Origin of the sequence: Streptomyces sp. NPDC012474, assembly GCF_042955185.1 — a bacterium.
GTDB classification, from domain to species: Bacteria; Actinomycetota; Actinomycetes; order Streptomycetales; family Streptomycetaceae; genus Streptomyces; species Streptomyces cahuitamycinicus.
In genome coordinates this window covers 341,633-399,303 of sequence record NZ_JBIBEP010000005.1, presented here as the reverse complement: position 1 = coordinate 399,303, position 57,671 = coordinate 341,633, and the positions used below count along the sequence as shown (strand labels likewise).

At 71.3% G+C, this 57,671-nt stretch carries 49 protein-coding genes (2 of these 49 running past the window's edge); 32 read left to right on the top strand and 17 right to left on the bottom strand.

Features of this window, described 5'->3' with window-relative positions; translation table 11 throughout:
• On the bottom strand, positions 1-656 hold the start of the coding sequence (locus ACFY9S_RS14735) for a YhgE/Pip family protein (protein WP_391127523.1). 1,429 nt of this gene lie to the left of the window's left edge; 656 of the gene's 2,085 nt are visible here — the first part of the coding sequence; its start codon is at positions 654-656; the stop codon falls past the left edge of the window.
• Positions 628-1,479 carry an ATP-binding cassette domain-containing protein gene (locus ACFY9S_RS14730; protein ID WP_391127520.1) on the bottom strand — a complete coding sequence of 284 codons (852 nt, stop codon included), beginning with the start codon at positions 1,477-1,479 and terminating at the stop codon, positions 628-630. Before ACFY9S_RS14730 ends, ACFY9S_RS14735 begins: the two co-directional genes overlap by 29 nt.
• Positions 1,480-1,646: 167 nt before the next feature.
• On the opposite strand from ACFY9S_RS14730, the gene ACFY9S_RS14725 reads away from it, so the two are divergent.
• The 3 genes from ACFY9S_RS14725 to ACFY9S_RS14715 all read left to right on the top strand — a co-directional run bounded on the left by ACFY9S_RS14725 (position 1,647) and on the right by ACFY9S_RS14715 (position 4,056).
• Positions 1,647-2,210, top strand: a complete 564-nt coding sequence (locus ACFY9S_RS14725) for an SAV_6107 family HEPN domain-containing protein (protein ID WP_391127517.1) — start codon at positions 1,647-1,649, stop codon at positions 2,208-2,210.
• A 361-nt stretch (positions 2,211-2,571) separates the two neighbouring features.
• A complete protein-coding gene (locus ACFY9S_RS14720) occupies positions 2,572-3,378 on the top strand; it encodes a methyltransferase (protein ID WP_391127515.1) in 807 nt (268 codons plus the stop codon).
• Between the two features lie 279 nt (positions 3,379-3,657).
• Positions 3,658-4,056, top strand: coding sequence for a DUF3040 domain-containing protein (locus ACFY9S_RS14715; protein WP_102912203.1), 399 nt, complete (start codon positions 3,658-3,660; stop codon positions 4,054-4,056).
• Positions 4,057-4,305: 249 nt separating this feature from the next.
• Here the strand turns inward: ACFY9S_RS14715 and ACFY9S_RS14710 are convergent, their stop codons facing one another.
• The 4 genes from ACFY9S_RS14710 to ACFY9S_RS14695 all read right to left on the bottom strand — a co-directional run bounded on the left by ACFY9S_RS14710 (position 4,306) and on the right by ACFY9S_RS14695 (position 9,957).
• Entirely contained in the window at positions 4,306-6,699 is a 2,394-nt protein-coding gene (locus ACFY9S_RS14710; protein ID WP_391127511.1) for a transglutaminaseTgpA domain-containing protein, read from the bottom strand.
• A complete protein-coding gene (locus tag ACFY9S_RS14705; RefSeq protein ID WP_391127508.1) occupies positions 6,696-8,060 on the bottom strand; it encodes a DUF58 domain-containing protein in 1,365 nt (454 codons plus the stop codon). The genes ACFY9S_RS14710 and ACFY9S_RS14705 overlap by 4 nt, the downstream gene beginning before the upstream one ends.
• Complete coding sequence (locus ACFY9S_RS14700) at positions 8,060-9,103, bottom strand: MoxR family ATPase (RefSeq protein ID WP_102912206.1); 1,044 nt, start codon at positions 9,101-9,103, stop codon at positions 8,060-8,062. The genes ACFY9S_RS14705 and ACFY9S_RS14700 overlap by 1 nt, the downstream gene beginning before the upstream one ends.
• A gap of 302 nt (positions 9,104-9,405) precedes the next feature.
• A complete protein-coding gene (locus tag ACFY9S_RS14695; protein WP_391127502.1) occupies positions 9,406-9,957 on the bottom strand; it encodes a carbonic anhydrase in 552 nt (183 codons plus the stop codon).
• 405 nt (positions 9,958-10,362) lie between these two features.
• Here ACFY9S_RS14695 and rsmH point away from each other — a divergent pair, with 405 nt between their 5' ends.
• The 16 genes from rsmH to ACFY9S_RS14615 all read left to right on the top strand — a co-directional run bounded on the left by rsmH (position 10,363) and on the right by ACFY9S_RS14615 (position 28,174).
• Positions 10,363-11,319: a 16S rRNA (cytosine(1402)-N(4))-methyltransferase RsmH gene (gene rsmH / locus ACFY9S_RS14690; RefSeq protein ID WP_391127499.1), complete on the top strand. Its 957-nt coding sequence runs from the start codon at positions 10,363-10,365 to the stop codon at positions 11,317-11,319.
• Positions 11,320-11,350: 31 nt separating this feature from the next.
• The gene (locus ACFY9S_RS14685) at positions 11,351-11,800 is read left to right on the top strand and encodes a hypothetical protein (protein ID WP_391127496.1); all 450 of its coding nucleotides are present in this window, start codon (positions 11,351-11,353) and stop codon (positions 11,798-11,800) included.
• A 5-nt stretch (positions 11,801-11,805) separates the two neighbouring features.
• Entirely contained in the window at positions 11,806-13,764 is a 1,959-nt protein-coding gene (locus ACFY9S_RS14680; RefSeq protein WP_391127493.1) for a penicillin-binding transpeptidase domain-containing protein, read from the top strand.
• 194 nt (positions 13,765-13,958) lie between these two features.
• The gene (locus tag ACFY9S_RS14675; protein ID WP_391127490.1) at positions 13,959-15,479 is read left to right on the top strand and encodes a UDP-N-acetylmuramoyl-L-alanyl-D-glutamate--2,6-diaminopimelate ligase; all 1,521 of its coding nucleotides are present in this window, start codon (positions 13,959-13,961) and stop codon (positions 15,477-15,479) included.
• A gap of 28 nt (positions 15,480-15,507) precedes the next feature.
• Entirely contained in the window at positions 15,508-16,938 is a 1,431-nt protein-coding gene (gene murF, locus ACFY9S_RS14670) for a UDP-N-acetylmuramoyl-tripeptide--D-alanyl-D-alanine ligase (protein WP_102907754.1), read from the top strand.
• Positions 16,938-18,029, top strand: coding sequence for a phospho-N-acetylmuramoyl-pentapeptide-transferase (gene mraY / locus ACFY9S_RS14665; RefSeq protein ID WP_102907753.1), 1,092 nt, complete (start codon positions 16,938-16,940; stop codon positions 18,027-18,029). The genes murF and mraY overlap by 1 nt, the downstream gene beginning before the upstream one ends.
• Positions 18,011-19,462 (top strand): UDP-N-acetylmuramoyl-L-alanine--D-glutamate ligase, encoded by a 1,452-nt coding sequence (gene murD, locus ACFY9S_RS14660; RefSeq protein WP_391127486.1) that lies wholly within the window; start codon positions 18,011-18,013, stop codon positions 19,460-19,462. The genes mraY and murD overlap by 19 nt, the downstream gene beginning before the upstream one ends.
• Before the next feature lie 135 nt (positions 19,463-19,597).
• Positions 19,598-20,974, top strand: coding sequence for a putative lipid II flippase FtsW (ftsW, locus tag ACFY9S_RS14655; protein WP_391127483.1), 1,377 nt, complete (start codon positions 19,598-19,600; stop codon positions 20,972-20,974).
• A gap of 6 nt (positions 20,975-20,980) precedes the next feature.
• Entirely contained in the window at positions 20,981-22,078 is a 1,098-nt protein-coding gene (gene murG, locus ACFY9S_RS14650) for an undecaprenyldiphospho-muramoylpentapeptide beta-N-acetylglucosaminyltransferase (RefSeq protein WP_391127480.1), read from the top strand.
• A gap of 25 nt (positions 22,079-22,103) precedes the next feature.
• Entirely contained in the window at positions 22,104-22,898 is a 795-nt protein-coding gene (locus ACFY9S_RS14645) for an FtsQ-type POTRA domain-containing protein (RefSeq protein ID WP_391127477.1), read from the top strand.
• A 288-nt stretch (positions 22,899-23,186) separates the two neighbouring features.
• A complete protein-coding gene (gene ftsZ, locus ACFY9S_RS14640) occupies positions 23,187-24,380 on the top strand; it encodes a cell division protein FtsZ (RefSeq protein ID WP_102907747.1) in 1,194 nt (397 codons plus the stop codon).
• 10 nt (positions 24,381-24,390) lie between these two features.
• Entirely contained in the window at positions 24,391-25,122 is a 732-nt protein-coding gene (gene pgeF, locus ACFY9S_RS14635) for a peptidoglycan editing factor PgeF (protein WP_391127473.1), read from the top strand.
• Positions 25,123-25,128: 6 nt separating this feature from the next.
• The gene (locus tag ACFY9S_RS14630) at positions 25,129-25,848 is read left to right on the top strand and encodes a YggS family pyridoxal phosphate-dependent enzyme (RefSeq protein ID WP_391127470.1); all 720 of its coding nucleotides are present in this window, start codon (positions 25,129-25,131) and stop codon (positions 25,846-25,848) included.
• Between the two features lie 129 nt (positions 25,849-25,977).
• Complete coding sequence (locus ACFY9S_RS14625; protein WP_102907744.1) at positions 25,978-26,619, top strand: cell division protein SepF; 642 nt, start codon at positions 25,978-25,980, stop codon at positions 26,617-26,619.
• Positions 26,620-26,679: 60 nt separating this feature from the next.
• The gene (locus ACFY9S_RS14620) at positions 26,680-26,967 is read left to right on the top strand and encodes a YggT family protein (protein ID WP_062926337.1); all 288 of its coding nucleotides are present in this window, start codon (positions 26,680-26,682) and stop codon (positions 26,965-26,967) included.
• Between the two features lie 55 nt (positions 26,968-27,022).
• Entirely contained in the window at positions 27,023-28,174 is a 1,152-nt protein-coding gene (locus ACFY9S_RS14615; RefSeq protein ID WP_391127466.1) for a DivIVA domain-containing protein, read from the top strand.
• Between the two features lie 184 nt (positions 28,175-28,358).
• Here the strand turns inward: ACFY9S_RS14615 and ileS are convergent, their stop codons facing one another.
• Positions 28,359-31,502, bottom strand: coding sequence for an isoleucine--tRNA ligase (ileS, locus tag ACFY9S_RS14610; protein ID WP_391127463.1), 3,144 nt, complete (start codon positions 31,500-31,502; stop codon positions 28,359-28,361).
• 607 nt (positions 31,503-32,109) lie between these two features.
• On the opposite strand from ileS, the gene ACFY9S_RS14605 reads away from it, so the two are divergent.
• The 6 genes from ACFY9S_RS14605 (at position 32,110) to ACFY9S_RS14580 (ending at position 38,071) form a co-directional block, all read left to right on the top strand.
• Positions 32,110-33,438 (top strand): TraR/DksA C4-type zinc finger protein, encoded by a 1,329-nt coding sequence (locus ACFY9S_RS14605; RefSeq protein WP_391127460.1) that lies wholly within the window; start codon positions 32,110-32,112, stop codon positions 33,436-33,438.
• An 89-nt stretch (positions 33,439-33,527) separates the two neighbouring features.
• On the top strand, positions 33,528-34,133 hold the full coding sequence (lspA, locus tag ACFY9S_RS14600; protein ID WP_102907741.1) for a signal peptidase II: 606 nt from the start codon (positions 33,528-33,530) through the stop codon (positions 34,131-34,133).
• A gap of 43 nt (positions 34,134-34,176) precedes the next feature.
• Positions 34,177-35,121 carry an RluA family pseudouridine synthase gene (locus tag ACFY9S_RS14595; RefSeq protein ID WP_102907740.1) on the top strand — a complete coding sequence of 315 codons (945 nt, stop codon included), beginning with the start codon at positions 34,177-34,179 and terminating at the stop codon, positions 35,119-35,121.
• Positions 35,118-35,585, top strand: coding sequence for a GNAT family N-acetyltransferase (locus ACFY9S_RS14590; protein ID WP_391127455.1), 468 nt, complete (start codon positions 35,118-35,120; stop codon positions 35,583-35,585). The genes ACFY9S_RS14595 and ACFY9S_RS14590 overlap by 4 nt, the downstream gene beginning before the upstream one ends.
• Positions 35,586-35,680: 95 nt before the next feature.
• Positions 35,681-37,267 carry a Na+/H+ antiporter gene (locus ACFY9S_RS14585; RefSeq protein WP_391127453.1) on the top strand — a complete coding sequence of 529 codons (1,587 nt, stop codon included), beginning with the start codon at positions 35,681-35,683 and terminating at the stop codon, positions 37,265-37,267.
• A gap of 63 nt (positions 37,268-37,330) precedes the next feature.
• Positions 37,331-38,071 (top strand): SDR family oxidoreductase, encoded by a 741-nt coding sequence (locus ACFY9S_RS14580; RefSeq protein ID WP_391127450.1) that lies wholly within the window; start codon positions 37,331-37,333, stop codon positions 38,069-38,071.
• 72 nt (positions 38,072-38,143) lie between these two features.
• Here the strand turns inward: ACFY9S_RS14580 and ACFY9S_RS14575 are convergent, their stop codons facing one another.
• Positions 38,144-39,283: a mechanosensitive ion channel family protein gene (locus ACFY9S_RS14575; protein ID WP_102907736.1), complete on the bottom strand. Its 1,140-nt coding sequence runs from the start codon at positions 39,281-39,283 to the stop codon at positions 38,144-38,146.
• A gap of 107 nt (positions 39,284-39,390) precedes the next feature.
• Between ACFY9S_RS14575 and ACFY9S_RS14570 the strand changes: the two genes are divergently transcribed.
• Positions 39,391-39,960 carry a dienelactone hydrolase family protein gene (locus ACFY9S_RS14570; protein ID WP_391127446.1) on the top strand — a complete coding sequence of 190 codons (570 nt, stop codon included), beginning with the start codon at positions 39,391-39,393 and terminating at the stop codon, positions 39,958-39,960.
• 6 nt (positions 39,961-39,966) lie between these two features.
• On the opposite strand, the gene ACFY9S_RS14565 is transcribed toward ACFY9S_RS14570, so the two are convergent.
• The 4 genes from ACFY9S_RS14565 to ACFY9S_RS14550 form a co-directional block, all read right to left on the bottom strand.
• Positions 39,967-41,637 (bottom strand): alkaline phosphatase D family protein, encoded by a 1,671-nt coding sequence (locus tag ACFY9S_RS14565; RefSeq protein WP_391127443.1) that lies wholly within the window; start codon positions 41,635-41,637, stop codon positions 39,967-39,969.
• Positions 41,638-41,729: 92 nt separating this feature from the next.
• Complete coding sequence (locus ACFY9S_RS14560) at positions 41,730-42,539, bottom strand: thioredoxin domain-containing protein (RefSeq protein ID WP_391127440.1); 810 nt, start codon at positions 42,537-42,539, stop codon at positions 41,730-41,732.
• Positions 42,540-42,651: 112 nt separating this feature from the next.
• The gene (locus ACFY9S_RS14555; RefSeq protein ID WP_391127437.1) at positions 42,652-43,344 is read right to left on the bottom strand and encodes a hypothetical protein; all 693 of its coding nucleotides are present in this window, start codon (positions 43,342-43,344) and stop codon (positions 42,652-42,654) included.
• Positions 43,345-43,436: 92 nt separating this feature from the next.
• Positions 43,437-44,777, bottom strand: a complete 1,341-nt coding sequence (locus ACFY9S_RS14550) for a DUF2252 family protein (RefSeq protein ID WP_391127434.1) — start codon at positions 44,775-44,777, stop codon at positions 43,437-43,439.
• A 215-nt stretch (positions 44,778-44,992) separates the two neighbouring features.
• On the opposite strand from ACFY9S_RS14550, the gene dnaE reads away from it, so the two are divergent.
• On the top strand, positions 44,993-48,532 hold the full coding sequence (gene dnaE / locus ACFY9S_RS14545) for a DNA polymerase III subunit alpha (RefSeq protein WP_391127430.1): 3,540 nt from the start codon (positions 44,993-44,995) through the stop codon (positions 48,530-48,532).
• 153 nt (positions 48,533-48,685) lie between these two features.
• Here the strand turns inward: dnaE and ACFY9S_RS14540 are convergent, their stop codons facing one another.
• Entirely contained in the window at positions 48,686-48,853 is a 168-nt protein-coding gene (locus ACFY9S_RS14540) for a hypothetical protein (protein WP_180989403.1), read from the bottom strand.
• A 221-nt stretch (positions 48,854-49,074) separates the two neighbouring features.
• Here ACFY9S_RS14540 and ACFY9S_RS14535 point away from each other — a divergent pair, with 221 nt between their 5' ends.
• The 4 genes from ACFY9S_RS14535 to ACFY9S_RS14520 all read left to right on the top strand — a co-directional run bounded on the left by ACFY9S_RS14535 (position 49,075) and on the right by ACFY9S_RS14520 (position 53,071).
• A complete protein-coding gene (locus ACFY9S_RS14535; protein ID WP_391127428.1) occupies positions 49,075-50,283 on the top strand; it encodes an NYN domain-containing protein in 1,209 nt (402 codons plus the stop codon).
• Between the two features lie 133 nt (positions 50,284-50,416).
• Positions 50,417-51,391, top strand: a complete 975-nt coding sequence (locus tag ACFY9S_RS14530; RefSeq protein ID WP_391127672.1) for an ATP-binding cassette domain-containing protein — start codon at positions 50,417-50,419, stop codon at positions 51,389-51,391.
• Positions 51,392-51,494: 103 nt separating this feature from the next.
• On the top strand, positions 51,495-52,316 hold the full coding sequence (locus ACFY9S_RS14525; RefSeq protein ID WP_391127425.1) for an ABC transporter permease: 822 nt from the start codon (positions 51,495-51,497) through the stop codon (positions 52,314-52,316).
• A gap of 56 nt (positions 52,317-52,372) precedes the next feature.
• The gene (locus ACFY9S_RS14520; protein ID WP_391127422.1) at positions 52,373-53,071 is read left to right on the top strand and encodes an AAA family ATPase; all 699 of its coding nucleotides are present in this window, start codon (positions 52,373-52,375) and stop codon (positions 53,069-53,071) included.
• On the opposite strand, the gene ybaK is transcribed toward ACFY9S_RS14520, so the two are convergent.
• The 4 genes from ybaK to ACFY9S_RS14500 form a co-directional block, all read right to left on the bottom strand.
• A complete protein-coding gene (gene ybaK, locus ACFY9S_RS14515) occupies positions 53,058-53,555 on the bottom strand; it encodes a Cys-tRNA(Pro) deacylase (RefSeq protein WP_391127419.1) in 498 nt (165 codons plus the stop codon). The two genes, ACFY9S_RS14520 and ybaK, sit on opposite strands and share 14 nt — an antisense overlap.
• Before the next feature lie 10 nt (positions 53,556-53,565).
• The gene (locus tag ACFY9S_RS14510) at positions 53,566-54,306 is read right to left on the bottom strand and encodes an LON peptidase substrate-binding domain-containing protein (RefSeq protein WP_391127416.1); all 741 of its coding nucleotides are present in this window, start codon (positions 54,304-54,306) and stop codon (positions 53,566-53,568) included.
• 11 nt (positions 54,307-54,317) lie between these two features.
• Entirely contained in the window at positions 54,318-55,349 is a 1,032-nt protein-coding gene (locus tag ACFY9S_RS14505) for a hypothetical protein (RefSeq protein WP_391127414.1), read from the bottom strand.
• Between the two features lie 121 nt (positions 55,350-55,470).
• Positions 55,471-57,048, bottom strand: a complete 1,578-nt coding sequence (locus tag ACFY9S_RS14500; RefSeq protein WP_391127411.1) for an oxidoreductase — start codon at positions 57,046-57,048, stop codon at positions 55,471-55,473.
• A gap of 178 nt (positions 57,049-57,226) precedes the next feature.
• Between ACFY9S_RS14500 and hisD the strand changes: the two genes are divergently transcribed.
• Positions 57,227-57,671: the beginning of a histidinol dehydrogenase gene (gene hisD, locus ACFY9S_RS14495; protein WP_391127408.1), read on the top strand. The gene runs 881 nt beyond the window's last position; 445 of the gene's 1,326 nt are visible here — the first part of the coding sequence; its start codon is at positions 57,227-57,229; its stop codon lies beyond the right edge, outside the window.

The window sequence follows — 57,671 nt, the reverse complement described above, 5'->3', positions numbered from 1 at the left end:
TTGCCGCTGCCGTCCTTGGCGTTCCGCAGGCCGTCGGCGAGATCCTTGGAGCCCTTCTCGGCCTTGCCGATGCCGCCCTTGAGCCGGTCGGCCCCCTGCGCCGCCTTCACGGTCTTGCCGTGGATGTCGGAGAACGACACGAAGATCTTGTCCAGGAACGACCGGGACGTCTTCGTGGACGCCGCCTGCCGCACCTCACCGAAGACCGTCCGGGAGATCTGCCCGACGATGTAGTTGTTCGCGTCGTTGGTCCGCACCTGGAGGGCGCCGGTCTCCGGGGTGTCACCGGAGCTGGAGGCGATCCGCTCGCTGAAGTCGGCGGGCATGGTCAGCGAGAGGTAGTAGGTGCCGTCCTCGACGCCCCTGCGGGCCTCGGCGGCGCTGACCTCCTGCCAGTCGAAGGTCTTGCTGGCGTGCAGGCCCTTCGTGATGTCCTCGCCCGCCGTGATCTTCCTGCCGTCGGCCGTCGCCCCCCTGTCGTCGTTCACGAGCGCCACCGGGATCTTGTCCAGACGGCCGTACGGGTCCCAGAACGACCACAGGTACAGGGCGCCGTACAGCAGCGGCAGCACCAGCAGCGCGACCAGAGCCGCGCGCGGCAGCTTCCCCCGCCCGAAGCGGCGCAGCTCAAGCGCGGCCAGTCTCGGCGAGCGCATCGGCCTTCTCCTCTCCCTGGTCGGCCTGGTCGGCCTGCTCGGCCTGGTCGGTTCCCTGATCGGCCTGGTCAGGCTGGTCGGATCCCCGATCGGCCCGGGCGTCCTCGGCGGACGGCTCTTCGGGGCTCTCGGCGGTGGAAACCCTGACGGCGCCCTCGGGGGCCTCGCTGCACACCGCCACGACCGTCGTCCCGGCATCGGCCAGCGACCCGAGCAGCGCCCAGACCTCCTCCCGCTCACCGTCCGCGAGCTTGAGGTCGGTGTCGTCGATGCCGAGCAGCCGCGGCCCGCCGACCAGGGCGAGCGCCACCGACAGTCGCAGCGCCTCCAGGCGCTCCAGGTCCCGTACGGCCGTGCGCGGCCCCTTGGGCAAGGCCTTCAGGTCGAGTCCGGCGGCTTCCAGCGCGGCGTCGGCACGCTGCCCGGCCTCGGCCGCCCGCTCGCTGCGGGGCCGCAGCAGAGCGCGCAGTGAGGTGCCGAACCGCTGCTGGAGGAGCGCCCGCTCCCTAAGGTGCTCGCCGACGGTCAACGCCGGATCGAGGTCGGTGACCCCCGGGACATGAGCCAGCGCGCTGATGCCGCGCACCGCCGCCATCTGCTTCGGCAGCCTCGCGTCGCCCACCGAAGCCGTGCCCTCCGAGACCTTCATCCGCCCCGTCAGCGCGAGCAGCAGGCATGTGCGGCCGGACCCGGACGGGCCCTCGACCGCGACGAGTGTCCCCGGCCCGGCGTCGACGGAGATCCCGCGGACCGCCCACCCCCGTGGCCCCTTGATCCCGAGGCCCTCGGCGGCGATCCGCACCCCTCCCGCCTGTTCCCCCACGAGTCTCCCCTGAATTTGAACTGACTGGTCAGTGCAAAACTACTCCGAACCTACGAGCGAAGCAAAACAGCAGGTCAGAACGGATTGTCAGTGCCATACCTCACGATGGGTCACATACGGCACTCCGTGACCGGACGTGCCGTCACACAGACGACAGGAGGTTCGTCATGGCCAGCTACCACGCAGCAGCCGCCCGCCGGCGCCGCGCCACCGGCCCTGCCCCCTCACTGACCGGCCCGGCGAGCGACGTGCACCCCGTTCTGCGCCGGGCCACGGCCCCGCCCGCCGCCCTCGACCTCCTCGCCCAGGCCCGCGCGAGCCTCGACGAGGCCACCGCCCTGGAGACACCGAACGAGCGCTACGCGACGGCCCACCTCGCCGCCCTGCGCACCGCCGCCGCGGTACTCGCCGCCCGGGGACGTCCGGAGACCTCGCCCCGGGCCCGGGCCAAGATCCGGAGCGCCTGGGAAGTGCTCCCCGAGATCGCGCCCGAACTGACCGACTGGAGCGCGCTGTTCGCCGCTGGCGCCCGCCGCCGGGCCCGGGCCGAGGCCGGTATCCAGGGCGCCGCCACCGGCCGGGACGCCGACGACCTGATACGGGACGTGGCGATGTTCCTGCGCCTCGTCGAGCGGATGCTGGTCCTCCAGCCGGTCCTCCCGCAGCCCCGCCCGGACCAGGACCGGCCGGAGGGCCCCGGCCCGGGGAGGGGCATGCCGGACGCGGGTTGACCGGACGCGGGCCAACCGGACCGTCGGGACGCGGCCCGCCAGGACGCCGACCGGACGCGGGCCATCCGGACGCGGGCCGTCGGGGCGAGGGCCGTCGGGGCGAGGGCAACCGGACGCGGGCAACCGGACGCGGGTCGACCGGACGCGGGCCGACCGGTAGGCGGCAGCCCGGGGCCGGTCGGCGGCCCGGCTCGGAGCGCCTGACCCGAGGGCCGTCCGGCACCGGTCATCCGGACGCCGCGGCCGAGGCAATAGGGTGGGGGACGCCTGAAGTCTTCCCTTCCCGTTGGCCGGGGCCGGGGAGGACGCCCCGTTCACACCGCCGTGCAAGAGGCGGTACCGCGCCGAGGAGTCAACTGCCGTGTCGGACCCGATGCGCCCCCGTGCCTCACTCCGTACCGCCGTGGTCTGGGAGGTCCTCCAGGACGCCCTGGACCGCCGGGTCAAGGCCACGGGTCGGGAGTCGCTGGACGTCCTCGACACCGGAGGCGGCAGCGGCAACTTCGCGGTGCCCGTCGCCCGTCTCGGTCACCGTGTCACCGTCGTCGACCCCAGCCCCAACGCGCTGTTCGCCCTGGAGCGCCGCGCCGCCGAGGCCGATGTCGCCGAGCGGGTCATGGGCGTCCAGGGCGACGCCCACGGTCTCTTCGACGTGGCCGAGCGCGGTGGTTACGACGTGGTGCTGTGCCACGGCGTCCTGGAGTACGTGGACGACCCGGCCGAAGGCGTCCGCAACGCGGTCGCGGCCCTGCGCGCGGAGGGCGTCCTCAGCCTGCTCGCCGCCGGCCTCGGAGGTGCCGTGCTGGCACGCGCCCTCGCCGGGCACTTCAAGGAGGCCCGGCAGGCCCTCGACGACCCGAACGGGCGATGGGGCACGGGTGATCCCGTACCGCGCCGCTTCACCGCCGAGCAGCTCACGGGCCTGGTCGAGGCCGCGGGTCTGCGCGTCGGCGCCGTGCACGGGGTGCGGGTCTTCGCCGACCTCGTGCCCGGCGTCCTCGTCGACACCGAGCCCGGAGCGCTGGAAGCGCTGCTGAAGCTGGAGGAGGCCGCGGCCGAGCTCCCCGCCTTCCACTCGGTGGCCACGCAATTGCACATCCTCGGTGAGACCGGCGGGACCGGTGCGACAGCTGGGGTGGACGAGACCGATGGGGCTGCCGAGGCCTGAGCTGCTTCGTGAGGTACCGCCGCTGATCAGCGCCTGGGCTGCGCATGGAGTACGCCACAGGCCCCCCGAATGGAGGCGGCGCGCCGTATGATCGAGGGAGACCGTTCCGGCATGACGGGTCGGCCGCCGGGGAATGCAAGCCTCAGCGAGCCGGGACGCCCATGGCGGGGTCCGGTTGGTCAATTGGCGCAGAGGGGCGGGTTTCACGGGGGCGATTCCCTGCCTATCCTGAAGGGACCCCCCGGGTCGCCCCGGCGACTGCACGATGAGGAGGACTCCGTGCCGCTCTCGGAGCACGAGCAGCGCATGCTCGAGCAAATGGAGCGAGCGCTGTACGCCGAAGATCCCAAGTTCGCGACAGCGCTTGAGGGAAGCGGGCTGCGCACGTACACCCGGCGACGGGTTTACCAGGCGGTCGCCGGCTTCCTCGTAGGTATCGCGCTCCTCATGGCTGGAATGGTCGCCAAGCAGGTCTGGCTCAGCGTCGTGGGCTTCCTCGTCATGCTGGGCTGTGCGGTGCTCGCCGTCACCGGCTGGCGCAAGGCTCCCAAGCCGGGTGAACAGGCTGCCGGTGCCGCCGGGCCCCAGGCCCGCCGACAGGGTCGGCAGCGCCGCTCCGTGATGGACCGCATCGAGCAGCGCTGGCAGAAGCGCCGCGATGAACAGGGCGGCCACTAGCCCTCCGCGGGGCCTCTCCAGGCCCACGTGTGAACACGTACGTCAGGGGGTGACCACCGGATCGGTGGTCACCCCCTGACGTATGCGTCGGCCAGCCGGGGCCAGACCCTCGCATCGGTCGCCCCCCCCGGTCGACGGTGCACCGTGTGCCGGATGCGTGGCGCGGGAACGCGACCCGGTCCGCCGATCCCGCATACGCGAAGGTCGGCCGGCGCACCCGCGCCGGCCGGCCTGAGCCGCTCGTGTCCCTCAGCCCTGCTGGCCCGACGCCTTCCGCCAGGTCGGCCGCATCGCCACGGCGCGCTCCCGGACGCCCGTCCACCAGGCCGACGCCGCCCACACCACCCGCACGGTGGAGCGGGGAGCCACGAGCGCCCGGAGCCGGGCCGGGCGGCTGACCGCCGCGCCGAGGCCCGCCGTCGCACGGCGGACATCGTCCGTGAGGCCCGCAACCGGGCGGGGGCGCGGTGCGTACAGAACCTGCTCCACCGCGTTCGCCACCCGGTGCACCGAGGCCGCGGCCGTCGCGTCGAGGTCGCCCAGCCGGACGATACGGGCGGCCGCCTTGCGCGGTGTCTGTGACTCGTCCGGCGTGATGCCGAAGTCCCACGCCGTGTCGGTCAGCTCCTGCCAGACGGCCAGCACGTGCGGCGCCGCGTCCGCCTCGCTGCGGCCGTGCGCCCCGAGGCGTATCGCGCGCGTCCGCAGCCGCCACAGCATCGGTGCCAGGGGAAGCGCGAGGACGGCCAGACCGGCGAGGGCCCACACCAGGAACGCGTACCACTTCGGGCCGTCGTCGTCCGTGGGCAGCGCCGCCTGCGGCGACTCGCTCGCGCAGCCGCCGTCCAGCCTCCTCTGCTCCGGGGTGCAGGACTCGCGTTCCGACGGCGCCGCGGAGGGCGCGGTGGACGTCGCCTCGGACGGCCGCGCCGGGTCCGGCACCGTGCTGTCGGGGCTGTCCGGCACGGTGTACGACGGTATCGAGCCGCGGTTCGGGGTGGGCTCGAAGCGGGTCCAGCCCACGCCCTCGAAGTACAGCTCCGGCCAGGCGTGCGCGTCGCGCAGCCCCACGGACACCGAGCCGTCCGCCTGCGGGGAACCGGGCGCGAAGCCCACCGCGACCCGGGCCGGGATGCCCAGGGAGCGGGCCATCGCCGCCATCGCGAAGGAGAAGTGCACGCAGAAACCCTGCTTGTCCTTCAGGAAACGGGCGATGGCCTGCGAGCCGCTGCCCACCTGCACCTGCGTGTCGTACTCGAAGCCGCCGGTCACGGCGAACCAGTCCTGGAGCTTCACCGCCTGGTCGTACGGGTTGGCGGCGCCCGCGGTGACCTGGCGGGCGGTGCGGCCCACCACCGACGGCAGCGAGTCGGGCAGCTCGGTGAAGTCGCCCTCGATGTCCGCGGGCGGCGGCCCCGCCGCGGCGAGCTGCTCCGCCGTCGGCTCCATCTCCAGGCTCTTGACCTGATACGTCAGGCCCCGCGTGTTCTGCCCGTGGTCGCCGACCAGGGTCATGCCCTCCGGCTCGTAGCGCCAGTTACCGCTGATGCGCACGCCGCTCGGCGGGTACGGCATGGGCAGCCAGTCCTGGGCGTACCAGTCGGCCGCCGTGATCGTGGTGTCGACCTCCGTGCGCTTGACGTCCGGGCTGAGGCCGACCGGGTCCGGGAAGGTGCCGTCGGGAACGGCGGTGATGGACCGCCGGGACGGCTTCCACGTGGTGCCGTCGAAGTCGTCCAGGGACACGATCCGCAGATACAGGTCCGAGACGTCTTCCATCTTCGTCCGCACGGACAGGACCTGCTGGTCCTCGTCCGCGTTCAGGCTGTCCCGCAGCGACACCAGCGGGTTCACGGCGGAGATCGTGCCCCCGCCGCCGGGGCCGCCGCCCGCGCCGGCTCCCACGGAGTCCAGCAGGCCGCCGTTCATCGCCGGCAGGCCGAGCGGCACCACCAGGGCGATGCCGAGCGCGACCACGCCGATGCGCCGGCCCGTGCGGACCGGGGCGACCGCGCCGGTCCGCTCCTCGCCGGACGTGCGCGGAGCACCGCCGAAGACCCGGCCCCACTGTGAGAGCCGGTCCCGCCCCTCGGCCAGGAGCAGCATCAGATAGCCGGCCGCCGCCACCAGGAACCACAGCCAGTCGGCGCCCCCGTCGGACAGCCCGGCGGCCACGGAGTACAGCGCCAGCAGGGGCAGCCCGGCCGGAGCGGCGCTGCGGAAGGTCACCGCGAGGGTGTCCACCAGCAGCCCGATGACCAGGACCCCGCCTATGAGCATCAGCCGGATGCCGTCGGACTCCAGGGGCGCCGGGATCGCGTACCGGGCGATGTCGTCCCCGCCCTGCTGGAGCAGGACCGCGAAGCGGTCGAAGGCCTGCGGCCCGGGGATCAGCCCGGCCAGGGCCTGCTCGCGGGCGAACACGAAGGTCAGCAGCACGACGGTGACCACGGCCTGCGCCGCGACGGTCAGCGGCCGGGCCAGCGGCACCCTGCGGGCAGCGGCGCCCACGCCCGACTGCAGGGCCAGCAGGAAGGCCGCCTGAACGATCCACGTGGCCGGCTTGACCAGGGGCAGCAGGGCGCACGCGGCCATCAGCGTGGCCGCCCAGGCGCCCAGCGTCAGTCGTACCCGCCCGCTCATCCCGGTCCCTCCCCGCCGCTCGCGGCGGCCACGCCCCTGCGCTCCCGGTCGGCCTGCCGCCACACCTCGGCCACGGAGGCGCCCCGCGGCACCCGCAGGGCCGTCCAGCCGGCCTCCCGCAGCATCCGCAACCGGTCTTCGCTCCTGTCCAACGGACCCGGGACGTCGCTCGGTTCCCGCCCCCAGCTCTCACTGTCCAGTACGAAGGCGACCGCACCCGGGCTGCGCTGCCGCATCCGGCCCAGCACCGCCGCCTGGTCCTCGTCCAGGTCGCCGAGGAAGGCCAACAGCAGCCCCTCGTTCCCGCCGCGCAGCACGTCGTAGGCCCGGGACAGACCCGCGCCGTCGGAGTGGTCGATCACCGCGAGGGTGTCCATCATCAGCCCGGCCGCGTCCGCGGACTCCTGGCTCGCCCCCGCGAAGCCGTCACCGCCCTCACCGGGCACCGCGTTGCCGGTGTCCGTCAACAGCCGCACGGAGTAACCCCGTTCGAGCATGTGCAGCAGCACGGACGCGGCGCCCGACACGGCCCACTCGAAGGCCGAGTCCGGTCCCGCGCCCTCGTAGGCGATGCCCCGGGTGTCCAGCAGCACCGTGCAGCGGGCGCGCTGCGGCTGCTCCTCGCGGCGCACCATCAGCTCGCCGTAGCGGGCGGTGGAGCGCCAGTGCACGCGGCGCAGGTCGTCGCCGTAGCGGTAGCCGCGCGGGATCACGTCGTCCTCGCCGGCCAGGGCGAGTGAACGCTGCCGGCCGTCGCCGTACCCCTTGGCCTCACCGCTGAGGCGCACCGGCGCCAGCGGCTCCACGCGCGGGATGACCGTGAGGGTGTCGTGCGTCGAGAAGGACCGGGTCAGCTCGCACATGCCGAACGGATCGGTCAGGCGCAGTTGGAGCGGGCCCAGCGGGTAGCGGCCGCGCAGGTCGGAGCGCACCCGGTAGGACACCTCGCGCCGGCCGCCCGCCTCGACCCGGTCGAGCACGAAACGCGGCCGGGGCCCGAGCACGTACGGCACCCGGTCCTGGAGCATCAGCAGGCCCGTCGGCAGCCGCGAGACGTTGTCCATCCGCAGGTGGACCCGGGCCTCGTTGCCCGCGGGCACACGCGCGGGGGAGAGCCGGCGGCTGCCCGCGACCCGGTAGCGCGTGCGGTACAGCACCGCCGCGCACACCAGCGGCAGCACCGCCAGCAGCAGACCCACGCGCAGCAGGTCGGCCTGCCCGAGCACATACGAGCAGATCGCGGCCGCGACGCCGGCGGCCAGGAAGGAGCGTCCGCGGGTGGTCAGACCGGCCAGGGCGGTGCGGATGCCGCCCTTCTCGCCCCGGTCGGCTTCCGCGTACCCCGTCCCCGCGGTGGTCATCACAGCCTCCGCGGCGGCTGCTGGGGATAGGCCGGCGCCGTACGGTCGAGGCCGCCGAAGCCCCCCTGCTGCTGCGGCGCCGCGGTCGGCACCGGGGTGCGCTGCAGGATCTCCTCGACGACCTGCTCGGCGGTGCGCCGGTTGAGCTGGGCCTGGGCGGTGGGCAGCAGCCGGTGGGCCAGGACGGCGACGGCGAGGGCCTGGACGTCGTCCGGCAGCGCGTACTCCCGGCCGCTGAGGGCCGCGGACGCCTTCGCCGCGCGCAGCAGGTGCAGCGTCGCGCGCGGGGAGGCGCCGAGTCTCAGGTCGGGGTGCGTGCGGGTGGCGCCGACCAGTTCGACCGCGTAGCGCTTGACGGGCTCGGCGACGTGCACGCCGCGCACCGCCTCGATGAGCTTGAGGATCTCGTGAGCGTGGGCCACGGGCTGGAGGTCCTCCAGCGGCGAGACGCCGCCGTGCACGTCCAGCATCTGCAGCTCGGCCTCCGCGCTCGGGTAGCCCACCGACACCCGGGCCATGAAGCGGTCGCGCTGGGCCTCCGGCAGCGGGTAGGTGCCCTCCATCTCGACCGGGTTCTGCGTCGCCACCACCATGAAGGGGCTGGGCAGCTCGTAGGTCTTGCCGTCGATGGTGACCTGGCGCTCCTCCATCGACTCCAGAAGCGCGGACTGCGTCTTGGGCGAGGCGCGGTTGATCTCGTCGCCGATCACCACCTGCGCGAAGATCGCGCCCGGCTTGAACTCGAAGTCACGGCGCTGCTGATCCCAGATGGACACACCGGTGATGTCCGACGGCAGCAGGTCCGGTGTGAACTGGATGCGCCGCACCGAGCAGTCGATGGACCGCGCCAGTGCCTTGGCCAGCATCGTCTTGCCGACGCCCGGGACGTCCTCGATCAGCAGGTGTCCCTCGGCGAGCAGTACGGTCAGCGAGAGCCGTACGACCTCGGGCTTGCCCTCGATCACGCCTTCCACCGACTCCCGCACGCGCTCCACCACGGCGGTCAGATCAGTGAGGCTCGCTCGATCGTCATAGGTCGTCACCCGGCCCTCCTCGGCCTTTCCCCTGCTCCCAAGGAGCACGGGATACCCCATTTTCCCGGGCCGACGCCGCATGACGCGGGCCGGCCCACCCCGAACCACGGACACCACGCGTGAAAGGTTCCGCGTGACGTCACTCCCGCATTCTTGCTGCCGTTACCGTTTCGTGTCACTCGACTGTGGACAACTGGCCGCGATATGTCGGTCTTGCGACCATTCGAACGCGTGACTGACAGGCTTTCGACAGCGGCAGCAGGTGGTCTTCCGGGGCGGACGGCCCCCGGCGTCCAGGCCTGCGGGCCGGGTCAGGAGGCCGGGTCGACCTCGCGCAGCAGACCGGTCTTCACGTCGAACACGAATCCGCGCACGTCGTCGGTGTGCGGCACGAACGGCGAGGTCCGCACGCGCTGCATCGACTGCCGCACGTCCTGGTCGACGTCCCGGAAGGACTCCACGGCCCACGCCGGGCGCTGGCCGACCTCCGCCTCCAGCTCGTTGCGGAAGTCCTCGGTGAGGCTCTCCAGGCCGCAGCCGGTGTGGTGGATGAGCACCACGCTGCGGGTCCCCAGCTTGCGCTGGCTGATGGTGAGCGAGCGGATCACGTCGTCGGTGACGACGCCGCCCGCGTTGCGGATCGTGTGGCAGTCACCCAGCTCCAGACCGAGCGCCGCGTGCAGGTCGAGACGGGCGTCCATGCAGGCCACGACGGCGACGTGCAGCACGGGCCGGGCGTCCATCCCGGGGTCCGAGAAGGCGTCGGCGTACCGGGCGTTCGCCTCGACGAGGCGGTCGGTGACCGTGCCGCCGACCGGCATGGCGCTCTCCGGACCTGTGGGAACCGATGCAGAAGTCGTCATAGATATGACGTTACTGGTCACACCCCGTCCAGGCCTCCTGTGGAAGTGGACAAAGAATGCCGCTGACCGGCGGTTGTGAGGTAACCCACAAGGGTGGCGCCCCGGTCGCCGTGCGAACGGCGGCGACGCGCAGGCCGGTTGATTGACCGGGCGACAGGGTGGACTAAAGTGACGCGAAGCGGGAGGCGAGACCTCCCCGCTGGACTGATTTCTTCGGAGACCCCGGCGACGACCGGAGATCTCCCCGCGTGCGCGGCGCGTACGTACGGCTCGGCCTCCTCCCGCTCCCGGCCGGCTGACGCTTCCGGCGCCGGCGGGCCGCCCCTTCACCGGGGCTCCCAGCGAAGCTGGGAACGGGCGGGGACCCGGCGGTGCGTACGGCCGCGCCGGATCTGAGAGGGCCCCTTGAGCGCGAGTCGACACGTCCCGGTGATGCTCCAGCGGTGCCTGGACCTGCTGGCACCCGCCCTGGAGGGGCCGGACGCCGTGGTCGTCGACTGCACCCTCGGCCTCGGCGGGCACAGCGAGGCCCTCCTGGAGAGGTTCCCCGACGCCCGGCTCGTCGCCCTCGACCGCGACAAGGAGGCCCTGCGCCTGTCCGGCGAGCGCCTCGCGCCCCACGGCGAGCGCGCCACCCTCGTCCACGCCGTCTACGACGAGCTCCCCCAGGTGCTGCACAGACTCGGCATCGCGCGCGTGCAGGGCGTCCTGTTCGATCTGGGCGTCTCCTCCATGCAGCTCGACGAGGCCGACCGCGGCTTCGCGTACGCCCAGGACGCCCCGCTCGACATGCGCATGGACCAGACGACCGGCGTCAGCGCCGCCGAGGTCCTCAACACCTACCCGCCGGGCGAGCTGGTGCGCATCCTGCGGGCGTACGGCGAGGAGAAGCAGGCCAAGCGGATCGTCGGCGCGATCGTGCGCGAGCGGGAGAAGGAGCCGTTCAGCACCAGCGCGCGGCTGGTCGAGCTGATCCGCGACGCCCTGCCGCAGGCCGCCAAGCGCACCGGCGGCAACCCGGCCAAGCGCACCTTCCAGGCCCTGCGCATCGAGGTCAACGGCGAGCTCTCCGTCCTGGAGCGGGCGATCCCGGCCGCCGTCAGGACGCTCGACGTGGGCGGGCGGATCGCCGTGCTCTCGTACCACTCGCTGGAGGACCGGCTGGTCAAGCAGGTCTTCGCGGCGGGCGCCGCCATCACCGCGCCGCCGGGACTGCCCGTCGTCCCCGAGCGCTACCAGCCGCGGCTCAAGCTGCTCACCCGCGGTGCCGAACTCCCCACCGAAGAGGAGATCGCCGAGAACCGGCGGGCGGCACCGGCGCGGCTGCGCGGGGCCCAGCGCATCAGGGAGGACGTCGAGTGAGGCGCGTGCAGGCCGGACCGAGGGAGCGTGCGTGAGCGGCAAACCCGAACTGAAGGGGAGGGCGGCCCGACTCGCGCGGCTCCTCCCGACCGGCCCCGGGCAGGCGGCCCGCACGCCCTTCGTCCTCCTGGTCGTCCTCCTCCTCGGCGGCGGTCTCATCGCCCTCCTGGTGCTGAACTCGGCCCTCAGCGAAGGCGCGTTCAGGCTCGACGACCTCCAGAGCGGGACCAAGAACCTCACCGACGAGGAGCAGGCCCTCCAGCGGGACATCGACGCCTACTCCGCCCCCGACGCCCTGCAGCGGCGCGCCCGCGAGCTCGGCATGGTGCCCGGCGGCGACCCCGCCTTCCTCGCTCCCGACGGAACCGTCAAGGGCGTCCCCAGCGCCGCCCCGGGCGTCCGGCAGTCCTCAGTGCACACCCCCCTGGTCCTCGCCCCCGAGGCCATGACCGACGGCCCTCCTCCGACCCCCGGCAGGTGACGGAAGTGTCCGACAGGGAACCGCCACGCCGTCGCGTGCCCGGCCCGGCCAGGCCCGCCCGCCCCGACGCCCGGCGCCGCCCCGGCCCCGGTGCCCGTCCGGCCCGGAGGCCGGGGCAGGCCCGTCCGGCGGCACCCGGGCCGCTGCGGCTCGGCAGCCCCCGCCCCCGCCTGCGCCTGGTCGGACTCGCCCTGACCCTGGTCCTGGCCGCCTTCGTCGTGCGGCTCTTCCAGGTGCAGGCCGTCGACGCGAGCACGTATGCCGCCAAGGCCGAGCAGAACCGCTACGTCGGGCAGGTGCTGGCCGCGGACCGGGGCGAGATCACGGACCGGTCCGGTGTGGCCCTCGCGACCAGCGAGGACGCGTACGACATCACCGCCGACCCCACGATGTTCGCCCCGAAGATGCTGAAGATCGGGGACGGGCCCGAACGGGCGGCGGCCCTCCTCGCGCCGATCCTCGGCCAGGAGCAGGGAGACCTGGTCGAGAAGCTGCGCCCGAAGAACAAGGCCCTGCGCTACGTCAAACTGGCCTCCCGTCAGACCCCGCAGGTCTGGAAGCAGATCAAGGACCTCAAGTCGGCGCTCGCCAAGAAGGCGGAGACGGACAAGTCCACGCCCAACGTCCTCTCGGGCGTGTTCTCCGTCGCCACCAGCAAGCGCGTGTACCCCGCCGGCGATCTCGCCGCCGGGATACTGGGCTGGGTCAACGGCGAGGGCAAGCCCGGCGGCGGCATCGAGCTGCAGCTGAACAAGCAGCTCGCCGGCAAGGACGGCAAGATCCGCTACGCCCAGTCCGGCGGCCGTCTCGTGCCCACCGCGGGCTCCACCGAGACACCCGCCGTCCCCGGCAGCGACGTCGAGCTCACCGTCGACCGCGACATCCAGTGGGCCGCTCAGAAAGCCATCAGCGACCAGGTGAAGGAGTCCGCGGCCGACCGCGGCTACGTCATCGTCCAGGACACCCGCACCGGGCAGATCCTGGCCATGGCCAACTCGCCCGGCTTCGACCCCAACGACCTGTCGGACGCGAACCCGGCCGCCCTTGGCAACGCCGCCCTCCAGGACGCCTTCGAGCCCGGTTCCACCGCCAAGGTCATGTCGATGGCGGCCGTCCTCCAGGAGAACGCCGCCACACCGGGGACGCATGTGGTCGTGCCCAACCGGCTGCACCGCGGCGACCGGCTCTTCAAGGACGACATCAACCACCCGACCTGGTACCTGACGCTCAACGGCGTCCTCGCCAAGTCCAGCAACATCGGCACCATCCTCGCCACCGGGCAGCTCGGCAAGACGCAGGCCCAGGCCAACAAGGTCCTCTACGACTACCTGCGCAAGTTCGGCCTCGGCAGTTACACCGGACTCGGCTTCCCCGGCGAGACAAAGGGCATCCTCGCCCCGCCCGACAAGTGGTCGACCTCGCAGCAGTACACGATCCCTTTCGGCCAGGGCGTCTCCATCAACGCCATGCAGGCCGCCTCGGTGTACTCGACCATCGCCAACGGCGGAGTCCGCGTCGAACCCACCCTGGTGCGCGGCACCAAGGGACCCGACGGGCGCTTCACGCCGGCCCCCAAGCCCGCGAAACACCGGGTCGTCGACGCCAAGACGGCGAAGACCCTCGCCCGGATGCTGGAGTCCGTCGTGGACGACGAGGAGGGCACCGGCACCAAGGCGCGCATCCCCGGCTACCGCGTCGCGGGCAAGACGGGCACCGCGAACCGCGTGGATCCGGCCACCGGCAAGTACAAGGGCTACACCTCGTCGTTCGCCGGGTTCGCGCCCGCCGACAAGCCCCGCGTCACGGTCTACTGCGCCATCCAGAACGCCACCCAGGGCAGCTACTTCGGCGGTCAGATCTGCGGACCCGTCTACAAGAAGGTCATGGAGTTCGCACTGAAGTCCCTCCAGGTCCCGCCGACCGGCGCCCAGCCCGCGAGGATGCCCGTCTCCTTCAAGCAGTGATCAGGGCGGACACGCCCTGATCAGTACTCAGCCCCCACCGAGCCACCAGGACCGCCTCCGTGACAACGATCACCCCCGACCCCGGCAACCAGAGCAGCCCCAGCCCCTCACTTCGCCCGGAGGCGGGTGCGCCCGGTACGCTCACCGCCGTGCCAAACGCTGATCAGTCCCAAACCACCCAGAAGGGGCATCCCGTGACATACCCCGGGCCGCCCAGGCCGGTGCAGGTCTCCGCCACACCCCTCGCGGAACTCGCCGATCAGCTGGGTGCTTCCACGCCGCGGAACGCCGTCGGGGTCACGGGCATCACCCACGACTCACGCGCCGTGCGCCCCGGCGACCTGTACGCCGCCCTCCCGGGGGCCCGGCTGCACGGTGCCGACTTCGTCGAGCAGGCCGCGAGCCTAGGCGCCGCCGCCGTGCTGACCGACCCGACCGGCGCCGAGCGCGCCGCCGCGTCCGGGCTGCCGGTGCTGGTCGTCGACGACCCGCGCGGGCGGATGGGCGAGCTGGCCGCCACGATCTACGGCCACCCCGGCCGGGACCTGCTCCAGATCGGCATCACCGGCACCTCCGGCAAGACCACCACCGCCTACCTCGTCGAGGGCGGCCTGAAGACGATCCGCTCCACCGGTTTGATCGGCACGGTCGAGATGCGCATCGGCGACGAGCGCATCAAGTCCGAGCGCACCACCCCCGAAGCCACCGATCTGCAGGCCCTGTTCGCGGTCATGCGCGAACGCGGTGTCGACGCGGTGGCCATGGAGGTCTCCAGCCACGCCCTGGTCCTCGGCCGGGTCGACGGCTGCGTGTTCGACATCGGCGTCTTCACCAACCTCAGCCCGGAACACATGGAGTTCCACTCCGGCATGGAGGACTACTTCCAGGCGAAGGCGCAGCTGTTCACCCCCAAACGGGGCAAGCTCGGCGTGGTCAACGTCGACGACGAGTACGGCCGCAGGCTGGCGAAGGAAGCCACCGTCCCGGTCGTCACCTACTCCGCCGAGGGCCACCCCGACGCCGACTGGCGCGCCGAGGACGTCGAGGTCGGCCGGCTCGACTCGACGTTCACCGTCATCGGCCCCAAGGGCGAGCGGATCGCCGCCAAGTCGCCGCTGCCGGGCCCGTTCAACGTGGCCAACACCCTCGCCGCGATCGTCGCCCTCGCCGTCGCAGGCCTCGACCCGCAGGCCGCCGCCGACGGTGTCGCCGCCGTGCCCGGCGTCCCGGGCCGTCTGGAGCGCGTGGACGCGGGGCAGCCCTACCTCGCGGTTGTCGACTACGCCCACAAGACCGACGCCGTCGAGTCCGTGCTGCGCGCCCTGCGCAAGGTCACCGAGGGCAAGGTGCACATCGTCCTCGGCTGCGGCGGTGACCGGGACAAGAGCAAGCGCGAGCCCATGGGCGCCGCCGCGGCGCGGCTGGCCGACACCGCCACACTGACCTCCGACAACCCTCGCGGTGAGGACCCTCTCGCGATCCTCGCCACGATGCTCCAGGGCGCGGCGTCCGTGCCCGCGCACGAGCGCGGCGAGGTGCAGGTCTTCGAGGACCGGGCCGCCGCGATCGCCGCCGCCGTCGCCCGCGCCGAACCGGGCGACACCGTGCTGGTGGCGGGCAAGGGCCACGAGCAGGGCCAGGACATCGCCGGGGTGGTCCGTCCCTTCGACGACCGCCAGGTGCTCCGCGAAGCCATCCAGAAGACCCAGGGATGAAAATCCAGAAGACCCAGGGGATGAACTTGTGATCGCCCTCTCCCTCGCCGAGATCGCAGAAGTCGTCGGCGGGCAGACGCACGACATACCGGATCCGTCCGTCCAGGTCACCGGCCCGGTCGTCCGGGACTCCCGCGAGGCGGGGCCGGGCAGCCTGTTCGTGGCCTTCGCCGGGGAGCGCGTGGACGGCCACGACTTCGCGGCGGCGGTCGTCGAGGCGGGAGCGGTGGCCGTGCTCGGCACCCGGCCCGTCGGCGTGCCCGCGATCGTCGTGGACGACGTCCAGACCGCCCTCGGCGCCCTCGCCCGGCACGTCGTACGCCGCCTCGGCGCCACCCTCGTCGCCCTCACCGGTTCGGCCGGCAAGACCAGCACCAAGGACCTCATCGCGCAGGTGCTCGGGCGCAAGGCCCCGACGGTGTTCACGCCCGGCTCGCTCAACAACGAGATCGGGCTGCCGCTGACCGCGCTGAGCGCCACCGAGGAGACCAGGTTCCTGGTCCTGGAGATGGGCGCCCGCGGCATCGGGCACATCCGTTACCTCGCCGGCCTGACACCCCCGAAGGTCGGCCTCGTCCTCAACGTCGGCAGTGCCCACATCGGCGAGTTCGGCGGCCGCGAGCAGATCGCGCAGGCCAAGGGCGAGCTCGTCGAGGCCCTGCCGTCCGAGGCCGAGGGCGGTACCGCGATCCTCAATGCGGACGACCCTTACGTACGGGCCATGGCCACCCGTACGAAGGCGAAGGTGCTCCTTTTCGGAGAGTCCGGCGAAGCGGACGTCTCCGCCGAGAACGTGCGACTCACGGACACCGGGCAGCCCTCGTTCAGGCTTCACACACCCTCCGGTGCAAGTGATGTGACCATGCGCCTGTACGGTGAGCACCACGTGTCGAACGCGCTCGCCGCGGCCGCCGTCGCCCACGAGTTGGGCATGTCCGCTGACGAGATCGCCGTGGCGCTCTCCGAGGCGGGCTCCCTCTCCCGCTGGCGGATGGAGGTCACCGAGCGCCCGGACGGCGTGACGGTCGTCAACGACGCCTACAACGCGAACCCCGAGTCCATGCGAGCCGCTCTGCGCGCGCTCGCGGCGATGGGCAAAGCCTCACAGGCAAAGGGGGGCCGTACGTGGGCGGTGCTCGGCAAGATGGCCGAGCTCGGGGACGAGGCTCTCGCCGAGCACGACGCGGTCGGGCGGCTCGCCGTCCGGCTCAACGTCAGCAAGCTCGTCGCGGTCGGTGGCAGGGAAGCCGCCTGGCTGCAACTGGGCGCATATAACGAGGGTTCGTGGGGTGAGGAGTCGGTGCACGTGTCCGACGCACAGGCGGCGGTCGACCTGTTGCGCAGCGAGCTGCGCCCAGGGGACGTCGTGCTCGTGAAGGCGTCCCGTTCGGTCGGCCTCGAGAGCGTGGCGCAGGCGCTCATGGAGACCGGTGCCGAGGGTGAGGTTTCCGCCCGATGATGAAGCAGATCCTGTTCGCAGGAGTCATTGGTCTCTTTCTCACGCTGGTCGGCACCCCGCTGCTGATCAAGCTCCTCGCACGCAAGGGCTACGGGCAGTACATCCGCGACGACGGCCCGCGCGAGCACGCCAGCAAGCGCGGTACGCCGACCATGGGCGGCATCGCCTTCATCCTGGCGACGGTCGCCGCGTACTTCCTGGCCAAGGTGATCACGGGCTATCTGGACCCGGACGTCGACGCGGCGCCGACCTTCTCGGGTCTGCTGGTGCTCGGCCTGATGGTCGGCATGGGTCTGGTCGGCTTCCTCGACGACTACATCAAGATCGTCAAGCGACGCTCGCTCGGTCTGCGCGCCAAGGCCAAGATGGCCGGCCAGCTGACCGTCGGCATCGCCTTCGCGGTGCTGTCGCTCCAGTTCGCGGACAACCGCGGCAACACCCCGGCCTCCACGAAGCTGTCGTTCATCACGGACTTCGGCTGGACGATCGGCCCCGTGCTGTTCGTCGTCTGGGCGCTGTTCATGATCCTGGCGATGTCGAACGGCGTGAACCTGACCGACGGCCTGGACGGTCTCGCCACCGGTGCCTCGGTGCTCGTCTTCGGCGCCTACACCTTCATCGGCGTCTGGCAGTTCCAGGAGTCCTGCGCCAACGCGCAGACCCTGACCAACCCGGGCGCCTGCTACGAGGTGCGCGACCCCCTCGACCTCGCCGTGGTCTCCTCGGCGCTGATGGGCGCATGCCTCGGCTTCCTGTGGTGGAACACGTCGCCGGCCAAGGTCTTCATGGGTGACACCGGTTCGCTCGCGCTCGGCGGTGTGCTCGCCGGCCTCGCGATCTGCTCCCGCACCGAGCTGCTGATCGCCATCCTCGGTGGCCTGTTCGTCCTGATCACCATGTCCGTGGTGATCCAGGTCGGTTCCTTCCGTCTGACCGGGAAACGCGTCTTCCGGATGGCGCCACTCCAGCACCACTTCGAACTCAAAGGCTGGTCCGAAGTACTCATCGTGGTCCGCTTCTGGATCATCCAGGGCATTTGTGTGATCGTCGGACTCGGCCTCTTCTACGCAGGATGGGCAGCGGACAAGTGACCTCCTCGGAGCCCTTCGACTTCCAGGGCAAGCACGTCACCGTCGCCGGACTCGGCGTCTCCGGCGTCCCCGCGGCCAAGGTGCTGCACGGCCTCGGCGCGAGCGTCACGGTCGTCAACGACGGCGCGGACGAGCGCGCGCGGGCGCAGGCGGCCGAGCTGGAGGCGCTCGGCGTCACCGTGCGCCTCGGCGACGGCGACACGTTGCCCGAGGGCTCCGAGCTGATCGTCACCGCGCCCGGCTGGCAGCCGGACAAGCCGCTGTTCGCGGCGGCGGAGCAGGCGGGCGTGCCCGTCTGGGGCGACGTCGAACTGGCCTGGCGCCTGCGCGGCCCCGACGCCGCTCCGTGGCTCGCCGTCACCGGCACCAACGGCAAGACCACCACCGTCCAGATGCTGGCCTCGATCCTGAGGGCGGCGGGCCTGCGCACGGCCGCCGTCGGCAACATCGGCGTCTCCCTGCTGGACGCGGTGCTCGGCGAGGAGCAGTACGACGTCCTGGCCGTGGAGCTCTCCAGCTACCAGCTGCACTGGGCGCCCTCCCTGCGCGCCCACTCGGCGGCCGTGCTGAACCTCGCCCCCGACCACCTCGACTGGCACGGCTCCATGGAGGCCTACGCCGCCGACAAGGGCCGTATCTACGAGGGCAATGGCGTCGCCTGCGTCTACAACGTGGACGCCACCGACAAGCCGTCCACCGAGGACCTGGTCCGCGCGGCCGACGTCGAGGAGGGCTGCCGGGCCGTCGGCTTCACCCTCGGCACCCCGGCGCCGTCCCAACTCGGCGTCGTGGAAGGCATCCTGGTCGACCGGGCCTTCGTCGAGGACCGGCAGAAGAACGCCCAGGAGCTCGCCGAGGTCGCCGACGTGAACCCGCCGGCCCCGCACAACATCGCCAACGCCCTCGCGGCCGCGGCCCTCGCCCGCGCCTACGGCGTGCCCGCCAGGGCCGTACGGGACGGCCTGCGGGCCTTCACCCCGGACGCCCACCGCATCGCGCACGTGGCCGACGTGGACGGGGTCGCCTACGTCGACGACTCCAAGGCCACCAACACGCATGCGGCACAAGCCTCGTTGGCGGCGTACGAGCCGATCGTGTGGATCGCGGGCGGGCTCGCGAAGGGCGCGACCTTCGACGAACTGGTCGCAGCGTCGGCGAAGCGGCTGCGGGGTGTCGTACTGATCGGCGCGGACCGCGCGCTCATCCGGGAAGCCCTCGCGCGACACGCCCCGCAGGTACCCGTCGTCGACCTCGAACGGACCGACACTGGGGCGATGCGCGCGGCGGTCCGGGAGGCGCGGAAACTCGCTCACGCGGGCGACACGGTACTTCTGGCTCCGGCCTGTGCCTCGATGGACATGTTCGCCAACTACAACAAGCGCGGGGACGCTTTCGCGGACGCCGTCCGTGAACTCGGCTCCGCCGACGGCTGACCCGGGTCCGCCTCGCCCGGCGGCGGTGCCGGGCGTACCTGGGAGGGACGCGTGACACGGATGTGGCTGGTGCCCGAGCGGCCAGGGGGCGTGCACCGCGCAACGCTCCCCTCCGGCATGGCGGGGTGAGCCGCGATGCCCACCAGCCGCGCCGGACGGCCCGTGACCTCACGCGCCCCCAAGCGCCCCGTCGCGCCCCGGCTCGCGCGCCAGAACCGCGCCCTGACCCTCTACCTCCGCGCACGCAGGGGCTGGGACCGGCCGCTGACCGCCTACTACCTGATCCTCGGCGGCAGTCTGCTGATCACCGTGCTGGGTCTGGTGATGGTCTACTCGGCCTCCCAGATCACCGCGCTGCAGATGTCGCTGCCGGGTTCGTACTTCTTCCGCAAGCAGTTGCTCGCGGCGGGGATCGGCACCGTTCTGCTGCTCGCGGCCTCGCGGATGCCGGTGAGACTGCACCGGGCGCTCGCCTACCCCATCCTCGCCGGCGCCGTCGTCCTCATGGTCCTGGTGCAGATCCCGGGGATAGGGGTGTCGGTCAACGGCAACCAGAACTGGATCTCCCTCGGCGGCTCCTTCCAGATCCAGCCCAGCGAGTTCGGCAAGCTCGCCCTCGTGCTGTGGGGTGCGGACCTGCTCGCCCGCAAGCAGGAGAGGAAGCTGCTGACCCAGTGGAAGCACATGCTCGTGCCACTGGTGCCGGCGGGCTTCATGCTGCTCGGTCTGATCATGATCGGCGGCGACATGGGAACCGCGATCATCCTCACGGCCATCCTGTTCGGCCTGCTCTGGCTGGCCGGCGCCCCCACGCGGCTGTTCGCCGGGGTGCTGTCGATCGCCGCCGTCCTCGGCCTGATCCTCATCAAGACCAGCCCCAACCGCATGGCCCGGCTGCAGTGCCTGGGCGCCACCGAGCCCCAGTCGGGACCCGTCGACTGCTGGCAGGCCGTGCACGGGATCTACGCCCTCGCCTCGGGCGGAATCTTCGGTTCCGGGCTGGGTGCGAGTGTGGAGAAATGGGGTCAACTCCCCGAAGCCCACACCGACTTCATCTTCGCCGTCACCGGTGAGGAACTGGGCCTGGCGGGGACGCTGTCGGTACTCGCCCTCTTCGCGGCTCTAGGCTATGCGGGTATCCGCGTGGCCGGACGCACGGAGGACCCCTTCGTGAGGTATGCCGCGGGAGGTGTGACCACCTGGATCACGGCGCAGGCCGTGATCAACATCGGTGCGGTGCTCGGTCTGCTGCCGATCGCCGGTGTCCCCCTCCCGCTGTTCTCCTACGGAGGGTCCGCCCTGCTGCCGACCATGTTCGCCATCGGGTTGCTGATCGCCTTCGCGCGCCAGGACCCCGCTGCGCGGATGGCGCTTGCGATGCGGCAACCCCGCTTTGGTAGAAAGCGGGGGGCGGGGGGCCCTGCGCGGACCGAAAGGCCGGCCGGAGCCTCCCGGAGATGGAACACGATGCGACGGCGCGCCTCGGCGGCGCGCTCGTCCGGAGAGCGGTGAATTTCGGTGCATGTCGTACTCGCCGGCGGGGGAACCGCGGGCCACATCGAGCCCGCGCTCGCCCTCGCGGACGCCCTGCGCAGGCAGGACCCGGGCGTGGGCATCACGGCCCTGGGCACGGAGCGCGGCCTCGAGACCCGTCTCGTACCCGAGCGCGGGTACGAACTGGCGCTGATCCCCGCCGTTCCGCTGCCGCGCAAGCCCACCCCCGAACTGATCACCGTCCCGGGCCGGCTGCGCGGCACCATCAAGGCGACCGAGCAGATCCTGGAGCGCACCCGGGCGGACGCCGTGGTCGGCTTCGGCGGCTACGTCGCCCTGCCCGGCTACCTCGCGGCCAAGCGCCTGGGCGTGCCGATCGTGATCCACGAGGCCAACGCCCGCCCGGGCCTGGCCAACAAGATCGGCTCGCGGTACGCCAGCCAGGTCGCCGTCTCCACGCCCGACAGCAAACTGCGGGGCGCCCGCTACATCGGCATCCCGCTGCGCCGCTCCATCGCCACGCTCGACCGGGCCGCCGTACGTCCCGAGGCCCGGGCCGCGTTCGGCCTCGACCCGAATCTGCCCACCCTGCTGGTCACCGGCGGTTCCCAGGGCGCCCGCCGCCTGAACGAGGTCGTCCAGCAGGTCGCGCCCTGGCTCCAGCAGGCCGGGATCCAGATCCTGCACGCGGTCGGCCCGAAGAACGAACTGCCGCAAGTCCACCAGATGCCGGGAATGCCCCCCTATATCCCGGTAAGTTACTTGGACCGGATGGACCTCGCGTACGCCGCGGCGGACATGATGCTCTGCCGCGCGGGTGCGATGACCGTCGCCGAACTCTCCGCCGTCGGGCTCCCGGCCGCCTACGTCCCGCTGCCCATCGGCAACGGCGAACAGCGGCTCAACGCCCAGCCGGTGGTCAAGGCCGGTGGCGGACTGCTGGTCGACGACGCGGAGCTGACCCCTGAGTGGGTCCAGCGCAACGTCCTGCCCGTGCTCGCCGACCCGCACCGGCTGTACCAGATGTCCCGCTCCGCCGCCGAGTTCGGCCGCCGGGACGCCGACGACCTGCTCGTCGGCATGGTGTACGAGGCGATCGCCGCCAGTCGTGCACATCGATAGGACTGTATGACGGAAGGCAGGGAGCGTGGCCGGATCGACCACCGCCGAGCGCGGTGAACGCCAGCAGGAGTCGTCCGGCCCGCCGCCCCGCCTGCGGTCGAGGCGGGCCAGGCTCCGTGCGATCGTCCTCCTGGGCCTCGCCCTGGTCTTCCTCGGCATCCCGACGGTCTGGCTCTTCTACGGCTCCGACTGGCTGCGCGCCGAGGAGGTCTCCGTGTCGGGCACCCGGGTTCTGACGCCCGCTCAGGTCGAATCCGCCGCAGAGGTGCCGCTCGGGAAGCCGCTGATTTCCGTCGACACCGGTGCGATCGAGACACGACTGCGCCGGAAATTGCCCCGAATTGACGCGGTTGACGTGGTCCGTTCCTGGCCTCATGGAATCGACCTGAAAGTGGTGGAGCGGACTCCGGTTCTGATTGTCCACCAGGGTGAGAAGTTCGTCGAAGTGGACGATGAAGGTGTCCGCTTCGCGACGGTTTCTGAAGCCCCGAAAGGCGTCCCGGCACTGGAATTGAAGCTCTCCCGCTCGGGCTCGGCCGCCGCCAGTCTGCGCCGCTTCGGGGAGTCCCGGCTGGTGCGCGAGGCGGTCGGTGTCGCCCGCGCCGTTCCGGCCGCTGTGGCGCGCGAGACACGGACCGTCAAGGTCCGTTCCTACGACGACATCTCGCTGGAGTTGAGGGACGGCCGCACGGTCGTCTGGGGGAGCAGCGAGAACGGCACCGCGAAGGCCCGTACCCTCACCGCCTTGTTGAAAGCAACGCCCGATGCGGGGTACTTCGACGTGAGTGTGCCCACCGCCCCGGCGTCATCAGGGAGTTGACGCACATCAGCGCAGGCCAGCACCCTGGTTGGGCAGTGCTACGGCTGATCACATAGGGTGAAAAGAAAAACGGGAGGTTCGGCGTGTTCGTTGAACGTGCGCCACTTGTCGACTTAGTGTCCTGTTCAGAAGACTCCAAGGAACAGACACACTGGTAACCCTAAACTTCAGGGTTAGGGTTCGGGTCGGCGATACGGACCGTCCCATTCGGCATCAGTCGTCGGGTCGCGGGGCGCAGGGCGTCACGTTGATTCGGCGACACGTAACTCGAGGCGAGAGGCCTTCGACGTGGCAGCACCGCAGAACTACCTCGCAGTCATCAAAGTCATCGGTGTCGGCGGCGGTGGTGTCAATGCCATCAACCGGATGATCGAGGTCGGTCTCAAGGGCGTCGAGTTCATCGCCATCAACACCGACGCGCAAGCTCTGTTGATGAGCGACGCCGACGTCAAGCTGGACGTCGGCCGTGAACTCACCCGCGGACTCGGCGCCGGAGCCAACCCGGCCGTGGGCCGCAAGGCCGCCGAGGACCACCGCGAGGAGATCGAGGAGGTCCTCAAGGGGGCCGACATGGTCTTCGTGACAGCCGGTGAAGGCGGCGGCACCGGCACCGGCGGCGCGCCCGTCGTGGCCAACATCGCCCGCTCGCTCGGTGCCCTCACCATCGGCGTGGTCACGCGCCCGTTCACCTTCGAGGGACGGCGCCGCGCGAACCAGGCCGAGGACGGCATCGCCGAACTCCGCGAAGAGGTCGACACCCTCATCGTCATCCCGAACGACCGGCTGCTGTCCATCTCGGACCGCCAGGTCTCGGTGCTGGACGCCTTCAAGTCGGCCGACCAGGTCCTGCTCTCCGGTGTCCAGGGCATCACCGACCTCATCACCACCCCGGGCCTCATCAACCTCGACTTCGCCGACGTCAAGTCGGTCATGTCCGAGGCCGGCTCGGCCCTGATGGGCATCGGCTCGGCCCGCGGCGACGACCGCGCGGTGGCCGCGGCCGAGATGGCGATCTCCTCGCCGCTGCTGGAGGCGTCCATCGACGGCGCCCGCGGCGTACTGCTCTCCATCTCCGGTGGCTCCGACCTCGGTCTGTTCGAGATCAACGAGGCCGCCCAGCTGGTGAGCGAGGCCGCCCACCCCGAGGCCAACATCATCTTCGGCGCGGTGATCGACGACGCCCTCGGCGACGAGGTGCGGGTCACCGTGATCGCGGCCGGCTTCGACGGTGGCCAGCCGCCCGCGAAGCGGGACAACGTCCTCGGCTCCTCCTCGGCCAAGCGCGAGGAGCCGGTCCCGGCGCGGCAGACCGAGAGCCGCCCGTCCTTCGGATCGCTCGGCAGCGTGACCCCGAAGGAGGACCCGGAGCCCGCTCCGGAGCCGGTCAAGGACATCCCGGTCGCCCCGCCGGTCACGCCGGCGCCTCGGACCTACTCGGACAGCGCGGCCGAGGAACTGGACGTACCGGACTTCCTCAAGTGATCCTTCAGTCGTGATAGGACAGCGCGAAAGCGCGAGCGGCGCGCACTTCGGCTTCACCGACCGGTGGGGCGGGGTGAGCGCCGCTCCGTATGAGGAGCTCAACCTCGGCGGAGCGGTCGGCGACGACCCCGACGCCGTACGCACCAACCGGGACCTGGCCGCCAAGTCCCTGGGCATCGAGCCGGACGGGGTGGTCTGGATGAACCAGGTGCACGGGGCCGACGTCGCGGTGGTGGACGGGCCGTGGGAATCCTCGGCCCCGGTCCCGTCGGTCGACGCGATCGTCACCACGCGCCGGGGGCTCGCCCTCGCCGTACTCACCGCCGACTGCGTGCCGGTGCTGCTGGCCGACCCGGTCGCCGGTGTCGCCGCCGCGGCACACGCGGGCCGGCCCGGCATGATCGCCGGAGTGGTCCCGGCCGCGCTGCGCGCGATGACGGACCTGGGTGCCGAGCCCTCCCGGATCGTGGCCCGCACCGGGCCCACCGTCTGCGGCCGGTGTTACGAAGTGCCCGAGGCGATGCGCGCCGAGGTGTCCGCCGTCGAGCCGGCGGCGTACGCCGAGACGAGCTGGGGTACACCGGCGGTCGACGTGACTGCCGGAGTGCACGCCCAGCTGGATCGCCTCGGGGTGCGCGAGCGGGAGCAGTCGCCGGTGTGCACGCTGGAGTCGCGTGATCACTTCTCGTACCGCCGCGACCGCACCACCGGTCGGCTCGCGGGTTATGTGTGGCTGGACTGACAGGACATGACGGACCGTAGGGACGAACTCGCCGCGAATCTGGCGAAAGTGGAACGGCGCATCGCCGACGCGTGCGCAGCAGCGGGGCGTGCGCGCGACGAGGTGACCCTCATCGTGGTCACCAAGACCTACCCCGCGAGCGATGTGCGGATCCTCGCCGAACTCGGCGTGCGGCACGTCGCCGAGAACCGTGACCAGGACGCGGCCCCGAAGGCCGAGGCCTGCTCGGATCTGCCCCTCACATGGCACTTCGTGGGGCAACTCCAGACCAACAAGGTGCGATCGGTGGTCGGTTACGCGGATTTCGTGCAGTCCGTCGACCGTTCCAGGCTCGTCTCCGCCCTGTCGAAGGAGGCGGTCCGGTCCGGGCGCGAACTGGGATGTCTCCTCCAGGTCGCACTCGACGCCGGCGAGAGCGGCCGGGGCGAGCGGGGCGGGATCGGGCCCGGCGGAATCGGGGAGTTGGCCGATCTCGTGGCCGGGGCCCCGGGGCTCCGGCTCGACGGACTGATGACCGTGGCGCCGCTCACGGGCGAGTACGCGGGACGCGAACAGGCGGCCTTCGAGCGGCTGATGGTTTTGTCGACCGACCTGCGCCGGAGTCATCAGGCTGCCACCATGGTCTCGGCAGGGATGAGTACGGACCTCGAACAGGCCGTGACGGCCGGAGCGACACATGTGCGCGTCGGCAGTGCGGTACTCGGAGTCCGCCCCAGGCTCGGGTAACGTCGCCAAGAAGTCGGACCACAGCAGAAAATATGGTCATTGCCGCCGATAGGCGGATTCAAGGACCACGTGGATCGCGGGCACTTGGCAGTCGTCAGCCGATCCACCACAGAGCGGAGGACTCAGAGCATGGCCGGCGCGATGCGCAAGATGGCGGTCTACCTCGGCCTCGTGGAGGACGATGGGTACGACGGCCGCGGATTCGACCCCGACGACGACTTCGAACCCGAACTGGACCCGGAGCCCGAGCGGGACCACCGACGGCACGAGCCGTCCCACCAGCCGCACGTCTCACATCAGCCCCAAAGGGACGAAGAGGTACGAGTCGTACAGCCGCCCGCGCCCCGCGAACCGGCCGCCCGCTCCGCTTCGCTCCCCGCGGAATCCAGCCGTCCGGCGCGCATCGCGCCCGTGGCATCCATCACACAAGAACGCGCAAGTCTGGAGAAGAACGCACCGGTGATCATGCCCAAGGTCGTGTCGGAACGAGAGCCTTACCGGATCACCACGCTTCACCCACGGACCTACAACGAGGCCCGTACCATCGGGGAACACTTCCGTGAGGGCACCCCGGTGATCATGAATCTGACTGAGATGGATGACACAGATGCAAAGCGACTTGTCGACTTTGCGGCCGGTCTGGTGTTTGGTCTTCACGGCAGCATCGAGCGGGTGACGCAGAAGGTGTTCCTGTTGTCGCCTGCTAACGTCGATGTCACAGCGGAGGACAAGGCCCGCATCGCAGAGGGCGGGTTCTTCAACCAGAGCTGAGACGCACCACCGGAAACAGCAGTACCGAGCAGGGCACAGGGGAGAGGGAAGCAAGAGGTCATGAGCGTGGTTCTGGATGTCGTCTACATCGCGCTGATGTGCTTCCTCATCGTGCTCATCTTCCGGTTGGTCATGGACTATGTCTTCCAGTTCGCCCGCTCATGGCAACCCGGCAAGGCGATGGTGGTCGTTCTGGAGGCCACCTACACTGTCACTGATCCACCGCTCAAGCTTCTGCGGCGGGTCATTCCGCCGCTGCGTCTCGGGGGCGTGGCGCTCGACCTGTCCTTCTTCGTGCTGATGATCATCGTCTACATCCTGATCACGCTTGTGCGGAACGCGATGTGAACGATGTGAGAGATGCGGTCTTGCCGAATGCCGACGACTACGTTGAGGTGAAGAGATGCCGTTGACCCCCGAGGACGTGCGGAACAAGCAGTTCACGACCGTCCGCCTCCGAGAAGGCTATGACGAGGACGAGGTCGATGCCTTCCTCGATGAGGTCGAAGCCGAACTGACCCGCCTGCTCCGTGAGAACGAGGACCTGCGCGCCAAACTGGCCGCGGCCACTCGCGCTGCTGCGCAGAACCAGCAGAACATGCGCAAGCCTCCGGAGCCACAGCAGGATCAGCAGCAGCAACACCAGCAGCAACAGCAGCAACAGCAGCAGCAGCAGGGTATGCGCGGTCCGGGTGGTCCTGTCCCCGCCGGCATATCGGGCCCGCCGCAGCAGCAGATGGGTGGCCCCATGGGTGGTCCGCCCCAGCTGCCGAGCGGTGCCCCGCAGCTGCCCGCCGGTCCCGGCGGTCAGGGTGGACCCCAGGGTCCCGGCCCGATGGGCCAGGGTCCGGGTCCGATGGGCCAGCCCCCGATGCAGCAGCAGATGGGCGGCCCCATGGGCGGCCCCGGCCCGATGGGCGGTCCGATGGGCGGCCCCGGTCAGGGAGGCCCCGGTGGCGACAGCGCCGCCCGTGTCCTCTCACTGGCCCAGCAGACCGCCGACCAGGCGATCGCCGAGGCTCGTTCCGAGGCCAACAAGATCGTCGGCGAGGCGCGTTCGCGTGCCGAGGGTCTGGAGCGTGACGCCCGTGCCAAGGCCGACGCCCTGGAGCGGGACGCGCAGGAGAAGCACCGCGTCGCGATGGGCTCCCTGGAGTCCGCCCGCGCCACGCTGGAGCGCAAGGTCGAGGACCTGCGCGGCTTCGAGCGCGAGTACCGCACCCGCCTGAAGTCGTACCTGGAGTCGCAGCTGCGTCAGCTGGAGACCCAGGCCGACGATTCGCTGGCCCCGCCGCGCACTCCGGCGACCGCGTCCCTCCCGCCGTCCTCGGCGCCCTCCATGGCTCCGGCCGGCGCGAGCGCACCGTCCTACGGCGGCGGCAACCCGACGATGGGCGGCGGTCCCGCACCGGCTGCTCCGTCCTACGGCGGTCAGCAGCAGATGTCGCCGGCGATGACCCAGCCGATGGCGCCGGTACGCCCGCAGGGCCCGTCGCCGATGGGCCAGGCGCCCTCGCCCATGCGGGGCTTCCTGATCGACGAGGATGACAACTGACGGCCTGATGGCCAGTAGTACGGCATAGACGTCGGCAGCGTTCAGGGCGGGCCCCGGGTGTGAACCCGGGGCCCGCCCTTTTGCCACGCGCGTTCGTGTCCGCGTAGCCATGTTCGTGCGTACGCAACGCCGAAGGCCCGGTCCCGCCGAGATCTTCGGCGGGACCGGGCCTTCGGCCTGTGGGCTACGCCTTGCGCAGGCGGAACGTGAGGGTGAGGCCCTCGTCCGTGAACGGGTCGCCGTAGCCGGCGTCCGCCTCGCCCTGACCGAAGTCGGTTGCCAGGACCTCGTCGGCGATCAGGCCGGCGTGGTCGGTCAGGGCCGCCACCGTCGCCTGGTCCGTGGCCGTCCAGCGCAGTGCGATGCGGTCGGCCACGTCGAGGCCGCTGTTCTTGCGGGCCTCCTGGATCAGGCGGATCGCGTCACGGGCCAGTCCCGCACGGCGGAGCTCCTCGGTGATCTCCAGGTCCAGTGCGACCGTCGCGCCCGAGTCGGAGGCCACCGACCAGCCTTCACGGGGGGTCTCCGTGATGATGACCTCGTCGGGCGCCAGCGTGATGGTCTCACCGTCGACCTCGACCGACGCCCTGCCCTCGCGCAGGGCCAGCGACAGGGCGGCGGCGTCCGCGTTCGCGACGGCCTTGGCCACGTCCTGGACGCGCTTGCCGAACCGCTTGCCCAGCGCGCGGAAGTTGGCCTTCGCGGTGGTGTCGACCAGACTGCCGCCGACCTCGCTCAGGGTCGCCAGGGACTCGACGTTCAGCTCCTCCGTGATCTGCGCGCGCAGTTCGGAGTCCAGCGTCTCGAAGCCCGTCGCCGCGATCAGCGCGCGGGACAGCGGCTGGCGTGTCTTGACGCCCGACTCCGCGCGCGTGGCACGGCCCAGCTCCACGAGCCGGCGCACCAGCACCATCTGCTTCGACAGCTCCGGGTCGATGGCGGTGAGGTCGGCCTCGGGCCAGGTCGACAGGTGGACCGACTCCGGAGCGCCCGGGGTGACCGGGACGATCAGGTCCTGCCAGACCCGCTCGGTGATGAACGGCGTCAGCGGGGACATCAGCTGCGTGACCGTCTCGACGACCTCGTGCAGGGTGCGCAGCGCCGCCTTGTCGCCCTGCCAGAAGCGGCGACGCGAGCGGCGCACGTACCAGTTCGACAGGTCGTCGACGAACGCGGACAGCAGCTTGCCGGCGCGCTGGGTGTCGTAGGCGTCCAGCGCCTGGGTGGCCTGGTCGGTGAGGGCGTGCAGTTCGGACAGCAGCCAGCGGTCCAGGACCGGGCGGTCGGCCGGGGCCGGGTCGGCCTCGGACGGGGCCCAGTTCGACGTACGGGCGTACAGGGCCTGGAAGGCGACCGTGTTCCAGTACGTCAGGAGTGTCTTGCGGACGACCTCCTGGATCGTGCCGTGGCCCACGCGCCGGGCCGCCCACGGGGAGCCGCCGGCCGCCATGAACCAGCGCACCGCGTCGGCGCCGTGGCGGTCCATGAGCGGGATCGGGTCCAGGGTGTTGCCCAGGTGCTTGGACATCTTGCGGCCGTCCTCGGCGAGGATGTGGCCGAGGCAGACGACGTTCTCGTAGGACGACTTGTCGAAGACCAGGGTGCCGACCGCCATCAGCGTGTAGAACCAGCCGCGGGTCTGGTCGATGGCCTCGCAGATGAACTGCGCCGGGTAGCGGGCCTCGAACAGCTCCTTGTTCTTGTACGGGTAGCCCCACTGTGCGAACGGCATCGAACCCGAGTCGTACCAGGCGTCGATCACCTCCGGGACGCGCGTGGCCGTCTTTCCGCAGCCGCCCTGCGGGCAGGCGAAGGTGACGTCGTCGATGAACGGGCGGTGCGGGTCCAGGCCCGACTGGTCCGTGCCGGTCAGCTCGGTCAGCTCCGCGAGGGATCCCGCGCAGGTGAGGTGGTCGTCCTCGCAGCGCCAGATGGGCAGCGGGGTGCCCCAGTAGCGGTTGCGGGACAGGGCCCAGTCGATGTTGTTGTTCAGCCAGTCGCCGTACCGGCCGTTCTTGACCGTGTCCGGGAACCAGTTGGTGCCCTCGTTCTCCGCGAGAAGGCGGTCCTTGACCTCGGTGGTGCGGATGTACCAGGAGGGCTGTGCGTAGTAGAGCAGCGCGGTGTGGCAGCGCCAGCAGTGCGGGTAGCTGTGCTCGTACGGGATGTGCTTGAAGAGCCGGCCGCGCTGCTGGAGGTCCTCGGTGAGTTTTTCGTCCGCCTTCTTGAAGAAGACGCCGCCGACCAGCGGGACGTCCTCCTCGAAGGTGCCGTCCGGGCGGACGGGGTTGACGACCGGCAGGCCGTAGGCGCGGCAGACCTTGAGGTCGTCCTCACCGAAGGCGGGGGACTGGTGGACCAGACCCGTGCCGTCCTCGGTGGTGACGTACTCGGCGTTGACGACGAAGTGCGCCGGCTCCGGGAACTCCACCAGCTCGAAGGGGCGCTGGTACGTCCAGCGCTCCATCTCGGCGCCCGTGAAGGTCTCACCGGTCATCTCCCAGCCCTCGCCGAGGGCCTTGGCGACGAGCGGCTCGGCGACCACGAGCTTCTCCTCGCCGTTGGTCGCGACGACATAGGTGACCTCGGGATGCGCGGCGACCGCCGTGTTGGAGACCAGGGTCCAGGGCGTGGTCGTCCACACCAGCAGCGCGGCCTCGCCGGCCAGCGGGCCGGAGGTGAGGGGGAAGCGGACGAACACCGACGGGTCGACGACCGTCTCGTAGCCCTGCGCCAGCTCGTGGTCGGACAGGCCCGTCCCACAGCGGGGGCACCAGGGGGCGACACGGTGGTCCTGGACGAGCAGGCCCTTGTCGAAGATCTCCTTCAGCGACCACCAGACCGACTCGATGTACTCGGGGTCCATCGTGCGGTACGGGTCCTGGAGGTCGGTCCAGTAGCCCATGCGGGTCGTGAGCTCTTCGAAGGCGTCCGTGTGCCGGGTCACCGACTCGCGGCACTTCTCGTTGAACTCCGCGATGCCGTACGCCTCGATGTCCTGCTTGCCGGAGAAGCCGAGCTCCTTCTCGACGGCGAGCTCCACCGGGAGGCCGTGGCAGTCCCAGCCGGCCTTACGGGCCACGTGGTAGCCGCGCATGGTGCGGAAGCGGGGGAAGACGTCCTTGAAGACGCGTGCTTCGATGTGGTGGGCACCCGGCATGCCGTTGGCGGTGGGCGGGCCCTCGTAGAACACCCATTCGGGGCGGCCCTCGGACTGCTCCAGGCTCTTGGCGAAGATCTTCTGCTCACGCCAGAAGTCGAGCACGGCGTGCTCGAGGGCGGGCAGGTCGACCTGGGCGGGCACCTGGCGGTACGTCGGCGATGTCATCAGCGGGCTTCCTCCGGCGGACTTGCTGCCTTCCGTCCGGAGGGACGAGAGCTACATCTGCCTGCGCCGCCTTCGGCGCGCTCCCGCGGTACCACCCTCCTTGGCCCTCCGGCACGGGGTGTGCGCCGGTTGGCCCCCTCATTGGGGTCGCGATGCCGGGTCTACTGGCCGCATTCTCGCTGCGGCGTTCTTCCGGCGGCTCCGGGGTGATCTTCACGTCGCGCCGGCCCCCGGGCTTCCACCGTCCCCGGGTCGCTCTGGGCTGCGTACGCCGCTACTCGTCCCCATCCACGCTTTTCGCTCCGACCAGTGTACGGCGCCGCGCGGGCGGCGGCCGACCGGTTTTCCGGCCGCCGGGCCGCGCGGGTGCCGGGGAGTACGAAATAGGTTTGATGACCTCAATGGGGTGGTATAGGTGTTCGGATCCTGGGACGTCCGGCTCAGCGGATTACCGGGCGGGGAGCTGGGCACAACGGATGCAGGTTCGCCGCGGCGTGCGCGAGGCGGGCGAATCGGGCGGTGTGCCCCGTTGCCGCGGGACTCGAGTCGATTTATCGTCCCAGCACGATTCGCGAGCAAGATCACAATATGTGAAGGGGCCGCGGCCATGGTGGCGAAGAAGACCGCCGTACAGCAGCCGGCGTCCGGCAGGTCCGCGGAGGCCTCAGGCGGCGCGGCCAAGGACGTGGGCGGGAAGAAGTCCACGCAGGGGGGCTCGGCGAGGCGGGCGGCGAAGGAGGACCGGGCGAAGGAGGGCCGGGGCAAGGCGGTCGAGGGAACGACGGCGGCCGAGAAGAAGACGGCGACCGGGAAGGCCGCGGCCAAGAGGGCCACGAGCAAGGAGCCCGCGGCCGAGTCGGCAGGTAAGGCGCGGGCCAAGGCATCGGCGGACGGGGTACCGGCCGAGGTACCGGCCAAGACACCACGTCCCGGGGCATCGGCCGAGGCATCGGCGGTGAAGGCACCGGCCAAGACGGCGCGGGCCAAGGTGCCGGCGGACGGGGCATCGGCGGAGAAGGAGTCGGCCGAGGTATCGGCGGAGAGGGCACCGGCCGAGAAGGAGGCAGGGAAGAAGGCGACAGCCGGGAGGACCGCCTCGGCCGGGAAGGCGACAGCCGCGAAGACCGCCTCGGCCGAGAAAGACACCGCCGGGAAGGCCGACGCCGGGAAGGCCGACGCCGGGAAGACCGCCCGCGCCGGGAAGACCGCCGTCGGCAAGGCGGCGGGCGGAACGGGGGACAAGGCGGTGGGCGGAACCGGGGGCAAGGCGGTGGGCGTCAAGAAGCCCGCCGCGAAGAAGGCCCCGGCCAAGAAGGCCGCCGGAGGCAAGAGCACCACCAGGACCGCCGCCGGGAAGGGCGCTGCCCGGACCGGCGCGGTCACACAGGACACGGCCGCGAGCAGCACGGCCAAGAACGCGGGTGCGGCCGAGGCCGCCCAGCAGACGGGAGCGACGACGGTGGTTGCGAAGAAGACTCCTGGCACGGCCACGGCGGCGAAGACCGCCGTTCCGAAGGCACGGATCGCCGCGGCGGAGCCCGGTGAGCTCGCGGTACGCCCGGGCGAGGACCCCTGGACGGCGGAGGAGGTCGAGGAAGCGCGGTCCGAGCTGACGTCCGAGGAGATCCGGCTGCGCGAGGAGATCTCCTCGTCGGAGCGGTCGCTCGCCGGTCTGATGCGGGACTCCGGGGACGGCGCCGGCGACGACCAGGCGGACACCGGCACCAAGAACATCACCCGCGAGCACGAGCTGGCCCTCGCCGCCAACGCGCGGGAGATGCTCCTGCAGACCGAGCGCGCCCTGGAACGCCTGCACGCGGGCACCTACGGCCTGTGCGAGAACTGCGGCAACGCCATCGGCAAAGCACGCATGCAGGCCTTCCCCCGGGCCACGCTCTGCGTGGAGTGCAAGCAGAAGCAGGAGCGCCGGTACTGACCGGCCGCGGAATGTCTCCTGAGCACGTGGGACGTACGGGGTGTGCCGTACCCTCGTCCTCAGTCAGGCACCTAGGTTGAGGGACTCACGTGGCAGAGGCGGAGCGCATCATCGGTACGCCGGACACACCGGACGCGGCCGGGGGCGGCAAGGAGCGGCCCGACTCCGAAGGCACCCCGCCCGGCGAGTCCGGTGCCGGGCAACCCCGGGGCCGGCGCCGGATCGCGGTGCTGTTCGCCGTCGCCTCGTTCGCGTACGCCCTCGACCTGATCAGCAAGATGATCGTGGTGGCCAAGCTGGAGCACCACCCGCCCATCGAGATCGTCGGCGACTGGCTGAGGTTCGAGGCGATCCGCAACGCGGGCGCGGCCTTCGGCTTCGGTGAGGCCTTCACCGTGATCTTCACCATGATCGCGGCGGCGGTGATCGTGGTGATCGCCCGTCTCGCCCGCAAGCTCTACAGCCTGCCCTGGGCGATCGCGCTCGGTCTGCTGCTCGGCGGTGCGCTGGGCAACCTCACCGACCGGATCTTCCGGGCGCCGGGCGTCTTCGAGGGCGCGGTCGTGGACTTCATCGCGCCCAAGCACTTCGCCGTCTTCAACCTGGCCGATTCGGCGATCGTGTGCGGCGGCATCCTGATCGTGCTGCTGTCGTTCAGGGGCCTCGACCCCGACGGGACCGTCCACAAGGACTGAGCGCGCGTGCAGCCCCGTCGTTGCCGTCCGGCATACTCGACGGGTGAGCACGCTTCCCGAGATCCGTAACCTGCCCGTGCCCGACGGCCTGGAGGGCGAGCGCGTCGACGCCGCCATCTCCCGCATGTTCGGCTTCTCCCGTACCAAGGCGGCCGAGCTCGCCGCCGCGGGGAAGGTCACGGTCGACGGGTCGGTGGTCGGCAAGTCGGAGCGCGTGCACGGCGGCGCCTGGCTGGAGGTCGAGATGCCGCAGGCGCCCGCGCCGGTGCAGGTCGTCGCCGAGCCGGTCGAGGGCATGGAGATCGTGCACGACGACGATGACGTGGTCGTGATCGTCAAGCCCGTCGGGGTCGCCGCGCACCCGTCGCCGGGCTGGACGGGGCCGACCGTCATCGGGGGCCTGGCCGCCGCCGGGTACCGGATCTCCACCTCCGGCGCCGCCGAGCGCCAGGGCATCGTGCACCGGCTCGACGTGGGCACCTCGGGGCTGATGGTCGTCGCCAAGTCGGAGCGTGCCTACACCTCGCTGAAGCGCCAGTTCAAGGAGCGCACGGTCGACAAGCGGTACCACACGCTCGTCCAGGGCCACCCCGACCCGACCAGCGGCACCATCGACGCGCCCATCGGCCGGCACCCGCAGCACGACTACAAGTGGGCGGTCACCGCCGAGGGCAAGGCGTCCGTCACGCACTACGACCTCATCGAGGCCTTCCGTGCGGCGTCGCTCCTCGATGTGAAGCTGGAGACCGGCCGCACGCACCAGATCCGCGTCCACATGGCCGCCCACCGGCATCCCTGCGTCGGCGACCTCACCTATGGCGCCGACCCGACGCTCGCCAAGCGCCTGGGCCTGACCCGCCAGTGGCTGCACGCGGTGCGGCTCGGCTTCGAGCACCCCGGGGACGGGCAGTGGGCGGAGTTCTCCTGCGACTACCCGGAGGACCTGCAGAAGGCACTGGAACAGGTCCGCGAGGAGACGTACGCGTGAGTACCCCGTACGTCGTGCGGGTCGCCGAGGGCCCGGCCGATCGTGAAGCGTGCTTCGCGGTGCGCAAGGAGGTCTTCGTCGGCGAGCAGGGCGTGCCGGAGGACCTCGAGTACGACGCGTACGACGCCGGCGCGGTCCATGTGCTGGCGGTCCGGGAGGACGGTGTGCCGCTCGGGACGGGGCGGCTGCTGCACGGGGAGGCGGCCGTGGCACAGACCGGCTCCGGCCCGTCGGTGGGTTCCCTCGGCCGGCTCGCCGTGACGAGACCCGCGCGCGGGCTCGGTGTCGGTGCCGCACTGGTGCGGGCCGTCGAGGACGCGGCACGCGCACGGGGGCTCGCGGCCGTGGACCTGCACGCGCAGACGCACGCGCTCGGCTTCTACGAGCGGCTCGGCTATGAGCCGTACGGGCCCGAGTACGTGGAGGCGGGCCTTCCGCACCAGGCGATGCGGCGTTCCCTCTAGTCCCCCGTGGCCGGCGCCGAAACGGTTTGTCATGGGAGTTGCGTGGCAGGCTTGCAGTCAGTCGTGTGACCACTTGACCTCCCGGAGCGCTGACCGTGGATCAGTTGGCCCTGCTGTTCGTGCTGCTGCTCGGGGCCGTGATCAGTGTCCCCCTGGGCGACCGGCTCAAGGTGCCGGCGCCGGTGCTGATGACCCTCCTGGGGATCGTTCTCGCTCTGCTGCCGTTCGTACCGAACGTCGACATCGCCCCGGACCTGATCCTGCCGCTGCTGCTGCCGCCCCTGCTGTACGCCGCCGTGCGGCGCACGTCCTGGCGGCAGTTCGCGGCGAACAAGAGGCCGATCTTCCTGCTGGCCGTGGCGCTGGTGTTCGTCACCATGGCCTGCGTGGCCGCCGTCGCCGACGCGATCGTGCCGGGGCTGCCGCTCGCCGCGGCGTTCGCGCTGGGCGCGCTGGTGGCGCCGCCGGACCCGGTCGCGGCGACCGCCGTCGCCGGACAGCTGGGACTGCCGCGCCGGCTGGTGTCGATCCTGGAGGGCGAGGGCCTGTTCAACGACGTGACGGCCATCGTCCTCTACCACGTGGCGATCGCCGCCGCCGTCAGCGGGACGTTCTCCCCCTGGGAGGCGGGGCTCGATCTGGTGCTGTCGGCCGTGGTGGCGGTGGCCGTGGGCCTCGCGCTGGGCTGGGGCGCGAACAAGCTGATGGAAGTGCTCGGCGACGCCACCCTGCAGGTCGGGCTGACCCTGCTGGTGCCGTACGCCGCGTACGTCATGGCCGAGGAGCTGCACGGGTCCGGCGTGCTCGCCGTGCTCACCACCGCGCTGTTCCTCGCGGAGTACGGCTCGGACGCCGACGACGTCATGACACGGCTGGCCGGGCACACGTTCTGGAACGTCGTCGACACGCTCGTCACCGGCGTCGCGTTCGGGCTGGTCGGTCTCGAGCTGCACAACGCGATCCGCACGGCCTCCGGGCGGTGGGGCGAGCTGCTGGGGTGGGCGGCGGTGGTGGTGGTCGTCGTCGTGTTCGCCCGGCTGCTGTGGCTGCTGCCGGCGACCTGGCTGACCAAACGCCTGCACGCCCGGCGGGACTACGACGAGGACATCCCGGTGAGCTGGCGCGAGACCGTGGTGATGTGGTGGTCGGGAATGCGCGGGGTGGCCTCGGTGGCGCTGGTGCTGGCCATTCCGCTGGAGACCGATGCGGGCGCGCCGTTCCCCAGCCGGGACGAGATCATCTTCATCGCGTTCGGGGTGATCATGGCGACGCTGGTGCTGCAGGGCCTGACGCTGCCGTGGCTGGTGCGGCGACTCGGGGTGAAGGCCGACACGGACCGGGAGAAGGAGTTCGCGCAGCAACTGGCGATCCGGGCGGCCAAGGCGGCGAAGCAGCGGCTGCGGGAGATCGAGGACAACGAGGAGCTGCCGGAGGAACTGTCCGAGCAGATGCTGCGGCGGGCCTACGACATCGGGGTGCGGATCAGTCCCGAACTGGCGGAGGACGAGCGGCGGGAGGCGTACCGGGAGGGCGCCCGGCGGGTGAAGCGGTTGCGGCGCATCCAGCAGGAGATGCTGAGTGCGGCGCGGCACGAGGTGCTGGCGGCGCGCAGCGAACCCGGGGCGGATCCCGAGGTGGTCGACCGGGTTCTGCGGCACCTCGACGTCCGTAGCCTGCGGTGAGTCACCGGCCGCAGCGGCGGCCGGTTTGACGGTGGGCGGCAGGGGAGTCGTAGGGTCGGCCGTATGGCACGGAATGTGGTAATCAGTGGTGGAGGAACGGGAATTGGGCTCGCGGCGGCCCGGGTGTTCGCCGCGGACGGGGATCGGGTACTGCTGCTCGGGCGGCGGGCCGACGTGCTGGAGCGGGCCGAGGTGCCCGACGCGCTGACGTACGCCGCCGATCTCGCCGAGCCGGAGGACGTGCGCGGTGTCGCCGCCTTCGTGGAACGGGAGTTGGGGGCTGTGGATGTGCTCGTGCACAGCGCCGGGGGCAGCGGGCTGCTCGAACCGGACGCCCCGGGGGACGATCCGCTCGCGGCCGTCGCACACACCTGGAGTGTGAACTTCCGGCTCAACACCCTGACGGCGGTCCTGCTCACCGAGGCGCTGAAGCCGCGGCTCGCCGAGCCCGGCGGACGGGTGCTGTTCCTCGGCTCCATCGCCGCCTACCGGGGGTCCGGGAGCGGGGCGTACGCGGCGGCCAAGGCGGGGCTGCATCCCTACGCCCACGATCTGGCCCGGGAGCTGGGGCCGCGCGGCATCACCGTGAACGTGGTGGCGCCCGGGTACATCGAGGACACCGAGTTCTTCGGGGACGCGATGGCCGGGGAACGGCGGGCGCGACTCATCGGTGAGACCTCGAACGGCCGGGCCGGCACTCCGGGGGACGTCGCCGAGACCCTGCACTGGCTGGCCTCCCCGGGCGCCGGGCACATCACCTCGCAGATCATCCAGGTCAACGGCGGCGCCGAGCGCGGCCACTGACCGGCGGAAGGAAGGGAAAGGAGGGGCTCCCCGTGCCGCGGGGAGCCCCTCCTTTCCCTTCCGTGCGGGGGCTCAGCGCTCCGGCCGCCCCGAGTTGTGGTTGCCGTGGTAGCGGCGCTGCTGGGCCGGTACGCCGTCCGGGGACGAGCGGTGGCCGTTGCCGCTGTAGGGCGGCGGAAGGACCGCGTCGGCCGTGTTGACCCGGGGCAGGGCGTACGGGTGCTCGTCGGCAAGCCAGCCGATCATCTGCTCGCGGACGGTGACCCGCACCGTCCAGATGTCGTCCGCGTCCTTGGCCGTCACCAGGGCGCGCACCTGCATGGTGTTCGGAGTGGTGTCCGTGACCGACAGGTTGTAGGCGCGGCCGTCCCAGGCCGGGCACTCGCGCAGGATGTCGCGGAGCTTGTCGCGCATCGCCTCCACGGGGGCGGAGTGGTCGAGGTGCCAGAAGACGATGCCCGTCATCTGTGGGGTGCCGCGCGACCAGTTCTCGAACGGCTTGGACGTGAAGTACGACACCGGCATCGTGATGCGCCGCTCGTCCCAGGTGCGGACGGTCAGGAAGGTCAGGGTGATCTCCTCGACCGTGCCCCACTCGCCGTCCACCACCACCGTGTCCCCGATGCGCACCATGTCGCCGAAGGCGATCTGGAACCCCGCGAACATGTTGCTCAGCGTGGACTGCGCGGCCACACCGGCCACGATGCCGAGGATGCCGGCCGAGGCCAGCAGCGAGGCGCCCGCCGCCCGGAACGCCGGGAAGGTCAGCAGCATCGTCGCCGCGGCCACCACACCGACGACCGCGGACACCACCCGCATGATGAGCGTCACCTGGGTGCGCACCCGGCGGACCCTGGCCGGATCACGGTGGACCCGGGCGTTGGCGTACCGGCTGTACGACGTCTCGACGATCGCCGCCGCGATACGGATGACCAGCCAGGCGGCCGACCCGATCAGAATCAGGGTCAGCGTCCGGCCGACTCCGTCCGCGCGGCTCTCCAGCAGGTCCGCCTCGTCGTAGGACCCTCTCAGCAGGGCCGCGAAGAGGACGATCATGTAGGGGATGCGGCCACGGCGGAGCAGACCCCACAGCGGGGTCTCGTGGTGCCGTTCGTCGGCCTTGCGCAGCAGGAAGTCGGTGGCCCAGCCGATCACCAGCGTGAGCACGACCGAGCCACCGACCACGATCAGCGGTCGTAGCAGGTTTTCCATGCCCCCGAACCTAACCGGCTCCCGGGGTGCATGAACATGTGACTTCCGCTGCGTGCTGGGTAGTGCCGGGGCCCGGGTTCGTCACACCCGGCTGGCACCATGGCCTCATGAACATCATGCTCTTTCACTCGACCTTCGGGCTGCGGCCCGCGGTGCTCCGGGCCGCTGACCGGCTGCGGTCGGCCGGACACGAGGTGTGGACGCCCGACCTCTTCGAGGGGCGCACCTTCGAGTCGGTCGAGGAGGGCATGGAGCACAAGGAGAAGATCGGCAAGGAGGAGCTGCTGAAGCGGGCCGTGCTGGCCGCCGCTCCCTACTCCGAGCGCGGGCTGGTGTACGCCGGGTTCTCGCTCGGCGCCTCCGTCGCCCAGACCCTCGCCCTGGGCGACGACAAGGCGCGCGGCCTGCTGCTCCTGCACGGCACGTCGGACATCGCGCCGGACGTCACGGCCGAGGACCTGCCGGTCCAGCTGCACGTGGCCGAGCCGGACCCCTTCGAGACGGACGACTGGCTCAGCGCCTGGTACCTCCAGATGGGCCGCACCGGCGCCGACGTCGAGGTGTACCGGTACGCCGGGGCCGGCCACCTCTACACCGACCCCGACCTGCCGGACTACGACGAGGAGGCCGCCGAGGCCACCTGGCGGGTGGCGCTCGGCTTCCTCGAGACCCTGTAGCGGCGGTTACACCGGGTCGTAGGCGCGTTCGACCTTCTGCGTTCCGCTGCGGGTGCGGTACGAGCGGGACCACTTGGCGGTCGCGTCGCGCTTCGTGCGGTCGGAGACGACGTAGTAGTCCATCTGCGCGCGCTCGGCCGTGATGTCCAGGACGCCGAAGCCGTGCCGGTCGGTGTCGACCCAGTGGACATGGCGGTTGGCGGCGCGGATGACAGGCGAGGCGACCGCGGAGACCGTGCCCTCCGGGACCTTGACGATGTCGTCGAGGTTGTCGGAGGTCACCGACGTGACGACGAACTCGGTGGCGGCCGACGGGGACAGCGGGTACGTACCGGCGTCCACCGGCACGTCGTTGGCCCAGGCCATGTGGATGTCGCCGGTGAGGAAGACCGTGTTGCGGATGGCGTTCGTCCGCAGGTGCGCCAGGATCTCGCGGCGGTCGTCGGTGTAGCCGTCCCACTGGTCGGTGTTGAGGGCGAGGCCCTCCTGCGGCAGGCCCAGCAGCTTGGCCAGCGGCTTGAGCAGTTCGGCGGAGAGCGAGCCGATGGCGAACGGCGAGATCATCACCGAGTTGCCGACCAGCCGCCAGGTGGTGTCGGACGACTTCAGCCCCGCCTTGAGCCAGTCGAGCTGGGCCCGGCCGGTGAGCGTGCGGTCCGGGTCGTCGACCTCGCCGTCGCCGACCGTGACCTGCTGGGAGCGGAACGAGCGCAGGTCCAGCAGCGAGAGGTCGGCCAGCTTGCCGAAGCGCAGCCGGCGGTAGGTGGTGCCCGCGGTCGCCGTGCGCACCGGCATCCACTCGAAGTAGGCCTGCTTCGCGGCGGCCTGACGGGCGGACCAGGTGCCCTCCGCGCCCTCCGTGTGGTTCTCCGCGCCGCCCGAGAAGGCGTCGTTGGCGAACTCGTGGTCGTCCCAGATCGCCACGACCGGGGCTGTGGCGTGCAGCGCCTGGAGGTCAGGGTCGGTCTTGTAACGGGCGTGCCGGGCGCGGTAGTCGGCGAGCGTGACGATCTCGTGGGCCGGGGTGTGCGGGCGGACGACCTTGCCGCGGGTGCCGTACTCGCCGGTGCCGTACTCGTAGATGTAGTCGCCGAGGTGCAGCCAGGCGTCCAGGTCGCCGCGGGCCGCGAGATGGCGGTACGAGGAGAACCAGCCCGCTTCCCAGTTGGCGCAGGAGACCACGCCGAAGCGCAGGCCCGGGACGGCGGCGTCGTGGGCCGGGGCGGTACGGGTGCGCGCGGCGGGGGAGTCGGTGCCGCCGGCGGAGAAGCGGAACCAGTAGTCGGTGCCCGGCCGCAGGCCGCGGACGTCGGCCTTCACGGTGTGGTCGGAGGTGGCGGTGGCGGTGATCGAGCCCTTGGCGACGACGGTGGTGAACGCCTTGTCCTCGGCGACGATCCAGCTCACCTCGGTGTCCGGGCCGAGCCCGGAGCCGGGTATCGCCTCCGGTACCGGGGTGACACGGGTCCACAGCAGGATGCCGTCCGGCAACGGGTCGCCGGAGGCGACGCCGTGCAGGAAGCCGGGTGCCTGGTCGACGGCGCGCGCCGGCAGGGTTGCCGCCAGCGGGCCGGCCAGGACAGCGGTCGCCGCCGCGGCCTTGACGACCGTACGGCGGCGTGGGGTGAGGGAGTTGAGACCCTCTGACGTATTCGATGATCTGTATCGACTGGTCACGACCGATCAGGTTACTGGTCGGTATGCGCCGGAGCGGGCGAACTCCGGAAGTTCGCCCGCTCTTCACATGCCGGCCGGTGCCCGGCCTGCCGTCACTTCTTGAGGGCCTCGCCCACGACCCGGTTGAAGTCGGCCACCGTCATCAGGGGGCTGCCGCCGTTCAGCTGCTTACCGTCCATGACGAAGGCCGGAGTGCCCTCCACGCCTTCCTTGTTGTCGTCGAAGGTCTTCGACATGGCCATCGCCCAGGCGTCGTAGGTGCCCTTCTCGACCGCGTCCTGGAACTTCTTGTTGCCCTTCAGCCCGGGGACGCTGTCCGCGACCTTGATGAGGTAGCTGTCGTCCTTGAACTTGTCGGTCGTCTCCTCCGGGTGGTACTTCGCCGAGTACAGCGCGGCCTTGTAGTCGAGGAAGGCCTTGTCGCTCACGTTCAGCGCGGCGCCCAGGGCGCTCAGCGCGTTCTTGGAGCCCTCGCCGTTGTCCTTGTTGTCGATGAAGGTGGCGCCGACGAACTGCATCTTGTACTTGCCGTCGTCGATGTCCTTCTTCACGGTCGGACCGACCGTCTGCTCGAACTGGGCGCAGATGGGACAGCGCGGGTCCTCGTAGATCTTCAGCGTCTTCTTCGCCGAGTCCTTGCCGATGACGACCGTGGTGCCGTCCGTGCCCGTGGTGTTGGCCGGGGTGACGACCTTCTCGTCCTTGACCGCCTCCCAGTGGGTGGGCTTGTTGGCCTGGACGACGGCGTAGCCGATGCCGCCGGCTATCGCCAGGACGCCGACGATCGAACAGGCGACGATGACCTGCCGCTTGGTCTTCGCCCGCTTGGCCTCGCGCTCGCGCTCGATGCGCAGCCGCTCGCGGGCCGCCGTCTTCGACGCCTGGCTGTTCCGCTTGCTCATGGTGGCTTCTCCGTGGGGGACGCGCACACCTGTGTGTGCGGGAAACGTAGGGGGACTGCTGGATGCTCGAAGGGCCGCGGGGAGGCGCAGGAGCCTCCAGCGACGGGGTGCCTTACGCGAAGGCGGGTGAGCACGGCGGTCCACGCCGCCCCAGGGAGTACGTGAGGATCCGGTCGCGGGCGGTGGGCGTGCGGTCGGCGGCACGCTCCAGGCGCCGGCCGGCCGGGGCCCGCTCCACCGCGACCGCGGCGACCGCCAGCAGCAGCGGCCGGAACGTCGTCGCCGTCACCGCCCGCAGCAGCTGGGCCAGGGCCCGCTCGCCGCGGCGCAGCCAGACGGCGGCGAGGAGCCCGACGCCGATGTGCGCGCCGAGCAGCAGCCAGGCGGTGGCCGGTTCGGCATGGGCGACCGTGGCCGCCAGCCGGTCGGTGCCGGTGGCCCCGGCCATCCGGGCCAGAGGGGTGCCGACCTCTCCGCCGCCGCAGAGCACATCCAGGCCGACCGAGCGCAACGGCCCGGCGACCGGGCCGCCCGCGCGGCCGTAACACGCGTGCTGACCGGTGGTGAACACCGTGTCGGCGGCCAGTTCCAGCGGGATCAGCAGGGCCGCGATCCTCCCGAAGGAGCGCTCCCGGCCCGCCAGGGCGAACGCGATCACGAACACGGCGGCGGCGACCGCGGCCACCGTGCCCACCGGCAGCGGGGCCCGGGACAGCAGTACGTGCGACGCGGTGCTGAGCGTCACGACCACGGCCGTGAACAGCGCCGCGCGTACGGCTCTGAGCTGGATCCCGGATATGTCCATAGCGAAAGGAGAGTCTGTCATGGGGACCGGTAAGGGACCCCTAAAGGATGCCTGTGAGTGAGCGGATGGCCAAAGCCCCGGCTCAGGGGTCCTTACAGACCCGGGATCCGGCCGTTGCGGAACAGGTCCACGAAGGTCTGGTGGTCGGCACGCGCGCGGGCCCCGTAGCTGTGCGCGAAGTCGATCAGCATCGGCGCGAAGCCCTCCTCGTCGGCCGCGATCGCCGCGTCGATGGCCCGCTCCGTGGAGAACGGCACCAGGGACTCGCCGGACTGGTCGTCCGCCGCCGAGTGCATCGTGGCCGTCGCCCGGCCGAGGTCGGCCACCACCTGGGCGATCTCCTCCGGGTCGTCGATGTCGCCCCAGTCGAGGTCCACCGCGTACGGCGAGACCTCGGCGACCAGCTGGCCCGCGCCGTCCAGCTCGGTCCAGCCCAGCCACGGGTCGGCGTGCGCCTGCAGGGCGCGCTGGGAGATGACCGTGCGGTGCCCCTCGTGCTGGAAGTAGCCGCGGATCGCCTGGTCCGTGATGTGCCGGGAGACGGCCGGGGTCTGGGCCTGCTTGATGTAGATCACCACATCGTTCTCCAGGGCGTCGCTGTGCCCCTCCAGCAGGATGTTGTACGACGGCAGCCCCGCCGAGCCGATGCCGATGCCGCGCCGGCCCACGACGTCCTTCACGCGGTAGGAGTCCGGGCGGGCCAGGGAGCTGTCCGGGAGCGTCTCCAGGTAGCCGTCGAAGGCGGCGAGGACCTTGTAGCGCGTGGCCGCGTCCAGCTCGACCGAGCCGCCTCCCGGGGCGAAGCGGCGCTCGAAGTCGCGGATCTCCGTCATCGAGTCCAGCAGGCCGAAGCGGGTCAGCGAGCGGGCGTCACGCAACGCGTCCAGCAGCGGGCCCTGCGCGGTGTCCAGCGTGAACGGCGGCACCTCGTCGCTCTTCGCGCCCGTCGCCAGGGCGTGGATCCGCTCCCGGTACGCGCCCGCGTACACCCGCACCAGCTCGGTGATCTGCTCGTCGCCGAGGGCCTTCGCGTACCCGATGAGGGCGACGGAGGCGGCGAAGCGCTTCAGGTCCCAGGTGAAGGGGCCGACGTAGGCCTCGTCGAAGTCGTTGACGTTGAAGATCAGGCGGCCGTTGGCGTCCATGTACGTGCCGAAGTTCTCCGCGTGCAGGTCGCCGTGGATCCACACGCGCGAGGTGCGCTCGTCCAGATACGGGCCGCCCCGCTTCGACCCGAACTGATCAGACACGGTGAGGTCGTGGTAGAACAGCCCGGCCGTGCCCCGGTAGAAGGCGAAGGCCGAGGCGGCCATCTTGCGGAACTTGACGCGGAACGCGGCCGGGTCGGCGGCCAGCAGCTGCCCGAAGGCGGTGTCGATGACGGCGAGGATCTCCTCACCGCGGTGCTCGTCGTCGAGCGGCGGGAACGACATCGCTGGGTGCCTCCTGGTGCATACGTTCGGGGCGGCAGGTCCGCCCTCTGCCTAACGTGCGGCGGCCGGCGGGAGTGCCCGCGAAGCCTCGCACGAAGGTACGCGGGTCGGCCCTCCAGGTGTCAGTGCCGAGGCATAGACTTCGACGCTGTCCCCCAGACTCTCCGCAGCCTGCCGGACCCCGTCCGACCCCGTTCCCCCTGGAGGCCGCAGCCGTGTCAAAGCCGCCGTTCACGCACCTGCACGTCCACACCCAGTACTCGCTGCTGGACGGTGCCGCGCGGCTGAAGGACATGTTCAACGCGTGCAACGAGATGGGCATGACGCACATCGCCATGTCCGACCACGGCAACCTCCACGGCGCCTACGACTTCTTCCACACCGCCCAGAAGTCCGGAGTGACCCCGATCATCGGGATCGAGGCCTATGTCGCCCCCGAGTCCCGGCGCAACAAGCGCAAGATCCAGTGGGGCCAGCCGCACCAGAAGCGGGACGACGTCTCCGGTTCCGGCGGTTACACCCACAAGACGATGTGGGCCGTGAACAGCGCCGGCCTGCACAACCTCTTCCGGCTGTCCTCCGACGCCTACGCCGAGGGCTGGCTGCAGAAGTGGCCCCGGATGGACAAGGAGACCATCGCGAAGTGGTCCGAGGGGATCGTCGCCTCCACCGGCTGCCCCTCCGGCGAGGTCCAGACCCGGCTGCGCCTCGGCCACTTCGACGAGGCCCTCAAGGCCGCCGCCGACTACCAGGACATCTTCGGCAAGGACCGCTACTTCCTGGAGCTGATGGACCACGGCATCGAGATCGAGCACCGGGTCCGCGACGGCCTGCTGGAGATCGGCAAGAAGCTCGGCATCCCCCCGCTGGTCACCAACGACTCGCACTACACGTACGCGCACGAGTCGGTCGCCCACGACGCCCTGCTGTGCATCCAGACCGGCAAGAACCTCTCCGACCCCGACCGCTTCAGGTTCGACGGCACCGGCTACTACCTCAAGTCCACCGACGAGATGTACGCCATCGACTCCTCGGACGCCTGGCAGGAGGGCTGCGCCAACACCCGCCTGATCGCCGAGATGGTCGACACCACGGGCATGTTCGAGAAGCGCGACCTGATGCCCAAGTTCGACATCCCCGAGGGCTACACCGAGGTCAGCTGGTTCCGCGAGGAGACCCTGCGCGGCATGAACCGCCGCTTCCCGGACGGCATCCCGGACGACCGCATGAAGCAGGTCGAGTACGAGATGGACACCATCATCTCGATGGGCTTCCCGGGCTACTTCCTCGTGGTCGCCGACTTCATCATGTGGGCCAAGAAGCAGGGCATCGCGGTCGGCCCCGGCCGGGGCTCCGCGGCCGGCTCGATCGTCGCCTACGCCCTCGGCATCACCGACCTCGACCCGATCCCGCACGGCCTGATCTTCGAGCGGTTCCTCAACCCCGAGCGCATCTCCATGCCCGATGTCGACATCGACTTCGACGAGCGCCGGCGCGTCGAGGTGATCCGCTACGTGACGGAGAAGTACGGCGCCGACAAGGTCGCCATGATCGGCACGTACGGCACCATCAAGGCCAAGAACGCGATCAAGGACTCCGCGCGCGTGCTGGGCTACCCCTACGCGATGGGCGACCGCCTCACCAAGGCCATGCCCGCCGACGTCCTGGGCAAGGGCATCAACCTCGACGGCATCACCAACCCCGAGCACCCCCGCTACTCGGAGGCCGGCGAGATCCGGGCGATGTACGAGAACGAGCCGGACGTGAAGAAGGTCATCGACACCGCCAAGGGCGTCGAGGGCCTGGTCCGGCAGATGGGCGTGCACGCCGCCGGCGTGATCATGTCCAGCGAGACCATCACCGACCACGTCCCCGTCTGGGTCAGGCACACGGACAAGGTCACCATCACCCAGTGGGACTACCCGAGCTGTGAGTCGCTCGGCCTGCTGAAGATGGACTTCCTGGGCCTGCGCAACCTGACGATCATGGACGACGCCGTCAAGATGGTGAAGTCCAACAAGGGGATCGACATCGATCTCCTGAGCCTCCCGCTCGACGACCCCACGACCTTCGAACTGCTCCAGCGCGGCGACACCCTCGGCGTCTTCCAGTTCGACGGCGGCCCCATGCGCTCCCTGCTCCGGCTGATGAAGCCGGACAACTTCGAAGACATCTCCGCCGTGTCGGCCCTGTACCGCCCGGGCCCGATGGGCATGAACTCCCACACGAACTACGCCCTGCGCAAGAACGGGCAGCAGGACATCACACCGATCCACCCCGAGCTGGAGGAGCCGCTCAGGGAGGTCCTGGACGTCACCCACGGCCTGATCGTCTACCAGGAGCAGGTGCAGAAGGCCGCCCAGATCATCGCCGGCTACTCCCTCGGCGAGGCCGACATCCTCCGCCGCGTGATGGGCAAGAAGAAGCCCGAGGAGCTCGCGAAGAACTTCGTCCTCTTCCAGGCGGGCGCCCGCAAGAAGGGCTTCAGCGACGAGGCCATCCAGGCCCTGTGGGACGTGCTGGTCCCCTTCGCCGGCTACGCGTTCAACAAGGCGCACTCCGCCGCGTACGGACTGGTCTCGTACTGGACGGCGTACCTCAAGGCGAACCACCCCGCCGAGTACATGGCCGCGCTCCTCACGTCCGTGAAGGACGACAAGGACAAGTCGGCCGTCTACCTCAACGAGTGCCGCCGCATGGGCATCAAGGTGCTCCCGCCGGACGTCAACGAGTCGATGGCCAACTTCGCGGCCCAGGGCGACGACGTGATCCTCTTCGGCCTCTCCGCCGTCCGCAACGTCGGTACGAACGTGGTCGAGGCGATCATCAGGTGCCGCAAGGCCAAGGGGAAGTACGTCTCCTTCCCGGACTACCTCGACAAGGTGGAGGCGGTGGTCTGCAACAAGCGCACCACCGAATCCCTGATCAAGGCCGGCGCCTTCGACGCCATGGGCCACACCCGCAAGGGCCTCACCGCGCACTACGAGCCGATGATCGACAACGTGGTCGCGGTCAAGCGCAAGGAGGCCGAGGGCCAGTTCGACCTCTTCGGCGGCATGGGCGAGGCCGAGACCAGCGAGCCGGGGTTCGGGCTCGACGTGGAGTTCTCCCCGGACGAGTGGGACAAGACCTATCTGCTCGCCCAGGAGCGGGAGATGCTCGGTCTGTACGTCTCCGACCACCCGCTGTTCGGCCTGGAGCACATCCTGTCGGACAAGGCCGACGCGGGCATCTCCCAGCTGACCGGGGGCGAGCACTCCGACGGCGCGGTCGTCACCATCGGCGGCATCATCTCGGGCCTGCAGCGCAAGATGACCAAGCAGGGCAACGCCTGGGCCATCGCCACCGTCGAGGACCTCGCCGGCTCGATCGAGTGCATGTTCTTCCCGGCGACCTATCAGCTCGTCTCGACCCAACTCGTCGAGGACGCCGTGGTGTTCGTCAAGGGCCGCCTCGACAAGCGCGAGGACATCCCGCGGCTCGTCGCGATGGAGCTGATGGTGCCGGACCTGTCGAACGCGGGCACCAACGCGCCCGTGGTGCTCACCATCCCGGCCACCCGGGTCACTCCGCCGCTGGTCAGCCGCCTCGGCGAGGTCCTCAGTCACCACAAGGGCGACAGCGAGGTCCGGATCAAGCTCCAGGGACCGACCAAGACGACCGTGCTGCGGCTGGACCGGCACCGGGTGAAGCCGGACCCGGCGCTCTTCGGTGACCTGAAGGTCCTGCTCGGACCGTCCTGCCTGGCCGGATGACCGTCCTGTCTGGCCGGATGGCCGTCCCGCCTGGCCGGGTGGCCGTCCTGCCCGGCCGGGTGACGCACGGCACTTGATGCGCTTGAGGGGCGTACCCGTCACCGGGTACGCCCCTCGTGCATGTGCGTGGGCTCAACAGCCGTCACGCAGATGTCAGTTGTGGCCGAAGCTGCGCTTTCGCTTGCCGGACGGCGCCATCTCGCCGGGGGTCACCTCGACCTCGGGCTGGGGCTCCGTCTGCGAGGCGGGGTTGCGGTCCGCCCGCTGACCACGCTCGGTCGGACGCTGCTGCTTACGGTCACGGTTCTTGTTCTTGGCCATGGTGATGCCTCCTGTGGGGGACTAGGGGCCAGGGCCGGGACCAGATTCACACAGGCCGACAACGATCGCATGTCGGACAATTACCGTGTGTGACAGGGCTGGTCGGAGCGGCCCGCCCCGAAACGCCACGCCGAAGATCGAGTTCCGGCCGTTAACCTCCGCGCCGTCGGGCAGACTCGAAGCAAGCCCGAAGCAAACCTCCTGGGAAGAGGGTGAGTCGCGTGGACCGCTGCATCGTCCTGGTGGACGCTGGGTATCTGCTGGGAGCCGCGGCGAGTCTCCTCGCCGGGGAGCCCTCGCGGTCCCGGATCACCGTCGACCACACCGCCCTCATCCAGGGGCTTCGTGAGCGCGCCGAATCCGACACCCAGCAGCCACTGCTGCGTATCTACTGGTTCGACGGCGCCCCGGACCGCGTCCCGCAACCCGAACACCGCAGACTGCGCGTGATGCCCCGGGTCACCGTCCGGCTCGGCGCCCTGACCCGCAGCGACGGCCGCTGGGCGCAGAAGGGCGTGGACGCGGCGATGCACGCCGAGCTGACCGAACTGGCCCGTAACCGCGCCTGCTCCGACGTCGTCCTGGTCACCGGCGACGGCGACCTGCTGCCCGGCATGATGGCCGCCAAGGAGCACGGCGTGGCCGTCCACCTGTGGGCCGTCCAGGCCGCCGACGGCGACTACAACCAGTCCGAGGACCTGGTCGCCGAGGCCGACGAGCGGCGCGTGCTGGACCGCACCTGGATCACCAAGGCCGTCCGCGCCAAGGACTACACCGGGGCGTGCGCGCCGCAGCCCGCGCCCCGGCCCGAGATCGCCGCGATCCTCTCCGCACCGCTGCCCGAGTCCGCTCTCGGCGCCGCGACCGACCGGCCCGCCCCGCAGCCCCGCCACCCGGTGGCCGGCCCCGGACAGAACGGCACCGAGGAGCGGGTGCCCGCCAAAGGGGTCCCCACGCCCAAGGACCTCGCCGCTCTCCGGGCCCCCGGCACACAGCCCGCCCAGCCTCCCGCCTCCGCCACCCTCCGCTGGTCCTCCGACAAAGGCTGGGTCGACCGGCCCACGGCCGAGCCCCCCGAGGCCGCCTCGATGCCGACACTCGCCCAGCTGACCACGGCAGAGCAGCGGTGGGCCGACCGCGAGGAGGACATCACCACCGTCGGCGGCGATTCCTTCGAGGTCGGGCAGGTCTTCGCGCGGCGCTGGGTGGAGCGCCTCGGAGACCAGGGCCACCTGCAGAAACTGTCCGGTATGTACCCGCGCATCCCGCACCGCGTCGACGGGGAGCTGCTGCGTTACGCCGCCCGGTTCGGCCTGCTCGCCCACAAGGACGACCAGATCGACGAGCGGGACCGGTACGCCATCCGGGCCGGCTTCTGGCGGGAGATCAGCGTGCGCACGGGCGTGGAGCACCCACCCCTCGACGACTGAGGACCCCTCGGTTCTTCGCCGGCGGAATTCCCGGTATGGACCGACCCGAGGGCGGGACCGGGGCGCCGACCCCGTAGTCTCGTCCCTTGTGAGTAAGCGCGCGGCACAGGCATTTCGGCACGATGGTGACGTCGTGTGCGCGGTGCGCGGGCTGACCAAGACCTATCCGGCGGTCCGGGGCCGGCGCGGCACGCCCGGAACCCCTGAGGTCCGGGCCACCGACGACGTGACGCTCGACATCCGCCGCGGCGAGATCTTCGGCCTGCTCGGGCCGAACGGCGCCGGCAAGTCCACCCTCGTACGCCAGCTCACCGGGCTGATGCGGCCCGACCGCGGCGGCGTGGAGATCCTCGGGCACGACATCGTGCGCCACCCCGAGCGGGCCGCTCGGATCCTCGCCTACCTCGGGCAGGAGTCGACCGCCCTCGACGAGCTGACCGTGTCGCTCGCCGCCGAGACCACCGGGCGGCTGCGCGGCCTGGACGTACGGCGGGCACGGGCCGAGCGGGACGCCGTCCTGGACGAGCTGGGGCTCGCGCCGCTCGCCGGGCGGCCGCTGAAGAAGCTCTCCGGGGGCCAGCGGCGCCTGGCGTGCTTCGCCGCGGCCCTGGTGGGGGAGCGGCCGCTGCTCGTGCTCGACGAGCCGACCACCGGCATGGACCCGGTGGCGCGGCGGGCCGTGTGGTCCGCCGTCGACCGGCGCCGGGCCGAGCGCGGGACGACCGTGCTGCTCGTCACCCACAACGTCATCGAGGCCGAGACGGTGCTGGACCGGGTGGCCGTCCTCGACCGGGGGCGGGTGATCGCCTGCGACACCCCCGCCGGGCTCAAGGAGCGGGTGGCCGGTGAGGTGCGCGTCGACCTGGTGTGGCGGGAGGCGGCTCCGCTGCACGTGCCCGAGGTGGCCGCGCTGAAGGACCGCGTCGTGGAGTCGGGCCGCCGCTGGACGCTCCGGCTCGGGCCCGAGGAGGCGCGTGCGGTCGTCGCGACCGTCACCGGCGGGGCCGCCTTCGCCGCCCTGGACGACTTCACCCTGACCACGCCGAGCCTGGAGGACGTGTACCTCGCCCTCGGCGGTGCCGTCCAGCAGGGGCTGGTGAAGGTGTGAGCACGAGGGCGCCGGGCGCGCGGGCCGTGAGCACACCGGCCGCCGCATACGTACCGAACAGGCGACTGCCGCAGTGGACCCCAGCGAAGGGAAGCAGCGCGACGTGAGTGTCGTACCCGCCGAAGTCCTGCCGGGCAGTGCCCTGGCCGTGGAGGAGCCCGCCGCGTGCGCGGCCGAGCTCGGACCTCGGGCGCGGCTGTGGCCGTCGCTGGCGGCCGTGTACCGGGCCCAGCTGTCCCGGGCGAGGGTGGCGCGGATCCCGCTGCTGTTCGTGGCGACCTTCCAGTCGGTCGGGATCATGATCCTGATGCGCGGGGTCGTGGACGACGGGGCGGAGGCGCAGGCCGTCGTCGCCGGGTCGTCGGTCCTCGTCGTGGCCTTCGTCGCGCTGAACCTGCTCGCGCAGTACTTCGGGCAGCTGCGGGCCAGCGGCGGGCTCGACCACTACGCCACGCTGCCGGTACCGCCCGCGGCCGTGGTGCTGGGCGCGGCGGGCGCGTACGCGTCGTTCACCGTGCCCGGGACCGTCGTGACCGCGGTGTTCGGCTGTGTGCTGTTCGGACTGCCGATGGCCCATCTGTGGATCCTCATGGCGGTGATCCCGCTGGCGGGCGCCGCGCTGGCCGGGCTCGGTGCGGCGCTGGGGCTGCTCGCGCCCCGGCCGGAACTGGCCACGCTGCTCGGGCAGCTGGGCATGTCGGCGGCGCTGCTGCTGGGCGTGCTGCCGGCGGACCGGATGCCTCAGGCCGTGCGCTTCACGCGGGACCTGCTGCCGTCGACGTACGGCGTGGAGGCCTTCGCGCGGACGTTCGGACCGCATACCGACTGGGCCTTCGTGCTCGGTGACCTCGCCGTGTGCGGCGTCGTGGGCGTCGTCTCGCTGGCCGTGGCGACCTGGGCCTACCGCCGGGCGGCCGTCCGGTGAGCGAGGAGGGGTCGTCCGGTGGCGCGGCACACAGGCGGGCCTGGCACGATGGCAGGGTGACCGCACCACTGACTCCGCCACCGCCGCCGCATGAACACTCCGCACAGGGTTCGTGGCAGCCGCCGGCCGCCGGGCCCGCGGCGCCCGGGTCCCAGCACGCCGAGTACGCCGGGCACGGCTGGTACGGACAGGACGGCCCCGGGATGAAGACGGAACTGCGGGAGGCCGCCGTGGTCGCGGTGGCCGTGGCGCTCAGCGGGCTGCTGCTCGGAGTGCTGTGGTGGTGGCTCGCGCCGCACGTGCCGCTCGTCGGCGACGTGGTGGAGAAGAACTGGGTCGTCTATCTCAAGGACACCGAGGGGGAGCAGGGCATCGGGGTCGACGGCACCTTCACGCTCCTCGGGCTGGCCTTCGGGGCCGTCAGCGCGCTGGTCGTCTTCCTGCTGCGGCGGCGCGGAGGCGTGCCGCTGGTGGTGGGGCTGGCCCTCGGGGGGCTGCTCGGCTCGCTGCTCGCCTGGCGGATCGGGGTGTGGCTCGGGCCCGCCGAGGACGTGATCGCGCACGCTCGGGCCGTCGGGCGGGGCGTGACGTTCGACGCCCCCCTGAAGCTGGGCGCCAAGGGGGCGTTGCTGGCCTGGCCGCTCGCCGCGCTGGTCCTGCACCTCGGGCTCATGGCGCTGTTCGGACCCCGTGATCCGGAACCGGAGTTCGCGGCCGGGCCGTACCAGGAGCCGTCTGCGGCTAACGGCCGATAGGCGCCAGGACCGCCCCGGTCAGCTGCCGGAGGTCCTCCGGGGCGAGCTCCACCTCCAGGCCCCTCCTGCCCGCCGACACGCAGATCGTCGCGTGCGCCGCGGCGGATGCGTCGAGGACCGTCGGCAGCTTCTTGCGCTGGCCCAGGGGCGAGATGCCGCCCCGGACGTAGCCCGTCGTGCGTTCCGCCAGGGCCGGGTCGGCCATCGCCGCGCGCTTGCCGCCCACGGCCGTCGCGAGGGCCTTCAGGTCCAGCCGGCCCGCCACCGGGACCACCGCGACCGTCAGGGTGCCGTCGACGTCAGCGACCAGGGTCTTGAACACGCGGTCCTGGGAGACGCCCATGGCCTCGGCCGCCTCCTCGCCGTAGGAGGAGTGTGCGGGGTCGTGGTCGTAGGAGTGGACCGTGTACGCCGTGCCCGCCGCCGTGAGGGCCACCGTCGCGGGGGTGCCGCCTGGCTGCTGCTTCTTCGACTTCTTCGCCATGCCGATCCGCTCAGTTGAGACTCATCGGGCCGCGCGTCAGCTCCGACGCGGGCAACGACGGCAGACTACGGATGATCGCCGTCTCCGAGCGAAGGAGTTTCAGCTCGTCGCGCAGGCGGGACGCCGTGTCGGGGGCCTGGAGCAGACGCTGCTTGGCCGGGGTGTCCAGCATCATCGCGGCCGCGACGAGGTACGACACCACGCCCGGCTCGTCCGGCAGTTCGGCCCCCGTCGCCAGGGACCGCTCCCGCGCCCCGGCCAGCCGCTTCTGGTACTGGCGGAAGGACCGCAGCACGCCCTCGGCCAACGGCGCGGCCTCGTCGCCCGGTTCCTCCTCCAGCGGCTCCAGCTCGGCCGTCAGGAAGGGCCCGGACGCCTCGACCGACAGCAGCTTGACCCGGGTCGTGCCGGTCGCCAGCACCTCGAAGGAGCCGTCGGTGCGCTCCCGGATCGTCGCCGCGTCCGCGATACAGCCCACCTTGTGGAACGCCTTGACCGGGTCCGTGCCGAAGCCGGCCGCCGGTCCCCGCTCGGGCAGGGCCGTCGGGTCGGGCATGCCGGGCGCGGTCGAGGCCACCTCGTGGCCGTCGCGGATCGCCACGACGGCGAACCGGCGCGGTTCGTCCTCGGACGTCTTCAGCAACTCGCGCATCATGGCGCGATACCGCTCCTCGAAGACGTTGAGCGGGAGCACGAGCCCCGGGAACAGTACCGAGTTCAGGGGGAAGAGGGGGAGCCGGACGGTGGTCACGACGCAAAAGCCTAATGGTCGCCGGGACGGACTCGCCCGCCCCGTTCGCTCCGTGGATGCCAGGAGGGGTTCACGGCCGCCCCGACCTGGATGTCCTCGCGCACCCGAAGGAAGTGCCCGAGGGGGTCGTCCGACACCCGTTCCCAGGGGAAAGAGGTGGCGTACGGGCCGTTCAGGCGCAGCTGCTCGGTGGCGTCCTGCCAGCGCTCCAGGCGCACCAGGACGAAGATCAGCAGGTTGCGCATCCGGGCCGGCCAGGGGTCGGCCGCCGGCAGCCGCGGGGAGAGCGCGATCGCCCGGTCGGCCGCCGTGTCCAGCCGCTCGCGGGGGATCTCGGGCCCGCAGTCGTCGGTGAGATAGCCGAAGGCCGCCCGCAGCGGCAGGGCCTGGACGAGCGCGCCGGCGGGAGCGTCCTGGGCGGCCCGGTCGGCGAAGTCGAAGCACTCGTGGTGCGAGCCGTGCCAGTAGGTGGCCAGGTAGCGCAGGGCCGCCACATGGCACCCGTAGTGGTGCGGGGCACGGCGGACGGCCGCCGCCCACAGTTCCTCGAAGTAGGTGTGCCCGGCCTGTGCGCCCCGGGCGTGGTCGAGCGCGAGCCGCCACGGCACCGGGTCCCGCTGGTCGCCCCGGGCCGCGGCCGTGATCAGCGGGCTCACCTCGCGCAGCAGCTCGGCCCGGGCCGGTGACTGCCAGGCGCGGTCCACCGCCAGCTGGGCCCCGACCAGGAGCGCGTCGGGGTCCTGCGGGGCGGTGGCGAGCCAGGCGTCCAGCCACTCGGGCCGCGAGCGCGCGAAGGCGGCCAGCCGGGTCACGTACCGGTCGCGCCGCTCCCACTCGGCTGCCGCACGCGTGGCCAGGAGCAGCGCGGCGGCCGGCCCGTGGTCGCCCCGGGCGGCGGCGACAAGGGCCGGACTCAGCCGGGCGTCGGGTGCGTCGAGCAGCACCTCGTCGTCGGTGCGCGGCTCGCCGACGAGGTGGGGGGCGGGCCTTGCCATCCGGCTCGCGCGGATGAACGGGAGCTGCATTGCCATGGTGCCGACCATTGAAGGTCGGCTGGTCGTGACGGCGCCAGACTGTTCATGGAACCTACGGAAAGTTGTACATCCAATGGTCAAGAGAGCGTAAAACCATGACAGTTCCATAACTGTGGTCACACCAGCACCATCAGTTGCGCCGCAGCAGCCGCGTCGCGCCCGCCGCCACCGTCGTCGCCAGGATCCAGCCCAGCAGGATCATCGCCGCCCCCAGCCACTGCCAGCCCCCGCGCAACTGCCAGAAGCCCACCTGGCCCAGGTCGATGACCGGCAGCAGCAGGTCGAGGGTGAAGAGCGTGGGGTTCCACTCCGGGTGCTCGCCCCGCTTCATCGGCGGATGCCCGGCCCGCGCGAACGCCAGGGACCCCGCCGCCCACAGCACCGCCATCCACACCGCGGCCCGGCCCGGCCGGTATCCGTAGGCGACCGTCCAGTCCTGCGCGTACCCCCACAGCTTGGCCGCCATCGGCAGGCTCTCGCGATGCCGGCGCTGCTTGGCGAGCAGCACCTCCCGGGCGTCCTCGTCCTCGCCGCCGGCCCGCAGTACGGCCGCGAGCCGCTCGTACGGCTCCGGGTTGTACTCGGCGGTCGCCGCGGCCACCCAGTCCAGCCGCTCGGCCAGCGGGAACGGCCCGCGCGGCACGAGGTTCTCGTAGGCGAAGCCGCCCATGTGCAGCCGCCCGGGGCCCGGCCAGGCGTCCGCCCGGTCCATCAGGTTGACGACCCTCGCCCCGGACAGCACCACCCGCCCGCGCGCCGGCTGCTCCCCGAGGAACCGCAGCTCCGGCGTCTGCACCCGGCGCAGCGACAGCTCCTGGTCGTCCGTGAGGGTGAACCGGGCCTGCTCGAAGTCGACGGCGTCGCCGAACCGGCCGTCGTCCAGCCGGATCCCGCCCTCGCACGCGAAGCGCTGGATCCGCGTCCCCTGCGCCGGGGTCATCCCGCTCATCGCCTGGGCGCCGACCCCCGCCGGTGTCAGATACAGGCTGCGCTCGACGGTCAGCTGCGGGGCGTTCAGCGCGAGCCGCTCGAAGGGATGGGACAGACGCGCCCCGCGCAGGCTCAGGGAGACGCCGATGGTGGCGGCGCGCAGGCTCAGCTCGCCGTGCGACTCCAGCAGCTCGGCCTGCAGGTCCTGGCCGACGGTCAGGCCGTCCGCCGCGATCGACCGGCCGCTGTGGTCCCGGTGTGCGATCGCCTGGTTGAGCATCAGGTCCGTGCCGATCTGCGCGTCCGTGAGCCGGATGCCGTGGTGGAAGCGGCAGCGCGGCAGATGGAGATCGCCCTCCGTGTGCACCCGGGCCGCCTCCAGCCGCGGCACGGAGCAGTCCACCATCCGCAGGGTGGTGAAGCGGGCCTCCGGCAGCAGCACGTCCTGCTCGAACCGGCACCGGCGCATCTCGACGTAGGGCACGACGGTGCCGCCCGCGAGGTCCAGTGAGCCGCTGACCCGCACGCCGATCAGCTTCAGCGACGACACGCGGCCGGCCAGGGCGGGCGGGCCGTCGAGGAGCAGCCAGCACACGACCCGGGCCCGGACGGTCCGCTCCTCGCCCCACGGACGGCCGCCGTGCGGATCGTCCTCCAGGGCGTCGCCGCTGCTCAGGTCGTACACGGTGCCGTTGCGGAAGGCCTGCCACATGCCGGTCTCGGCCGCGGTCAGGTCGTCGGGCGGATCCCCGGCACGGACGCCGGCCCCCTCGGTCACAGCTTTTCCATCCTCCCCGGGTACTCGCGGGTCACTTACCTCGTACACCTGTTCATGCCCGCTGTGTGACGCGCCGAACGCACAAAGTGAAGGAGATCCTCCGGGTTCCTGCGGGTTTCTGTATCAGCCATTGATACGCGCGAACGGCGCCTCACCCAGGTCTGAGAGAATTGAGCACGTGATCTCCCGAATCGATCTGCGCGGCGATGCCCTTGTCGACGGCCCCGCCCTGCGTGACCTGCTGCCCCGAGCCGACTTCGACGTAGCGGCCGCCCTGGAGAAGGTGCGTCCGATCTGCGAGGACGTGCATCATCGGGGCGACGCGGCGCTGATCGACGCCGCCGAGCGGTTCGACGGGGTCAGGCTCGACCAGGTCCGGGTGCCGGCCGCAGCGATCACGCGCGCGCTGGAGGAGCTCGACCCGGCCGTGCGCGCCGCCCTGGAGGAGTCCATCCGCCGCGCCCGGATCGTCCACCGCGAGCAGCGCCGCGAGACGCGCACCACCCAGGTCGTGCCCGGCGGCAGCGTCACCGAGAAGTGGGTGCCGGTCGATCGCGTCGGGCTCTACGCGCCCGGAGGCCGGTCCGTGTACCCGTCCTCCGTGATCATGAACGTGGTCCCCG

Coding starts and splice junctions, on each gene's coding strand:
- ACFY9S_RS14605 (WP_391127460.1), top strand. CDS start 32,110: ATGGTGGCGAAGAAGACCGCCGTACAGCAGCCGGCGTCCGGCAGGTCC.
- ACFY9S_RS14705 (WP_391127508.1), bottom strand. CDS start 8,060: ATGACCACCGCGGGGACGGGGTACGCGGAAGCCGACCGGGGCGAGAAG.
- ACFY9S_RS14505 (WP_391127414.1), bottom strand. CDS start 55,349: ATGGTCGGCACCATGGCAATGCAGCTCCCGTTCATCCGCGCGAGCCGG.
- ACFY9S_RS14555 (WP_391127437.1), bottom strand. CDS start 43,344: ATGGACATATCCGGGATCCAGCTCAGAGCCGTACGCGCGGCGCTGTTC.
- ACFY9S_RS14620 (WP_062926337.1), top strand. CDS start 26,680: ATGAGCGTGGTTCTGGATGTCGTCTACATCGCGCTGATGTGCTTCCTC.
- ACFY9S_RS14625 (WP_102907744.1), top strand. CDS start 25,978: ATGGCCGGCGCGATGCGCAAGATGGCGGTCTACCTCGGCCTCGTGGAG.
- ACFY9S_RS14580 (WP_391127450.1), top strand. CDS start 37,331: ATGGCACGGAATGTGGTAATCAGTGGTGGAGGAACGGGAATTGGGCTC.
- ybaK (WP_391127419.1), bottom strand. CDS start 53,555: ATGGCGAAGAAGTCGAAGAAGCAGCAGCCAGGCGGCACCCCCGCGACG.
- ACFY9S_RS14570 (WP_391127446.1), top strand. CDS start 39,391: ATGAACATCATGCTCTTTCACTCGACCTTCGGGCTGCGGCCCGCGGTG.
- ftsW (WP_391127483.1), top strand. CDS start 19,598: ATGCCCACCAGCCGCGCCGGACGGCCCGTGACCTCACGCGCCCCCAAG.
- ACFY9S_RS14540 (WP_180989403.1), bottom strand. CDS start 48,853: ATGGCCAAGAACAAGAACCGTGACCGTAAGCAGCAGCGTCCGACCGAG.
- ACFY9S_RS14725 (WP_391127517.1), top strand. CDS start 1,647: ATGGCCAGCTACCACGCAGCAGCCGCCCGCCGGCGCCGCGCCACCGGC.
- ACFY9S_RS14560 (WP_391127440.1), bottom strand. CDS start 42,539: ATGAGCAAGCGGAACAGCCAGGCGTCGAAGACGGCGGCCCGCGAGCGG.
- ACFY9S_RS14630 (WP_391127470.1), top strand. CDS start 25,129: ATGACGGACCGTAGGGACGAACTCGCCGCGAATCTGGCGAAAGTGGAA.
- ACFY9S_RS14550 (WP_391127434.1), bottom strand. CDS start 44,777: ATGTCGTTCCCGCCGCTCGACGACGAGCACCGCGGTGAGGAGATCCTC.
- mraY (WP_102907753.1), top strand. CDS start 16,938: ATGAAGCAGATCCTGTTCGCAGGAGTCATTGGTCTCTTTCTCACGCTG.
- murD (WP_391127486.1), top strand. CDS start 18,011: ATGGGCAGCGGACAAGTGACCTCCTCGGAGCCCTTCGACTTCCAGGGC.
- ACFY9S_RS14575 (WP_102907736.1), bottom strand. CDS start 39,283: ATGGAAAACCTGCTACGACCGCTGATCGTGGTCGGTGGCTCGGTCGTG.
- ileS (WP_391127463.1), bottom strand. CDS start 31,502: ATGACATCGCCGACGTACCGCCAGGTGCCCGCCCAGGTCGACCTGCCC.
- ACFY9S_RS14710 (WP_391127511.1), bottom strand. CDS start 6,699: ATGAGCGGGCGGGTACGACTGACGCTGGGCGCCTGGGCGGCCACGCTG.
- ACFY9S_RS14695 (WP_391127502.1), bottom strand. CDS start 9,957: ATGACGACTTCTGCATCGGTTCCCACAGGTCCGGAGAGCGCCATGCCG.
- ACFY9S_RS14615 (WP_391127466.1), top strand. CDS start 27,023: ATGCCGTTGACCCCCGAGGACGTGCGGAACAAGCAGTTCACGACCGTC.